We start from the raw sequence: 50861 nt of genomic DNA on the forward strand, positions 1-50861 counted from the left end.
CTCAGCAGGTTCGGCCATCGAGTTCCAGCACGCCGACGACGAGATCGATCGCACCGCCGCGAATTTGGGCATCAACGTGTCCGGCAACGAAGCCGCCTCGGTGAACGATCTTTCGATCTGAGCAGGCTGTCGCGCATGTCAGCGCACCGCGCACGGACTGTCGCGATAGTCCGTGTGCGGTGTGCGGGGCGCGGGGCGCGGGTACAGGCTCGAGGAAGGCGTGCCGCTATGGTTCGGTGCGACGCCACAGTCGGAAGGGAGTGCACGCGGCCGGACGGACACCGAACTCCGGTCACCGACACAGGCCAGCCGGGCGACTGGTCGATACCGCTCCAATGGAACCGTCAGGACGCCCGCGCGGCGTCGTTGGACGGCGGCTTGACCACGCCGACAAGCGATCCCGCATTCATGGAATAGCTGTTGGATTTCAGTTGATCGCTGGAATTGCCCTCGATGGTGGTGATCCGGCCGGTTCGGGGATCCACGGACTCCACGATTCCCACATGGTCAGGGGTTCCGTCGCCCTCCCAGTCAAAGATGATCATGTCCCCCTTTTGCGCACTCGAGATGTTCGCCGCCAAACCCATGTGCTTGGCGTCGTTCCAGATGGATGGCACATAGTTCTTGTTGGTCCACTCGACGTTGTAACCGGCCTGATCCCACGTCCAGGTGGAGAAGGCCGCGCACCACGCGTCGTTGATGTTGTACGGGGCCTTGTAGAGCTTGCCGTCCGGGCCACGGAACATCGGGACGTTGTTGCCGCCGCTCTCGGAGACACCGAGCGCCAATTGCTCCCGCGCCTTTGCGATGATGTCGTCCCGCGTCCCCGTACCTCGGGACCAGGTGGCGTTGCTCGCGGTCGGCGCCCACGGTGACCGATTTCCGGCATCCGGCGCGCTGCCATAGGGGTTGCGCGGGAGGTCCGGCATCATCTTGTAGATATTGCCCGCGTCCCTCTGTACACCATTGTCCGCGTCCTCGATGGTGTCGTGCACACGGTCCACGCCCTCCAAGATCAGTTGCAGCAACCGGTTCTCCTCGGCGGCGGTCAGATGCAGGTTCCCGTCGGGCAGGCGGGTCAGCTGGTGTTCCCCTGGTTCGCGACTCAACTCGGTCTTGAGCCCGGCCACGATCCCTTTGACATCCTGGAACGCCTTGTTCGAGGTGTCGAAGCTCGAGATGGCGCTTTCGTTCACGCCGTCGTTCTGCGCTTGCAGCTGTGATGTTTTGTCCAGGAACGCGCCGCGCATGCCGTCGTAATTGTCGACCATCACCGACGACCCGGGATCGAGCGTCTGAGCGCCGTCCGCGGTGAGCTTTCGGCCGTCGGCGCTCAGCAGCTTCTTATCCGCCAGCCAAGCGATCATGTCCGGCTGCCAGCCGTCCCACCCTGACGCGAACAGCACGACCGCGTTCTGCATGTAAACGTTGGCCGCGTCGACGACCGCATTGAGACCATCGCTTGCATAGGCGGGATGCGGAAGGTCGTCGAGATCTATGTCTGCAAGGGTCGTCATGCACACCCTCCATCCGGCGTGGTCCCCACGGCCGGTCCCCGCGGGACAACGAACAACATCCGTACCTCTCTCGGCGAGAGTCTCCTGGCGCATGCGGCGCACATGCGTTACCGCGAGTATCCGGCATTCCCGACATTGGCGACAGCGCCGGCTACTGGCGAGTCGGACCCGGAATTCGGGTGAGTCGCCCACCGAACCAGTCGAATCCGTGGTGCCGAAACACCTCGTCCGAGGACCGCTTCGGCCTCAGAGGGTGAGGCGCACCATGTCCGCGGTGCGTGCCAGGCCAGGAAACGCTTGGGGGGTGGATCGCGGGTGCAGCGCGTGCACCGCGAGCCGGAACATGACCGCGCGCAACAACATCTGCGGCCACTCCGGCAGGTCCGCCCAGCGTTCGAGCAACCCGTCGTCCGCGCCGCCCCAGGCCAGTGCATCCACCACGATCACGCCCGCCGCCCAGGGCGCGGGCCGCCAGTACGGCGTGATGTCGCTGAGGCCGGGGACCTGCGCGCCCGCGAACAACACGGTGCCGAACAGGTCGCCGTGCACCAGCTGCGGCGGCGTCTGCACCGGTTTGCGGAGGGTGGCCAGCTGACCGATCAGTTCGATGCTGCGCCGCCCGTCCGGGGACGTCGACAGCGAAGCGCCGCCCGCGCGGAGGCTGCGCAGCGGCACCGGCTCCCAGGCGGCGCGATCGGCCGCGACGAACACGTCCACGTCCACCCACGGCACGACCGGGGGCTGCGCGAGGAAGCGCGGGCGCTCCAGATGCGCCGTGGCCTGGTGCAGGCGCAGGGACACCGAGACCACCTCGTCGTGCCGCGGCTCGGGCGCGCCCTCGAGATAAGTGTCCGCGCGCCACCCGGACACCACGTAGCGGCCGTCGGTCGCCCGCACCGGACGCGCCAGCCGCAGCCCGTCCACCTTCAGCGTCTCGCGGATCTTCGCCGACCACGCCGCGCGCGCGTGATCGGCGACCGGACTGAGCACCACGTCACCGAAGCGCCAGCCGCCTTCCCAGTCGCCGATCGAAACCGGGGTCACTTCGCGCAGACCGAACGTGGCACGCACATGCTCGGGGGGTTCCACAGAAGTCACGGCCGTACGGTACGTCGTGTCTGATTTGGCGCGCCTTCGGCGCGCCGTGTTCGCCTCAGTACACCGGCAGCGACTTGTCCACCTGGTTGGCCCAGGCGATCACGCCGCCCTGCAGGTGGGTGGCGTCGGAGAAGCCCGCGCGTTTGAGCGCGGCCAAGGCCTCGGCGGAGCGCACGCCCGTCTTGCAGTGCAGCACGATCGGACGGTTCTGCGGCAGCTCGGCCAAGGCCTCGCCGGACAGGATGCGGTCCTTCGGGATGAGCTTGGCACCCTCGATGTGCACGATGTCCCACTCGACCGGCTCGCGCACGTCGATCAGCTCGATCGGCTTGCCCGATGCCAGCAGTTCCTCGAGTTCACGGGCGGTGATGGTGGACCCGGCCGCGGCCGCCTGGCCCTCCTCGGACACCACGCCACAGAACGCCTCGTAGTCGATCAGCTCGGTGATCGGCTGACGCTCCGGGTCGCGGCGCAGCTTGATGGTCCGGTAGTTCATGTCCAGTGCGTCGTACACCATCAGCCGCCCCAGCAGCGGCTCGCCGATACCGGTGATCAGCTTGATCGCCTCGGTCACCATCACCGAACCGATGGACGCGCACAGCACGCCGAGCACGCCGCCCTCGGCGCAGGACGGAACCATGCCGGGCGGCGGGGCCTCCGGGTACAGATCGCGGTAGTTGATGCCGCGCCCGTCCGGCGCGTCCTCCCAGAACACCGAGACCTGGCCCTCGAAGCGATAGATCGAGCCCCAGACATACGGCTTGCCCGCCAGCACCGCGGCATCGTTCACCAGATAGCGGGTGGCGAAGTTGTCGGTGCCGTCGACGATCAGGTCGTACTCGCGGAACAACTCGATCGCGTTCTCCGGTTCCAGCCGGATCTTGTGCAGCCGGACGTCGATGCCGGAATTGATCTCCAGGATCGAATCACGCGCGCTGTCGGCCTTGGGGCGGCCGATATCGGATTCGCCGTGGATGATCTGACGTTGCAGGTTCGAAGCGTCGACCTCGTCGAACTCGACGATGCCGAGCGTGCCGACACCAGCGGCGGCCAGGTACAGCAGGGCGGGCGAGCCGAGACCGCCCGCGCCGATCACCAGCACCTTGGCGTTCTTCAGACGTTTCTGCCCGTCCACGCCCAGATCGGGGATGATCAGGTGTCGGCTGTAGCGGGCTACCTCATCCCTGGTCAGCTCCGCGGCCGGCTCGACAAGTGGCGGCAGGGACTTGGGTGATGACACGTCCAGGACTCCTCGAATCGCTTGGCCGATCGCTGCGGCGGTGTGACGCCCGTATCGGGCTGGCTCAACTGTGCAACACCGGCGACCGGGCCGTTCTTCCCGCCCATCGTTCCGTATCCCGGAGGCCGCCTATCCCCGAGGGTAGGGCCAGGGGTTGAAGCGGCAGTGCTTGCCGTCCATCGGGACCACGCCGTGCGGATCGAGGGAGGCGATGTCGTCGTTCTTGGTGCCGAAGGTCTGCTGCATCATCACCGGAGCCAGCCCACCGTCGGTCTCGCACGGCTGGTGCTGGTGGTAGCCGATGGCGTGGCCGACCTCGTGGTTGATCAGGTACTGCCGGTAGGACCCGATGTCGCCTTCGAAGGCGAGCGCGCCGCGCACCCAGCGGACGTCCGAGAGCACCACACGGCGGTCGTCGGCGTTGTAGCAGGAGGTATCGATCGGGATGTCGAAACCGCATTCCTTGCGGCTGGATCCCCGGGAGGTGAGCGAGACGCGGAACTCGGCGTCACCCTGATCGACCCGGCGGAACGCGAACTTGGGGTCGTGCACCCAGCTCTTCGGATTGGCCAGGGTGGAATCGACCATCTTGGCGACGGCCTCGTCACCGCCCAAGCCGGTGGTGTCCACGCCGTTCTCGATCTCCACGGTGTAGCGGAAGACGGTCGTGCTTCCGGTGCCGACCTGGGCGGTGGTGCCCGGCACCACATGCCAGTCGCCCGCGCCGGTCTCGGCGAACGCGCCGCCCTCGGGCAGTGCCCCGGCGGGTAGATCGGTGGAGAAGTGCCCGTCGCCCGGCGGGGCGCCGATGATGCCCACGGTGGCGGTGGCAGTACTGAGGCGCCCGAGCCCCGGATCCGAGCCCGCGATGCTGTCGGGGTCGACCGCGCGGATCGCGTCTACGACGACCAGGACGGTGATCACGACCAGAACGGGCAACGCGTACGCCCGCCAGCCGTAGGTCGAGACGAATCTGCCGAGCGCGCTCTGCTTCTTGGCGTCGCGCTCGGGTCGGCCGCGGTCCCTGCCGTCGTCGGGGGAAGTGGGATCCCAGCGGGCGCGTAGCGGCTGATGGGATCGTTCGGCCTTGTGCGAGTAGAGACCCAGCGGGTCGTAGACCTCGACGGCGTCTCGATCGGGCTGCTCCGGATCGGGCTGTGACACAACGGGTTCGGGTGGTTTGCGGCGCTTGCGCTCTTTCTTCCCGCGACCGGGTGACCCGCCGCCCGCCCCCGACCGCTCGGCCGCGCCGGTTCGAGCCGCACCATCGGATCGCGCCTCTGGCCAGGTTCTCGCCATGTGGTCCGACCCTACGGAACCGGAGGCGCCGGAGCCAGCCGGGCGGCGCGCACCGTGCCATCCGGCGGGGGATCTCTCCGGTCGGTCGGTCACGTTCACCAGCGTCTCACAGCAGCGAATCCCCACTCACGGGCACACCTCGCGGCCCGGTCGGTGCGAGAATCCTTTCCGGGTGGCACCAGTTGTCCGGCCCCGATCCGCGGGCGGGCGACAACCGGGTATCGTTCATGAGATAACCCGGTGCACACCCCTTTGCCGGGGAATCGACTGGGAGAGCCGAAATGACTGACCTCGTGGACCGGATGACGTCCCGTAGATCGTCGTCCGAGGCCATGGCACCCGCCAAACGCGGTACCCGGCTTCCGCGCGACGAGCGACGTCAACAGCTACTCGCGGCGGCAAGCGAAGTCTTCGTGCAGCGCGGATACCACGCCGCGGGCATGGACGAGATCTCGCAGTGCGCCGGAGTGAGCAAACCGGTGCTGTACCAGCACTTCAGCAGCAAGCTGGAGCTCTATCTCGCGGTGCTGCAGAACTACGTGGACATGCTGGTGTCCAGCGTCCGCCAAGCACTGCGCTCCACCACCAGCAACAAGCAGCGTGTGCGTGCCGCGGTGCAGGCGTACTTCGACTTCGTGGACAACGAGATGCAGGGCTTCCGACTGGTCTTCGAGTCCGACCTGACCAGCGAGCCGCAGGTGCAGCGCCGGGTCGAGCAGGCCACCGAGGCCTGCGTGGACGCGGTCTTCGACCTGGTCGCGCACGACTCGGGCCTGGACCCCTACCGTGCTCGCATCCTGGCCGTCGGCTTGGTCGGCGCGAGCCAGTTCACCGCGCGGTACTGGCTGGAGGCCGATCGGCCGATTCCGAAGGAGGAGGCGGTCGACACCACCGTCTCACTCGCGTGGGGCGGCCTGAAGCACGTGCCGCTGCACCCGATCGACTGAGCGGTCACGACGACGAACGAGCCCCTGTCCCCGAGCTGTCGGGGGCAGGGGCTCGATTGCGTATGGGCCGGACCGGGAATCAGACCGCGGCGAAACCGACGCGGCCGCCGGTGGTGGAACCGATCTCGACGTAGGCGACCTTCGACGCCTGGATCAGGAACTTGCGGCCCTTCTCGTCGGAGAGCGACAAGACGCCACCGTCGCCGCCGCCGAACGCACCGGACACCAGCGCCTCGACCTCGTCCTGGGTCTGCGCGCTGTTGATCACCAGCTCGCGCGGGCTATCCGAAATACCGATCTTGACCTCCACGGCCAACCTCCGAACCTGAGAGTCCTGTGCTGTCGAGTCCAGGCTAGTGGGGGCCGCCGACGGCATTCACTTCGGCTCGATGAGCTGGATCTCCAATTCGATCTTGACGGTGTCGCCGAGCATGCCGGGCAGGGCGCCGCCGACGCCGAAGTCGGTGCGCTTGATGGCGCCGGTGGCGGAGAAGCCCGCGTGCCGGTCGCCGGTCGGGCCGAAGTCCTGCACGCCGCCCCACTCGACCTCCAGGGTGACCGGCTTGGTGATCGTGCCGAGCGTGGCCTCGCCCTCGACCTCGAAGGTCTCCGCGACGATTACCGGCCGGGTGGCGCGGAAGGTCAGCGTGGGGCGGTTGGCGACGTCGAGGAAGTCGGCGGTGCGGATGTGGGCGTCGCGGTCGGCGTTGCCGGTGTCGAAGGAGTCCAGGTGGATCGTCGCGCCGATGGTGGCCGCGCCCGATTCGTCGACCACGAATTCGGTCTCGAACCGGGTGAATCCGCCACGCACCTTGGAGATGCCGAGATGACGAATGGTGAAGGCGACCGAGGAGTGCGCGGTGTCGAGTGCCCACGAACCGGTTTTCAACGTGGTGGATTCCGAGGTGGATGTCATACCTCCGACAATGAACGGACCGCGGTCCGCTAGCCAGACCGCCGTTATCCTGGACCTGACAGGGCGCGGATAACCGTCCTCGGACCGGGCACGATGGGATACATGGCTCGAAACGGATTCGCGGAATTCCTCATCGCGCGTCGCGCCGAATTGCGGCCGTCGGACGTCGGCATGCCCGAGGGCGGACGCCGCCGGACCCCTGGCCTGCGTCGTGAAGAGGTCGCCGTCCGCGCGGGGGTGAGCGCCGACTACCTGGCCCGGCTGGAGCAGGGACGCGACACCAACCCGTCGGTCGCGGTGATCGACGCCTTGGCCGACGCACTGCTGCTGAGCGGCGGCGAACGCCAGCACTTCGGCATGCTCGCGCTCACCTCGGGCAACGAATCCCGGTGCCCCGGCAACGAATCCGCCGCAGAGGAGGTGGCCCCGACGATCGAGACCATCCTGCGGGCCTTGCAGCCGACGCCGGCCTTCGTGGTCGGCCGGAGGCTGAACGTGCTGAGCTGGAACCAGGCGTGGGCCGATTTCGTCGCCCCGCTGGGGCTGCTGGACGGAGCCGACCGGCCCAACCTCGCGTGGTACACCTTCGCGCATCCCGCGGCGCGGCGCGTCCTGCGCAACTGGGAGCAGGCCGCCGATGCCTTCGCCGCCGCGCTCGGCCGCGCCAAACTGCACTGGCCGGGCGACGACGCACTGCTGGAGACGATCGATGCGCTGCGCGAACTCCCGGAATTCGCGCAGCGCTGGAAACCGCATCGGGTCGGCGCCGCGGGCTCCGGGATGCTGCACCTAGACCATCCCGTGCACGGCATGGTCGAGGTACCGTTCGAGACCCTGGAAGCAGACCGCGACCAGAGCGTCGTCGTCTGGCTGGCCGACCGGGCGAGCACGCACGCGCCCGGCTTGCGGCTGGTGCCCGGCCGCGCGGCGAACGCGTAGCCTGCGCTCAGATGCCGAGAACCGCCATGCGCTCGGCGTGACTGTCCTGCATTCGCTCGATCAGCGCCACGATGCCGTTGAGGTCGCCGGTGGCGGTGAGCACCAGGTCGGTGAGTTCGTCGCGCTGCGCCATGACGTATTGGGCCTGCGTGATCGCCTCGCCGAGCAGCCGCCTGCCCCAGAGGGTGAGCCGGTCGCGTTCGGAGCGGCTCTCGGTGACCGCGCGGCGCACCTCCTCGACCACGAACTCCGAGTGCCGGGTCTCGGCGAGCACGTCGCGGACGACCGCGGCGACATCCGGGGTCAGCGCGCCCGCGATCTCGGTGTAGAAGTCCGCGGCGATGCCGTCACCGACGTAGAACTTCACCATCGACTCGAGCCACGTCGATGGGTCGGTGGAGGCGTGGTAGTCGTCCAGCGCGCGCACGAACGGCGCCATGGCGTCGAAGACATCGGCGCCCCGCGCCGCCAGCGCGGACTCCAGCGTCTTGAAATGCCCCATCTCGGCCGCGGCCATCTTCGCCACCGCCACCTTGCCCCGCAGGGTCGGCGACAGCTTGGCCTCCTCGGCCAGCCGGTAGAACGCGGAGATCTCGCCGTAGGCGAGCACCGCGAACAGGTCGGTCACGCCGGGATGACTCGCGGGGATGAAGAGGTTTGCTGGGTCGGTCGACGAAACACCTGACGCGGCAGGTGACTGTGCTCCCATGTGCCCCAGCGTAATACTCGCGGCGATTCAGGCGGTCTCGGCCAGGAACTTCTCGAGATAAGTCCATGTCGTGTCACGCGCGGTCGGTGCGGCCAGGATGCCCAAGTGGCTGCCGGGGGCGCTCTCGTAGCGGACCATCGCCGCTCCGGTGAGTACGCGGGCGCCCGCCTCGACGGCGGGAGCCGGGGTGATCACGTCGGAGGGCCCGCCCACGAGCAGGACCGGCGCGGTCACATCGGCCAGCTCTATCCGGCGTCTGCCCAGCACCACGACACCCCGCCCGATGTCGTTGGCGAGGATGAACCGACCCCACAGCTGGCCGTAGAAACGGCCGGGGTACCCGGGCATCTCGGCCATGAACCGATCGATCGTCTCCATCTTGGCCAGTGCCTCGGTGCGCGCGATATTGCTCGCGACGAACCACGGCCGGGTCAGCTCGCGATCCCAAGCGGTGACCCGGTAGCCGATTCGAGTCAGTGTCGCAGGAACGCCACCGGCCGCGCGGACGACGGTGGAGGTGGCCCGGCCGCCGGTGAGTTTCGCGGCGGCGCGCAGTTGCGGCACGCCGGTCATCCGGTCGTAGTCCAGCGGTGAGCCGACGGCCGTGATGGACCGGATGGGCAGCTCGGGGTGCGCCGCGGCGGTCAGCAGGGCCAGCGTGCCGCCGAGTGACCAGCCCACCAGATCGACCGCGCGTCCGTCGCGATCGGCGCTGGTGCGCAGCACCGCCTCGGGGAGGATGTCATCGATCCAGTCCTCGAAACCCATGCGCCGGTCGGCGAAGGTGATCTCACCGTAGTCGACGACATACGGGCTGCGGCCGATCTCCAGCAGGAAGCGCGCGAGGCTCTGGTCGGGCCGCAGGTCGAAACAGCTGGCGGGCGCGGCGAGCGGTGGGACCAGCAGGACGGCCGAATCCCCTTCCGGCGCCGTCGCGTCCGCTCGCTCGAAGCGCCGCAGTTGCCGATGCGGCTGGTCCCACAGGATCGTCGCGGGAGTCGGGTCCGGCGCCTCGATGCCGGAGCCGAAGGTCAGTGCCCACGCGTTGCGTGCGGCGAGGGTGACGGTGTCGGCAAGGCTCACATCGAAGAGAGTCTCATATGCCGGTACCGCCGGTAACAGGCAAGCCCCGGAGCGCGCTACCGCGGGCCCATGCCGACCGGGTTGAGCGGCGGGACCACGGCCTCTTGCACGCTGCGCACCAGCGGCTCGAGCGACGTGGTGAGCTCGGTGATCGCGTCGGCCGACAGCACCGCGAGCGCGCCGGTCCACGCCGCGTCGTCGGTCTCGGCCTCGACTTCGGCGAGCAGCTGCGCGCCGCTGCCGGTGAGGGTCGGCGTGACCGGTTCGCCTTCCACCAAGCCCCGGGCGCGCAACTCGTCGAAGGCATCGGCCCACTCCGCCTCCGACACCCCGCGCGCGGGGCGCATCACCGATTCGGGCGCCTTACCGGCGGCCACCTGGGCGACCAGCGCTTGACGTCCACTGAGACCGTGGGTGACCAAGGCCGCGATATGGCCGTCGCCGCGGTGCTCGCGCAGCGAGGTGGTCAGCTGCCACAGCGCCGCCACCGGGTCGGCCGACAGCGGCAGGTCCGCGTTCGCGGCGAACAGCGCACGGCCGGTCGGATCGGCCTCCCGCTGCGCGGGCGTGAGCAACTCCACCGCGCGAGCGCACACCGCGTCACCCGCGCCGATGCCGCGCAGCAGACCGGTGGCCAGGTCGAGCCGGGCGGTCAGGCAGCGTTGCGGCGTCGCCCGCCCCCACGCCTCCGGCAGCGCGCGTCGCACCATGTCGGGGTGGAATCCGGCGAAGACCGCTTGCACCGTCGCGGGTGTCACCGCGCCCAGCGGCGCGGCGCGGAAAGCGAAGTAGGTCTGCCAGTAGCCGCGCAGGCCGATACCGACGCCCGCCTCCTTGACGCCGGTTCCGAAATAGACCACATCGTGTAGCGGTTCGAGCGTCGCCCAGATTTGCCGGGCCGGATGAATTCCCATGTGGCGCAGCGTACGTGGGCACGCGATGGGGCGAAAGCACGCGACGGGTCCGGCGGATTTCCGGGAGCGCGCCGCAGTGGCAATTCGAGCGACGCACAATATCACGCTACAATCGCGTCGGACAACGGAAAGTTTCGCTCGACAGAGTTGCCGGACGTCGCGCTCACGCACATCGCGGAGACGCCGCTGCGACCGCTGACCGGTTTCGGGTGCGAGGTTTTCGTTGGACAGGAAAATGTGCGCGCACCAATCCGCGTCACCAGTGCGCCGCGCCGATGTTTTGCGAGGTAGCCGCCGCTTATCCCGGCAGGCGCCCGGCATCCGGAGCGTGGCCGGGTGAAGTATCGCCTGCGGAGTCGTGGTCGTCGCGGACCGCCCGGTCCGCCCCACCTCGTGCGCGCGGGACGTGATTACGAGGAAGGCACGAACCCTGAGCAAGATCACAGTCGATCAGGAACCAGGTCTGGCGGAGACCCTGTTGACGGCCGAGTTGGACGCAACGCACACCGCCCCGACTTTCACCGAATTGGGCGTGCGCGCGGAAATCGTCCGCGCACTCGGCGAGATCGGAATCGAACGTACTTTCGCCATTCAAGAACTGACTCTCCCGCTGGCGCTCGCCGGGGAAGATCTCATCGGTCAGGCCCGTACCGGTATGGGTAAAACCTTCGGATTCGGCGTGCCGCTGCTGCACCGCATCGCGACCGCCGAATCGGGCACGACGCCACTGGACGGCACACCGCGCGCACTGGTCATCGTGCCGACGCGTGAGCTGTGCATCCAGGTCACCAAGGATCTGGAGAACGCGAGCAAGTACCTGACCAATCACCAGGGCCCGCTGCGCGTCGCGTCCATCTACGGTGGCCGCCCCTACGAGGCGCAGATCGCGGCGCTGCGCGCGGGTGTCGACGTGGTGGTCGGCACGCCCGGCCGGCTGCTGGACCTGGCGGATCAGCAGCACCTGATCCTCGGCAAGATCGGCGTGCTGGTGCTCGACGAGGCCGACGAGATGCTCGACCTGGGCTTCCTCCCGGATATCGAGCGCATCCTCGGCATGGTCCCGGACAAGCGCCAGACCATGCTGTTCTCCGCGACCATGCCCGGGCCGATCATCACCCTGGCGCGCACCTTCCTCACCCGCCCCACGCACATCCGGGCCGAGGAGCCGCACGACTCGGCGGTGCACGACCGCACCGCGCAGTTCGTCTATCGCGCGCACGCCTTGGACAAGAGCGAGTTGATCGCGCGCATCCTGCAGGCCGAGAGCCGCGGCGCGACGATGATCTTCACGCGCACCAAGCGTACGGCGCAGAAGGTGGCCGACGACCTCGCCGAGCGCGGGTTCGCGGTGGGCGCGGTGCACGGCGACCTGGGGCAGATCGCCCGCGAGAAGGCGCTGACCAAGTTCCGCAAGGGCGCCATCGACGTGCTGGTCGCCACCGACGTCGCGGCGCGCGGCATCGATATCGACGACGTCACGCACGTCGTCAACTATCAGTGCCCGGAAGACGAGAAGACCTACGTGCACCGGATCGGGCGCACCGGCCGGGCGGGACGCACCGGCGTCGCGATCACGCTGATCGACTGGGACGAGCTCAACCGCTGGTCGGCGATCGACAAAGCGCTCGGCCTCGGCATCCCCGACCCGGTCGAGACGTACTCGCGCTCGCCGCACCTGTACTCCGATCTCGGTATTCCCGAAGGCGTGACGGGCGTGGTGCGCAAGGCGCAAGTGGAACGCGACGCGGACGCGGTCGTGGTCGAACGCCCGGCCCGCGCCCCGCGCAAGCGCAACCGCAGGCGCACCCGCGCCGGGCAGCCGATCGACGGGACGCCGAACGTCACCGACACGGACGAGACCGACTCGCCCGCGGACGCCGAGAGCACGTCTTCGGAGCAGGCCGAGTCCGACGCCGACAAGCCCGCCCGCCGCAGGCGCAGGCGGCGCAAGCCGGGCGGCGACGGGACCGACAACACCGCCGGCGACGAGTCGAGCACCGAGGCCTCGGACGAGCACGGCAGCTCGGACGACAACGACGCGGAAGAGACCGGCACCGCCGACCGGCCCGCTCGCCGTCGGCGCAGGCGCCGTCGTGCCGGCGAGGGCGACGCGGCGGCGGAGGACACCGGGAGCGCGGCGGAGCCCGCGGCAGCGGCCTCGGCCTGACCGCTCGGATCGGCTAGTCTCGCTTTCGTGCTCGCACCCGAGCGGCGGACGCGCGCCGATATCATCTCCGCAGTCGCGATCGCGGTTCTCGTGGTGATCGCCGGGGCCTTGGTGTGGGTGCGCGGCGACGCGCACGGCACCGAGTCGGTGACCGCGTCCTCCACGGTGCCGACCCCGGCGGCCGCCGATCAGCTGCCCGCCGCGCTGCGCGAACTGTGGCACGCGCCGGACGGCGCGAGCGCGCGTGCGCTCGTGTCCGGCGGCGTCGCGGTGACCGGCGACGGCGATACGGTCACCGGCCGGGATCCGCGCACCGGTGACCAGCTGTGGAAGTACCGGCGCGACTTGCCGCTGTGCGGGCTCGAGGGCCAGTACGGCATGGTGATCGCGGTGTACCGCGACGAGCGCGGGTGCAGCCAGGCCACGATGCTGGCGGGCGACAGCGGCGCCCGCCGCACGGCGCGCAGCAGCTACATGGATCGCGACGTGCGGCTGTCGGTCGACGGCACCTACCTGCTCGCGCAGGGTCCGCAGCGGCTGGAGATGTGGCGCTCGGACCTGGTGCGCACCGTGGAGTACGGCTTCGTGGACGCGCCGGTGAACGTCAAGACCCAGCCTCGCAAGGGCTGCACGCTGCTGTCCTCCGGCTCCAGTCCGTCCCGGCTCGCCGTGCTGGAACGCTGCCCCGCCGACCCGGCCGAACGGCTCACCGTGCTGAACCCGGCCCCCAAGGACAACACGGTGCCGGAGGAGTACGGCTCGCACGTGTTGACCGGTCCCGGAGCGGATTCCGCGGAAGCCAGGGTGATCGCGGTATCCGACAGCCGGATCGTGCTCTACTTCCCCGGCGCCGCCACCGGTGCGGAGTCACTGCCGCCGCGCCTGGCCGTCTACGACGGGAACGGCAATCCTATTGTGGTGCATCAACTTTCGGCGCCGCTCAGCCAGACCGCGACGACCACCCGCATCGGGTCGGCCTATCTGGTCTTCACCGGTAACAGTGTGATCGCCTTGAACGGAAGCACTTTCGACCCGCTGTGGACCGCGGGCGCGGCGCTGGGCGCACCGGCGCTGATGGCGGGAAAGCTGCTGCTGCCCACCGCCGGCGCGCTCACCGTCCTCGACCCGGCCACGGGAGCCGAAGCGGGGCGCATCCCGGTCGAGCGCCCCGGCTACGGCGGCGGCCCCGTCTCCCTCACCGTGATCGGGACGACCGTACTCGAACTGCGCGAGGGCGAACTGCACGCCTTCGCGTGAGGCCCGGCGAACTTGTCGGTGCCGTGGAGCACACTGGGGGCATGAGCGAAACTCCGCCCGCCGCAAGCGAAAACAGCGCTGCTATCACCTCCTACGACGATCCGGACGCGCCGTGGAACCAGCAGTACTCCGACGAAGACATCGCGCACTGGAACGACGGCGTCATCCAGGAGTTCCGCGACAACTCGGGCAAGGTCGGCGGCGCGTACGAAGGCGGTGAACTGATCCTGCTCACCACCACCGGAGCCAAGAGCGGCAAGACGCATATGGTCCCGCTCGGCCTGTTGCGCCGTGGCGAAACCCTTTACGTGAGTTCGTTCATCGAGGACCGGTACCCCGCCTGGTACCACAACGTGAAAGCCCATTCCGCCGTCACCGTCGAGTTGGGGCCCACCACCTATCGAGGCACGGCGCGGGCGCTGGAGGGAGCCGAGTACGACGAGTTCGCGGCGTGGGCGATGGCGAACAATCCTTTGCTGGCGGACTACCAGGCCAAGGTCTCGCGACCGCTTCCCCTGGTGGTGCTCGAACTGGGGGACCCGATCGAGTCCTAGCCGGCGGTGGGCGCGGGTTCGGATCCGGAGGGCGTCCGATCCAGCGCACCGCCATGATCATCGGTGGACCATCATGGAGACATGTCCGCACTCGACGATGCCCGCGTTGTGCTGCTCCGGCACGGCGAGACCAGCTGGTCCACACAGCGGCGGCACACCGGCCGCACCGATCTCCCGCTCACCGAGCGCGGCGAAGAGCAGGCCAAGGCGGCGGGTCGCCTGCTCGCCACAATGCAACTGCGAAACCCGTTGATACGCACCAGTCCTCGGCTCCGCGCGAGACGCACCGCCGAGCTGGCCGGGCTCACCGGCGCCGTGGTGGACGACGAACTCGCCGAATGGGACTACGGCGCCTACGAGGGCCTGACCACCCCGCAGATCCGCGAGTCCGTGCCCGGATGGACCATCTGGACCGGTCCGGTCCCGGACGGCGAGACCGCCCAGCAGGTATGCGAGCGCGCCGATCGGGTGCTGGCCGCGGTGGCGTCGGTGCTGCCGGAGCGGGATATCGTGCTGGTGGGGCACGGCCACTTCTCCCGCGCACTGATCGCCCGCTGGGCGGAATTCGACGTCCGGGAGGGCCGCCGGTTCGCCATGTCGACCGGCGCGCTGACCGTGCTCGGCTACGAACACGACGTGCGCGCGATCCGCGCGCACAACCTGGTACCCAACGGAGCGTCACTGTGACCCGAACCGGCCCCGCCGACCCCACCGCCGTCGACCTCGGCGCCGCCGTCCTGCGCCGCGCGGTCCCTTCCGACGTGCCCGCCCTGGTCGATCTCGTCTACGACCTGGCCGAATACGAGAAGGCGCGGCACGAATGCACGGTCACCGCCGAGCAGCTGCGCGCCGCGCTGTTCGGGCCGGAGCCGAAGGTGTTCGCGCATGTGGTCGCGGACGCGTCGGGCCTGCTGGGCTGCGCGATCTGGTTTCTCAACTTCTCCACCTGGGACGGCGTGCACGGCATCTACCTGGAAGACCTCTACGTCAAGCCGGAGACCAGGGGCAGGGGCTATGGCAAGGCGCTGCTCACGGCCCTGGCGAAGGAGGCCGTCGAGCACGGCTACAGCCGCGTGGCCTGGTCGGTGCTGACCTGGAACAAGCCATCGATCGACTTCTACGAGTCGATCGGCGCGGTGGCTCAGGTCGAATGGGCGGGCTATCGGCTGGCGGGTGACGCGCTCGGCAAGCTGGCCGCCGAGGCGCGGTAGCGCATGCCCTGGCTCCCGCCGCTCGACTTCGAGGCCTGGCCCACCACCGCCGAATCGGCCATCGCGATGCAGGACGAATTACGGCCGCTGGTCTCGCCGGTGACGCCGCCGGGCGCACGATTCCGCACGGTGGCCGGACTCGACTCGGCCTACGACGACAGCGGGGCGGTGGCCGCGGCCGCCGTGGTCTTGGCGGCGGACACCCTGCACCCGGTCACCTCCGCCGTCGCGCACGGCGTCGCGGACTTCCCGTATCTGCCGGGCCTGCTCGCTTTCCGGGAGATCCCGGCGACCCTCGCCGCGCTCGGAAAACTGGACAGCGCACCTGATCTGCTGGTCTGCGACGGGCAGGGACTCGCGCATCCGCGCCGCTTCGGCCTCGCCTGCCACCTCGGCCTGCTCACCGGGATCCCGACGATCGGCGTGGCGAAAACCGTGTGGGGCGAGTATGCCGAACCCGGTCCGGAACGCGGCGCGGCCACCGACATCACCATCGACGCGGTGGTGGTCGGGCGCGCGTTGCGCACCAGAAGCGGCGTCAAGCCGGTGTTCGTCTCCGTGGGCCATCGCATCGACCTCGACACCGCCTGTGCCCAGGTGCTGGCGCTGACCCCGCAGTACCGGCTACCGGAAACCACCCGCCACGCCGACCAGCTCTGCCGGGCGGCGCTGCGCGCGGCTGCCGGGGACTATTCCGGCTCGACCCCGTAGTCCTGGGCCATCCAGCGGGTGGACGCGGGCGCGAACAGCAGCACCAGCGCGGCGACCGCGACGACCCCGAGCGCAGCGCCGTAGACCGGCTGATGCGAGTCGGTGAGCAGCGACCAGGTGACCGGGAGCAGCAGCAACTGCGCGATCACCGCGATCGCGCGCCCCCAGCGTTTCCCCAGCAGCAGTCCCGCGCCCGCGGCCAGCACCGCGCCGCCGAGGATGCCGAACCAGGCCGCGGTGCCGTAGCCGCTGGTCGTGGATTGATCGTGACCGAGCAGCCCACGCACCACCAGCACGATCGCGACGCCCACCGCGACCACGCCTTCCAGCGTCACCAGGGCACCAGCCGCCCGCACCGTCGTCGGCACCGCTCCCGCTTTTTCGTCGCTCACGCCAGCGCCTCGCCCGCACTCGGCTCCGTCGTGCGCGACGGCGCACGGTGTCCTCGCTTCCCTCGCTGACGCTCGTTCACGCGGCAAGCCTACGACCCGCTCGGTGCCGCGCTCGTCCTGGCGTATGCCCGCGCGACGGCAGACGGGGCGCCGCTCGCCGCTTTTCCGGCGCGGGCCGGCGGGCAACTAGGCTGCCATCGTGCGGACGCTGCTGATCGTGAACCCGAATGCCACCTCCACCACGCCGGCGACCAGGGACCTCTTGGCGCACGCGCTGGAGAGCCGCACCCAGCTGACCGTTGCGCACACGCAGCACCGCGGCCACGCCGCGGAACTGGCCCAATGGGCGGCGACCAACGAGATGGACCTCGTCGTCGTGCACGGCGGCGATGGGACGGTCAACGAGACCATCAACGGCTTCCTGCCGTTGCCGGTCCTCGACGACGGTCAAGCCTGGTTGCCGCGCCTCGGTGTGATCCCCGGCGGCTCGGCCAACGTCTTCGCCCGAGCACTCGGCATCTCCCCCGACCCGGTGACCGCCACCAATCAGCTCATCGACCTGCTCACGGTGGAAACCGATCGCCGGATCGGTCTCGGACTGGCCGACGACCGCTGGTTCTGCTTCAGCGCGGGCGTCGGATTGGACGCCGACGTGTGCGAGGCGATCGACGCCAGCCGCGCCCGCGGCCGCGCCGCCACCCCCGCGCGATATGTTCGAACGACTGTTCGGCAATTCTTCCGGGCAAAGCGTAACGAACCGGGCGTTCAGGTGGAAATTCCCGGCCGTGATCCGGTAGACGGGGTGCACTACGCCTTCGTAACCAACACCACACCGTGGACCTACCTGAACGCCACGCCGGTGCACACCAACCCCGGCACCCGGTTCGAAACGGGGCTCGGAGTGTTTGCGGTGCGCTCCATGGCCGTCGTCCCCACCCTGCTGCTCGCGCGCCAGCTCCTCGCAGTCGACGGAAACCCCAAGTCCCGCAATTTATTTCGCGAAGACGACGTTCCCACCGTACGAATCGAGTCCAAAGAACCCATCGGCCTGCAAATCGATGGCGACTTCATCGGCAAGCGCAACGTGGTGGATTTCACTGCCGTGCCCGACGTCCTCGCGGTCGTCGCTCCGCGGCCGCACTGAGGGCGAAACACCCCCGAAAACATCGCGGGTAGTGCTGCGAAAACCCGGTGGAGCGAGTACAAAGGACCGGGCAGGCTTCCCCCTGTGGGGGCCTTCAGAGCGTGAGCTTCCCCACGGTGCACCGCGTGCCTATTGACATCTACGGTGTTCGTGAAAGCATTCACAAGCAACCGTGCGGAAACATTCGAGTCGCACAAGTGAACGAACCACAAACCCATAGGCGCCTCATGCGGCGCCCAGCAAAGGAGCAGAGGAATGGACTGGCGCCACAAGGCCATCTGTCGCGATGAGGACCCCGAGCTGTTTTTCCCGGTGGGTAACAGTGGTCCGGCGCTCGCGCAGATTGCCGATGCCAAGCTGGTCTGCGCTCGCTGCCCCGTAACCGCCGACTGCCTGTCCTGGGCCCTGAAGTCCGGACAAGACGCCGGCGTGTGGGGTGGTATGAGCGAAGACGAGCGCCGGGCGCTCAAGCGTCGCAACGCGCGCACCCGCACCCGCACTGTCGTCTGAGCCAGACGATCAGCATTACCGGGCCATTCAGCCCGGCCCGGTAACGCATTTCAGCCCGGCACCCATAGGTGCCGGGCTGTGTTGTTTATGCCCGCCGGATCACGAACTGGAAATACCCGGTCTCGCTTCGCGGAGGAAACGGGAACCGACCAATGCGGTTGCGTGGAACGGCAATTGCGGCAATTGCGGCCGGACGGCGATTCGACTCGCGAATGCGCGAGACCTGTGCGAAAGTGGTCGGTTCTCCAGCGCATGGGACGAGTAGCGAATCCGGCCCACACCTCGCATTCCGCTCGATACGGACATTCGGACGGGTACTGCACCGAGAGCCGCCCGCCGCACCCGAGTAGCGCCCACCCGCGACCTCTGAGCAACAGGTCCCAGAGTTCGCACGCGACCGGTGCGAAGCGGCAGATCCCGTCCCGCGGATCGGTCAGCGGCCCGAACGACGGCCCAGCGGGACCCGCAAGACGGCATCGGTGCCGATATCGGCGCCGGGATGCAGGCCGATGGAGCCGCCGAGTTCGGCGGTGACCAAGGTCCGGACGATCTGGAGGCCGAGCCGATCGGAGGACTCCAGGCTGAACCCTGGCGGCAGGCCGCGGCCGTCGTCGCTGATGATCACGTCCAGCCAGCGCGCCGAACGCTCGGAACGGATTGTCACCGTGCCGTTTTCGCCCGAATCGAAGGCGTGCTCGATGGCGTTCTGCACCAGTTCGGTGAGCACCATCACCAGCGGGGTGGCGCGTTCGGCGGAGAACACACCGAGCGATCCCGCGCGGCGCACCTTGATGCGCGTGGTGTGCACCGTGGCCACGTCGGCCATGATCGGCAGCAGCCGGTCGACGACCTCGTCGAGATCGACCTCTTCGTCCACCGACATCGACAGCATCTCGTGCACCGACGCGATGGAGGTGACCCGGCGCACCGACTCGGTGAGCGCGACCTGCGCCTCCTCGTTCTCGGTGCGGCGCGCCTGCAGGCGCAGCAGCGCGGCGACGGTCTGCAAATTGTTCTTCACCCGGTGGTGGATCTCCCGGATGGTGGCGTCCTTGCTCAGCAGGGCGCGATCGCGCCGCTTGACCTCGGTGACGTCGCGGACGAGCACGGCGGCGCCGGCCAGCTCGCCGTGCGGGCGCAGCACGAGGGTGCGCAGCAGCACGGTGGCTCCGCGCGCCTCGACCTCCATCCGGCGGCCGGTCCGCCCGGCCAGCGCGGCCTGAATGTCGCCGACCACTTCCTGGGCGTCGAAGGGATCGGTGATCAGGGACCGGGTGGTGATGGCGAGATCCTGGCCGACCAGGTCGGCTTGCAAGCCCATCCGGTGATAGGCCGAGAGCGCGTTCGGACTGGCGTAGACGACGATGCCGTCGGTGTCGAGCCGGATGAAGCCGTCCCCGGCACGCGGGCTGGAATGGGTGGCCGCGCGATCCTCGGTGGTCGGGAAGGTGCCGTCGGCGATCATCTGGCACAGATCGTCCGCGCACGCCACGTACGCGCTCTCCAGCTGACTGCGCACCCGGGAGCGTTGCAGATCGGTGTCCCGGCTCAGCACGGCGATCACATCGTCACCGCAGCGCACGGGGATGGCCTCGCGGATGGCGTGCACCGGACGCGGGTGGTAGACGCCGGATGTCTCGACGTCGCTGTCGGCTCGCACGATATCGCCGCTGGCCAGCGCCTCGAAAACCTGCGGATGTTCGGCCTGCACAGCGGACGTGCCGACCAGATCCTCTTGGTGCACGGTGTGTGCGGTGGTGGGACGGCACTGCGCGACACACACGATGTCCGCGCCCTCCGTCACCGGGCCCGCACCGACCCACAGCAGCAGATCGGCGAAGGACAGATCGGCCAGCAGCTGCCAATCGCCCACCACCCGCTGCAGATGGTCCACGGCGACCCCGGGCAGGTCGGTGTGCTCGGCCAGCAGCTCGCTCAGTGTCGCCATGCAGATCTACCGCCGCAATCGATCAGGAGATGACCGCGATCAGGTGGCCCGCCTTGATCGCGTCGCCCTCCTTGACGCCGATCGAAGTCACCGTACCGCTGGACTCCGCAACCACCGGGATCTCCATCTTCATGGACTCGAGGATCACCAGGGTGTCGCCCTCCCGGACTTCGTCGCCTTCCTTGGCGACGACCTGGTAGACGACCGACACCAGCTCGGCGAGCACTTCCTCAGCCATGGCACCCCATTCACTCGTTGGCCTGTATCCGCTGACGGTACAGCCAACCACACGTGAAAGAATGGCCTTCAATCAGAAGGGAGACTACTCATGGGTAAGCGCGGACGTAAGAAGCGTAGCCGCAAGGGGAACGCAGCCAACCACGGCAAGCGGCCCAACGCCTGAGCGCGACGCTCGGCTCGAAAAGCACGAAGCGGCACGCACTTCCAGCGGGAAGGCGTGCCGCTCACGTTTCACCGACCGACTACTCCGAGGTGTCGACCGAACTCTCCCCGACGACGAACGTCCGGCGGATCTCGATGGTCAGGCGCTCACGCAAGGACTCGGGCGCGCGATCACCGCCGCATTTGCGGCTGAGCAGGCTCTTGACCTTCTCCTCGATGCCATAGGCCTCGATACACGGACTGCAGTGCTCCATGTGGTGCTGCAACCGCGCCCTGGTCGCCTCGTCGCACTCCCCGTCCAGCATCAACCATACGTCGGCCAGCACCGCCGTGCAGTCGAGATCCATGTCGGGGTCCCGTTCGGTACTCACTGCTTGACCTCCTGGCGTTCCCCCGAACGGTTGAAACCGCGCTCGCGCGCGACATCGGCGAGCAAACCCTTCAGTTGCTTGCGGCCGCGGTGCAGCCGGGACATCACCGTACCGATGGGCGTGCCCATGATGTCGGCGATCTCCTTGTACGGGAAGCCCTCGACATCGGCGTAGTACACCGCCATGCGGAACTCCTCCGGAAGTTCCTGCAGCGCGGCCTTGATGTCGTCGTCCGGTAACGCGTCCAGCGCCTCGACCTCGGCCGAGCGCAGACCCTGCGAGGTGTGCTCGGCGGTCGCGGCCAACTGCCAGTCGGTGATCTCGTCGGTCGGATACTGGGCTGGCTGGCGCTGCTTCTTGCGATAGGAGTTGATGTAGGTGTTGGTCAGGATCCGGTACAGCCAGGCACGCAGGTTGGTGCCCTCCCGGAACGACTTGAAGCCCTGGAAGGCCTTGACGTAGGTCTCCTGGACCAGGTCCTCGGCATCCGCCGGATTCCTGGTCATGCGCAGTGCGGCGCCGTAGAGCTGGTCGAGCAACGGGAGCGCGTCCCGTTCGAACCGCTGTGCCAGCTCGGCATCGTCGACGGCGCCGACATCGTCGGCCGCCACGTCATCGTCGCTCGTCACACCTGTCCCTTCGATCGCCGTACCTGCCAAATCTACCGGCATCGGCATATCGAAGGAGAATCCGCCGTCCGCCGGGGACACCTCGGTCCATACCGGGCGGTCGTCGAGCAGCACGGGCACAGGCATCTCCTTCACGTATCCATAGGGCCTGCTCACGCGCTGGAAATCAGTCCGAGCGCGGTGTATCGGCTACAACATGCGCGACCCGTCCGGTGTTCCCGAGTGCCTCCCGCTCGCGGTGAATGCGCAGGAAATCCCGTTGCAGGCCGGGCTGCGGCCGCCGTTAAGGTTTGGCCATGGCAGCAGGCTCGACTCCGGCGATCCGCGCGTTGACCCAGGCGAAGGTGTCCCATCGGGTGCACGCCTACAAGCACGATCCGCGCGCCGACTCCTACGGCACCGAGGCGGTCGACGCGCTCGGCGCCGAACTCGGTGTCGCGGCCGAGCAGATCTTCAAGACCTTGGTCATCGAACTCGCCACCGGCTCACTCGCGGTGGCCGTGCTTCCGGTGCCGAACACCCTGTCGCTCAAAGCCGCGGCCGCGGCGCTCGGCGCGCCGAAGGCGAGCATGGCGGACAAGACGCGGGCGGAGAAGACCACCGGGTACGTGCTCGGCGGCATCTCCCCGCTCGGTCAGCGCAAGCCGCTGCCCACCGTGATCGACGACTCGGCGCTGCGCTGGGACCGGATGCTGTGCAGCGCCGGACGGCGCGGACTGGAGATCGAGCTGGCGCCCGCCGACCTGATCCGGTTGACCGCCGCGGTGACCGCGCCCGTGACATCCGCGTAATTCGTCCACCATCGGCGCGATCTGTGCGTTACTGAACTGGCCAGATCGACCCGACTCGTGAGGATGTGATGCGAATGTCTACGCACCAGCGTGTGCGCGCCGTGATCGTCGCGTTGTCCGGAGCGCTCGTCTTGGCTCTCGGTCCGGTAACGCTCCTAGCGCCCGAGGCCGCCGCCTCGCCGGGCACCTCGCCGGTCACGCAGGTCAGCGATTCCGTGTTCGACTTCGACGGTCAGGGATCGAAGAGTGATGACAAGGCCGGAAAGGCCGAGAAACTCAGCGGGAACGTCACCACCAAGCTGATCGACCTGGCCGCTGGAATCATCAAATGCGGGCTAAATATCGCCTCACCGAGCGTGAAGTGCTCGCTGTAATTCTGGCCGCGACTTCGTCGCGGCGTGTTCGCGGCCCCCTTATGGCTCGTGTCCGAGCGACCACCGCTGGCGACTTCGTCGCGGACGCGGCGGCCGCTCGGACACGAGCCGGGCCGCGAACGGCACATGCTAGGTCTCGCTTCGCTCGGAACCGGTAGTTGGGCCGGTGTGGTCGCGCAAGGCGGTCACACCGGCACCCTCGGTTCGCGGAGTATCGGTGGACTGGCTCGTGGAAGTCACCGACTCAGCTACGCGGTGGTGTGGCGGCCGAGCGTACGCGGAGGGAACACGCTCGATGTCGTGGTCCGGAGCGGCGGCCCCCGGCCGACGCGGCTACAACGGTGCGACAGCGAACGATCACAACAGGCTGATCTGCTCGGCGTCCTTCTGATCCTCCACCCGGGCAAGCAGTTCCGGTCCGTTGTTGCGCACGCTGTTGACCAGCGCGGGCACCGGGCGGGCCACGATATCGGCGACCGCTTCCTCCGACGGCGTCTCGAGCAGGCTCGCGGGCGCCGGGTGGTCCGGATCCAGCCACGCGTCCCAGTGCTGCTGCGGCATGGGCAGCGGCATCCGGTCGTGGATACGGGTCAGGTCGCCGACCGCGTCGGTGGTCAGGATGGTGCACGACAGCAGGGGCCGGCTCTCCGGCTGGGACCGGTCGCGCCAAACCGACCACAGACCGGCCATGTAGAGGCGCGAACCGTCCGCGTGGGCCATGTAGTACGGATGCTTGGCGACTTTCCCCTTCGCGCCCTTCTCGCCATTCGGCTCCACGACCCACTCGTACCAGCCGTCCATCGGTACCAGGCAACGCCGGTACTTCACGGCGTCGCGGAACGAGGGCGTGGTGGCGGCCTTGTCCGCGCGGGCGTTGAACAGCGGCTTGCCCTTCACCGGGACACCGGGCTCGGCGGCCTTGGTCCACACCGGGATCAATCCCCAGCGCATCCGCCGGATCCGCCGCTTCGGGTCGTCGTCCTCGCCGCCCTGCTCGTGCCGCTCGACCACGGTGAGAACCTGGGTGGTCGGAGCGACGTTGTAGTTGGTGAAAGAGCTCTGGTCCGCGGAGTCGGTCTCGTCGATCGCATCCAACTCGACCGCGAGCCTGCCGGGGTTGGTCGTGGTCGCATATCGTCCGCACATATCCCGATAGTCCCACTCGCCACCGACAGAGTCGGGGACAATTGACGCATAGCTGGTGACCTGTTGAGAGTTGTGGCATAGCATTCTCTCATCGGAAGGACGGGCTGCCCGTCCGCTCGGACACGCGCATCGACCGTCCACCGGAGACGGCAAGAGGAGAACCACTGTGACATCCACCGACACCAAACCGGCCGATCACGACACGGCACTGACGTCGGTCAATCCGGCGACAGGCGAGGTGATCGGCACGCACGTCATCGCCGACGACGCCGCGGTGGCCGCTGCGGTCGCCAAGGCTCGGGCAGCGGCGGCCACCTGGGGCGCGCTGAGTTTCGACGAACGGCGCACGCACCTGCTGCGCTGGTCGAGCAAGCTGGTGCAGGACTCGGAGAAATTCTGCGAGTTGATCCACGCCGAGAACGGCAAGCCGCTCGACGACGCCTTCCTGGAACTGATGCTCGCGCTCGAGCACATCGCCTGGGCGGCCAAGAACGCGAAGAAGGTGCTCGGACCCAAGAAGGTCTCCCCCGGCGCGCTGATGTCGAACTTCAGCGCCCGGCTCGAACAGCGCCCGCTCGGTGTGGTCGGCGTGATCGGCCCGTGGAACTACCCGGTCTACACGCCGAACGGTTCCATCGCCTACGCGCTCGCCGCGGGTAACACCGTCGTGTTCAAGCCGAGCGAATACTCCACCGGCATCGGTAACTTCCTCGCCGACGCTTTCGCCGCGGCCAACCCCGAACTGCCCGAGGGCGTCTTCATCACGATCAACGGTTACGGCGAGACGGGCGCGGCACTGGTCCGCTCGGAGGTCGACAAGATCGCGTTCACCGGCTCCACCGCCACCGGCAAGCGGATCATGGCCGCCGCCGCGGAGCGGCTCACCCCGGTGCTGCTGGAGTGCGGCGGCAAGGACGCGGTGATCGTCGCCGCCGACGCCGACATCAAGGCCGCGGCGGACGCGGTCGCCTGGGGCGCCACCGCCAACAGCGGCCAGACCTGCGCGGGCGTCGAGCGGGTCTACGTCGACCGCTCGGTGCGCGAGGAGTTCGTCGCGGAGGTCAAGCGCATCCTCACCGACATCAAGCCCGGCTCGGACGACAAGGCCGCCTACGGCCCGATGACCATGCCGAGCCAGATCGACATCGTGCGCCGCCACATCGAGGACGCGTTGAAGAACGGCGGTACCGCGGTGCTCGGCGGGCCCGAGTCGGTCAAGGCGCCGTTCATCGAACCGGTCGTGCTGGTCGACGTGGACGAGAACTCCGAGGCGGTGGCCGAGGAGACCTTCGGCCCGACCATCACCATCCGCACCGTCGACGGCGTGGACGAGGCGGTCGAACTGGCCAACAACTCCAAGTACGGCCTGTCCTCGGCGGTCTACTCGAAGAAGAACGGCCTGAACATCGCGCGCAGGCTGCGCGTCGGCGCCACCTCGGTGAACTCCGTGCTCGCCTTCGCCGCCATCCCCGGCCTGCCCTTCGGCGGCGTCGGCGATTCCGGCATCGGCCGCATCCATGGCGAGCCGGGTCTGCGCGAGTTCACCCGCCCGCACTCGATCGCGGTGCAGCGCTTCACCGTTCCCGGCATGGCGCTGCTGAGCTACAGCCGCACCGACTCCACGATGAAGCTGCTGCGCAAGCTCGTCCCGTTCCTGCACGGGCGGCACAAGTAGGAATCCGAACGGCCGGGGCCGGGTATTCGACGTCGTCGAGTACCCGGCCCCGCGCTGCGCGTGGAGATGGCCGCGGCCCCGGAATTGATACCGGTTCTGTTTTGTAGAGCGCGACGCGGAGTTAGCGTGGTGCGCATGAATGCTTGGGTGTTGCGGGCGATCGCGCTCGGTGCGCTGGTCGACTGATCACCGGTCGACGGGACAACCGCCGACCACAACGAACCGCGTGCACAATGCCCAAAGCTCGCGTCCCTACGCGCCCAGCGCACCCCAACTCCGGGTTTCGAGCGAAGCGAGACCGAGCATGCGCCGTTCGCGGCGCCGAAGGCGCTGCCATTCGACACCGTGTGATGATGGACGAGTGAACTTCTGGCCAGCGCCCCATGTCGAGGTCCCCGTACACGCGACCGTGACCCTGCCCGGTTCGAAATCGATCACCAACCGGGCGCTCATTCTGGCCGCCCTGGCCGACGGCCCGTCCACGATCACCGGCGCGCTGCGCAGCCGTGACACCGACCTGATGATCACCGCGCTGCGCGTGCTCGGCGCTGGCATCGAGGGTCCGGGCGACACGGTGACCGTGACCCCGGCGCCGCTGGGGGGCGGCACGGTCGACTGCGGGCTCGCGGGCACGGTGATGCGCTTCCTGCCGCCGGTCGCGGCGCTGGCGTCGGGCGATGTCGCGTTCGACGGTGACGAACAGGCCAGGATCCGTCCGCTGCGCACCATCCTGGACGCGCTGCGCGCGCTCGGCGCCGACGTCGACGGCGACACGCTGCCGTTCACGGTGCACGGCAAGGGCGCGCTGCGCGGCGGCACCGTGACGATCGACGCGTCCGGGTCGTCGCAGTTCGTCTCCGGCCTGCTGCTGTCGGCCGCGCGCTTCGACGAAGGCCTGGTGGTGCACCACGACGGCAAGCCGCTGCCGTCGATGCCGCACATCGAGATGACGGTGGAGATGCTGCGCCGCGCCGACGTGCGGGTGCAGGCGCCCGCGGACAGCTTCAAAGCGCAGACCTGGACCGTGGAGCCGGGACCGATCCGCGCGGTGGACTGGGAGGTCGAGCCGGACCTGTCCAACGCCACCCCGTTCCTGGCCGCGGCCGCGGTCACGGGTGGCACGGTCAGCATCCCGCACTGGCCGCGGCTGACCACCCAGCCGGGTGACGTGATCCGCGAGATCCTGGTGCGGATGGGCGCCGAAGCGCGGATCTTCGACGGCGTGCTCACCGTGCACGGCCCGGACCGGCTGGCGGGCATCGACATCGACCTGCACGATGTGGGCGAGCTGACGCCCACCGTCGCCGCGCTGGCGGCGCTGGCCGATTCCCCGTCCGTGCTGCGCGGGATCTCCCATCTGCGCGGGCACGAAACCGACCGCCTGGCAGCGCTTTCCACCGAGATCAACCGCCTCGGCGGCAAGGTGACCGAGACCGAGGACGGGCTGGAGATCGTGCCCGCCGACCTGCACGGCGGCAAGTGGCACTCCTACGCCGATCACCGGATGGCCACGGCGGGAGCCATTCTCGGCCTCCGGGTGCCCGGCATCGAGATCGAGGACATCGGCACCACGGCCAAGACGCTGCCGAACTTCGTCGCCCTCTGGGAGCGCATGCTCGAACCCACGCCATCCGACGAAGGAGCGGCGCACTGAGCGGGGGACGGCGCTCCGCGGCCAGCTACGACGAATCCGATGTCCGGGTTCGTCCGGGGCGGAGTTCCCGTCCCCGCACCAAGACCCGGCCGCAGCACAACGACGCCGAGCCGGCCATGGTGGTCTCGGTCGACCGGGGGCGCTGGGGGTGTGTCCTCGGAGGTGATCCGGAGCGCCGCATCGTCGCGATGCGGGCCCGGGAACTGGGTCGCACCCCGATCGTGGTCGGCGACCAGGTGGACGTGGTCGGCGATCTGTCCGGGCGACCGGACAGCCTCGCCCGCATCGTCCGGGTCGCCGACCGGCGAACGGTGTTGCGCCGCACCGCCGACGACACCGATCCTTTCGAGCGACTCGTGGTCGGCAACGCGGAGCGGCTGTTCATCGTGGTCGCGCTCGCCGACCCGCCCCCGCGCACCGGCTTCGTGGAACGGGCGATGGTCGCCGCGTACGCCGGTGGGCTGCAACCGGTTCTGTGCCTGACCAAGCACGATCTGGCCGCCGATTCCGAATTCGCCGCCGCCTTCGACGATCTCGATCTCACCATCGTCTACGGCGGCATCGATGATCCGCTCGAGCCGGTCCTGGAACTGCTCACCGACCACCTCACCGCACTGATCGGCCATTCCGGCGTCGGCAAATCCACGCTGGTCAATCGCCTTGTGCCGGATGCGGAGCGGGCCGTGGGCGTGGTGTCGGGAGTGGGCAAGGGCAAGCACACCTCCACCCAGTCGGTCGCGCTCCCGTTGCCGGATGGCGGCTGGGTCATCGACACACCCGGGGTGCGATCGTTCGGCCTGGCCCACATCACCCCGGACGACGTGATCGCCGCTTTCACCGATCTCGCCGGAGCCATCGAGGACTGCCCGCGCGGCTGCACCCATCTCGGCCCGCCCGCCGACCCCGAATGCGCGCTGGACCAGCTTCCCGGTAAGGAACGCCGGGTGGCCGCCATCCGCCTCCTGCTCGTCGCCCTGACCTCCAACGATCCCTGGTAAGCGGGGTCAGTGCCCGTCCGGCTGTCCGGACCACCGCGGTGTCCCCGTCCACCGCGACGATGCTCGATTGCAGGGCGAACTGCTCGTCGGGTCCGTCCCGGCCGCCTTCCCAGAAGTCGGCGAGCGCATCGAGACCGGTCAGCGGCCGCGCCCACGGCGAGACGAGGTATCCGGCGTCCGCGGCGAACAGGTCGGCGAGTTGTTCCGTGCCCGTCGACCGCCAGGCTCGCTCGTATCCGGCGATCCATGCTTCGACAGCTGCGCGGTCCACGCCAGGAAGATACGCCGTGCGAATTCCACGACACGACGAAGGCGCCCGAGGAGACCTCGGGCGCCTTCGTTTTTCAGCGGTTCAGTGGCGGCGGCGAGACTTCGGGCCGCGACGGCCCTTCGCGTCGGCACGAGCCGCCTCGCGGCGCTCGCGGCGGGTGGGCTGCGGGGAACCGTCCGCGCCGTATTCCTCGGCGTCGCTGTGCACCGCGGCCCGGCCGCCCTCGTCGGGGCCGGAGTAGCTGAAACCGCGCTGGGCGGTCTCATCGATACCCCTGGCGCGCAGGGCCGCGGGCGCGGCGTGCCCGTTGGCGACCCGAGCCTCCTCGGTGGGCAAGGCCTGGGGGGCGGGCGGGGCTCCGACCGGCGAACGCAGGCCCGGGCCGACGGCGACGCCTTCCGGCTGCGGCTGCTGCACCTCGACCTGCAGGTTGAACAGGAAGCCGACCGACTCCTCCTTGAGACCGTCGAGCATCGCGGTGAACATGTCGAAGCCCTCGCGCTGGTACTCCACCAGCGGGTCGCGCTGCGCCATCGCGCGCAGCCCGATGCCCTCCTTGAGGTAATCCATCTCGTAGAGGTGCTCGCGCCACTTGCGGTCCAGCACCGACAGCAGCACCTGCCGTTCCAGATTGCGCATGCTGCCCTCGCCGGCCAGGCCGTCGATCTCGGCTTCGCGGCGCTCGTACGCGTCGTGCGCGTCGTCCAGCAGCGCTTCGAGCAGTTCCTCGCGGGTCAGCTCGCCCGCCTCGCCGACCTCGGTCTCGCCGGTCAGGTCCCGGTAGTCCAGGCTCACCGGGTACAGCGTCTTCAGCGCCGTCCACAGCTTGTCCAGATCCCAGTCCTCGACGTAGCCGTCGGCGGTGGCGCCGTCCACGTAGGCGGTGATCACGTCGGTGATCATGCTCTGGACCTGGCCCTCCATGTCCTCGCCGCGCAGGATCCGGTTGCGTTCGCCGTAGATGATGGTGCGCTGCTGGTTCATCACCTCGTCGTACTTGAGGACGTTCTTGCGGATCTCGAAGTTCTGCTGCTCGACCTGCGTCTGCGCGCTCTTGATGGCCTTGGACACCATCTTCGCCTCGATCGGCACGTCGTCGGGCAGGTTCAGCCGCGTCATGATCGCTTCCAGCGCGGCGCCGTTGAACCGGCGCATCAGTTCGTCACCCAGCGACAGGTAGAAGCGGGACTCGCCCGGGTCGCCCTGACGACCGGAGCGGCCGCGCAGCTGGTTGTCGATGCGGCGCGACTCGTGCCGCTCGGTGCCGAGCACGTACAGGCCGCCCGCGTCGCGCACCGCGTCGGCGTCCTCGGCGGTTTGTGCCTTCACCTGGTCGAGGGTGGGCAGCCAGGCGCGCTCGTACTCCTCCGGCGTCTCGACCGGGTCGAAGCCCTGCTTGCGCAGCAGGATGTCGGCGATGATGTCCGGGTTGCCGCCGAGCACGATGTCGGTACCACGGCCTGCCATGTTCGTCGCGACGGTCACCGCGCCCGGCCTGCCTGCCTCGGCGATGATCTCGGCTTCCTTCTCGTGGAACTTCGCGTTCAGCACGTTGTGCGGGATGCCGCGCTTGGTGAACTGCTTGGACAGGTACTCCGAGCGCTCGACACTGGTGGTGCCGATCAGCACCGGCTGGCCGTTCTCGTGCCGCTCGGTGACGTCGTCGACCACGGCGGAGAACTTGGCCTCCTCCGTCTTGTAGATCAGGTCGGACTGGTCGGCGCGGATCATCGGCTTGTTGGTCGGGATGGGGACCACGCCGAGGTTGTAGATCTGGTGCAGCTCGGCGGCCTCGGTCTCGGCCGTACCGGTCATGCCGGAGAGCTTGTCGTAGAGGCGGAAGTAGTTCTGCAGCGTGATCGTGGCCAGGGTCTGGTTCTCCGGCTGGATCTCCACCCCTTCCTTGGCCTCGATCGCCTGGTGCATGCCCTCGTTGTAGCGGCGCCCGACCAGGATGCGGCCGGTGAACTCGTCGACGATGATCACCTCGCCGTCGCGGACGATGTAGTCCTTGTCGCGGGTGTAGAGCTCCTTGGCCTTGATGGCGTTGTTCAGGTAGCTCACCAGCGGCGAGTTGGCGGCCTCGTAGAGGTTGTCGATGCCGAGCTGGTCCTCGACGAACTCGACGCCCGCCTCGTGCACGCCGATCGTGCGCTTCTTGATGTCGACCTCGTAGTGCAGATCCTTCTTCAGCAGCGGCGCGATGCGCGCGAACTCGGCGTACCACTTCGAGGAGGCGTCGGCCGGGCCGGAGATGATCAGCGGGGTTCGCGCCTCGTCGATGAGGATGGAGTCGACCTCGTCGACGATGGCGAAGTTGTGCCCGCGCTGCACCAGATCGTCCAGCGAGTGCGTCATGTTGTCGCGCAGGTAGTCGAAGCCGAACTCGTTGTTCGTGCCGTAGGTGATGTCGGCGCCGTAGGCCACCCGCCGCTGCGCCGGGCTCATGCCGGACAGGATCACGCCCACCTCGAGGCCCAGGAAGCGGTGCACGCGGCCCATCCACTCGGAGTCGCGCTTGGCCAGGTAGTCGTTGGTGGTGACGACGTGCACACCGTCACCGCTGATCGCGTTGAGATAGGCGGGCAGCACCGAGGTGAGGGTCTTGCCCTCACCGGTCTTCATCTCGGCGATATTCCCCGTGTGCAGCGCGGCGCCGCCCATGATCTGCACCTTGTAGTGCTTCTGGTTGAGCACCCGCCAGGACGCCTCGCGCGCGACCGCGAACGCCTCGGCCATCAGCTGGCCGAGCGGATCGGTCTCGCCTTCCTCGGCCATCTCGGCGTAGCGCTCGCGGAACTCGTCCGTTTTGGCCCGTAGCTCCGCGTCGCTGAGGTCTTCGTAATCCGGTTCGAGGGCGAGGACCTGGTCGGCGAAATGCGCGAGCCGCTTGACCATGCGACCCTCACCAATCCGTAGCAACCTCGTCAGTGTCAGCGCAGGCACGGGTCTCGTCAGTCCTCTGGTCGGTGTGTCAAATCGTGTCGTCGGCCCCCGGGCCGGTGCGGGCCCACGCGGTTGCGCGGAATCCGCTGCATGCTTCATGGTAATGCTCTGTCTAATATGCAGCGCCTGCGGCGCTGCGTGTTCGCGGCCCCTTCATGGCTCGCGTCCGAGCGACCGCCGCTGGCGACTTCGTCGCGGACGCGGCGGCCGCTCGGACGCGAGCCGGGCCGCGAACAGACCATGCTAGGTCTCGCTTCGCTCGAAACCGGTGGTTGGGCCGATGTGGGCGGGTGATGTGGTTCTCATGCGATCTCGGTGTGCGCGTCACGGTGGAGCAGGTGAACGGCAGCGTTCGCGACTTCGTCGTCACATGTGCGACAACCGGTAGGCGGTTTCTACCGTGCGACCCGGTGCGGACTGTGATCGGATCGAGGCACCGAGGGCGAGTGGGCGGCGTGCCACCGAATCCACGGGTGCGGGAATAGGGTGTACGAGATTCATCGGAAATGCCGCAACGGCCGGGGTAACGGTCGCTGCGGCAGCACAATGAAGCGGGGGACGGCATCGGGAAAAGGAGTACCGGGCAGCGTGATCACGAGACTGACGCCGCAGGACACGGCCTTCTACCGGCTCGAGTCGAGTAGCAATCCGATCCATATCGGCTCTCTCGCGATCCTGCGGAACACCGAACCCGGCGACGGCGCGGGCCGGGCGGTTCTGGACTACGACCGGCTGGTCGACCTGGTCGAGAGCAGGCTTCCGCTGGTGCCGAGGTATCGGCGCAAGGTGCGCGAGATCCCGCTGTCGCTCGGGCGGCCGGTCTGGGTCGAGGACAGCCGGTTCGACATCACCTACCACATCCGGCGCTCGGCGCTCCCCGGTCCCGGCACCGACGAGCAACTGCACGACCTGGTCGCCCGGCTCACCTCCCACCCGTTGGATCCGGCCCGGCCGCTCTGGGAGATGTACCTGATCGAACGGCTGTCCGACGGCCGCTGCGCGATCTTCACCAAGACGCATTCCGCCCTGGTGGACGGGGACACCGCGCTGGAGATCGGTCACGTGATCCTCGACGCGGGGCCCGCGCCCCGTGAACTGGCCGGTGACGATTGGATCGCGCCGCGCGAACCCGGCGATGTGGAGCTGCTGGTGGGCGCGCTGGCCGATCTCGCCGCGCAGCCGCGTAAGGCGCTGGAAGTGGCCCGCGACGCGAGCGCGGGTGCGTTCGCGGTGCTCGGGACGGCGGGCAAGGCGGTCGAGTCGGTGGTCGCCGCGGTGCGCACCGCGGCGACCGGCGCGCCCGCCAGCCCGCTGAACGCCCGTACCTCGCGCAACCGGCGCTTCGACGTGGTGCGCACCGACCTGGCGGATTACCGCACCATCCGCGAGCGTTTCGGTTGCTCGATCAACGACGCGATCCTCGCCGTGGTCACCGGAGCGCTGCGCAATTGGCTGCTCTCGCGCGGGGAAGCGCTCACCGAGTCGACCGCGCTGCGGGCGGTGGTGCCGATGTCGGTGTACGTCGAGGGAGCCGACGGCGACCAGGCGCAGACGGCGAGCGAGGTGTCGTCGTTCCTGATCGACCTGCCGGTCGGCGAACCGAATCCGGTGATGCGGCTGTCGCACATCGCGCACGCGACCGAACTGAACGGACGTCAGCGGCGTGGCGTCCGCGCGCGCACCCTCGTGCACTTGGCCGGTTTCGCTCCGGCCAGCCTGCATGCGATGAGCGTGCGCGCGGCGAGTACGTTCGCAGAACACACGTTCAATCTGGTGATCACCAACGCGCCGGGTCCGCAGGCGCCGATGTACATCGGCGGTGCGCGGATGCTGGAGATGTACCCGGTGTCGCCACTGCTTCGCAATCAGGCATCGAGCATCGGGATCACGTCCTACGACGGACGGGTGTTCTACGGTCTCAACGCCGACCGCGACGCGATGGCCGACATCGGCGTGCTCGCCACGGCGGTGCGCGATTCCATGGAGGAGATGCTCGGTGCCTGCGTCTGATCAGAACAAGCTGCGGGTCTACATCCCGGCTACGGTGCCGATGCTGCGCGAGCTGGTCGACAACCGGGAACTGTCCGCCGTCGGCGGGACCGCGTTCGCGGTGACGCCCGCGCTGCGCGAGGCCTACGCCTCCGGCGACGACGAGGAACTCGGCGAAGTCGCCATCAACGAGGCCGCCCGCGCCTCGCTGCGGCTGCTCGCCGCCGAACGCGAGGCGATCGGATCGTCGGAGGAGTCCGACGACGAGGCCGCGCCGGTCGCGGGCGGCAGTCCCGTCTACCGGCGCGCGGTGATCGCCGCCGACGTGACCGGCGCGAAACTGCGGCCCGACCTCGACGACGCGGTGGTCCGGCTGGCCGGTCCGATCGGCTACCAGCAGATCGCCTCGGTGCACGTCGATCTGGCCGACGCCGAACCGCAGGTGGCCAAGGCCGTCGACGTGGTGGACGCGGCCGATCTCGGCGACACCGACGCGGAGTTCGTCCTCGGGGACGCCGAGGACCATCAATTGGCCTGGTACGCCGCTCAGGAGCTGCCGTTCCTGCTCGAACTGCTCTGACTCGCGGCCGCGTACGCGGGCTCACACACCGCGACAACCTACGATGCCGTAACCTTGCTGGCGAGGCATCCGATCGGCGAGACGGCGGCCTGCGCATCCGGACGACAGGGAGATCAACGGCAGCGATGGGTTCGAAAATTGGGAGCTTCTCCGTGCGAAGCGTCCGCGCCTGGCTGGAGGCGCCCGCCGCGAGCGTCGCCGAGCGTGGCGGCAAACTGAACGTGCTGCGCGGCGCCGTGGCGCGGGTGACCACGCCGTTGCTGCCCGACGACTACCTGCACCTGGCCAACCCGCTGTGGTCGGCGCGCGAACTGCGCGGGCGCATCGTAGAGGTGCGCAAGGAAACCGCCGACTCCGCGACGCTGGTGATCCAGCCCGGATGGGGCTTCGACTTCAAATATCTGCCCGGCCAATACATCGGCATCGGCCTCTTGGTCGACGGACGCTGGCACTGGCGTTCGTATTCGCTGACCTGTCCGCCGGATTGGTCGGTGCCGGGTCACGCCGGTAAGCGGTTGATCTCCATCGCCGTGAAGGCGATGCCGGAGGGCTTCCTGTCCAGCCATCTGGTCAGTGGCGTGCCGGTCGGCACCGTCGTCCGGCTCGCGGCCCCGCAGGGCGGATTCGTGTTGCCGTACCCGCCGCCGGAGAAGGTGCTGTTCCTCACCGCGGGCAGCGGCATCACCCCGGTGATGTCCATGCTGCGTGCGATGGACCGGCGCGAGCTGTTCACCGACGTGGCACACATGCACTCGGCCCGGACCGCCGACGACGTGATGTTCGGTGCGGAGCTGCGTGCGCTGCACGAGCGCAACCCGAGCTTCGACACCCGTCTGCATCTCACCGCCGAGAAGGGCAAGTTCGCACTCGCCGACCTCGACTCCGAGTTCCCCGATTGGCGCGAACGCCACACCTGGGCGTGCGGCCCGGTCGGGATGCTCGACGAGATCGAGGATCACTGGCGCGAGGCGGGCCTGTCGGACCGGCTGCACGTCGAGCGCTTCGAGATCGAGCGCTCGTCGGTCGGCGCGGGCGGCACGGTCACCTTCGGCAAGACCGGCCGCACCGTCGAGGCCGACGGCGCGACCAGCCTGCTCGAGGCCGGTGAGTCCGCCGGCGTGCAGATGCCGTTCGGCTGCCGGATGGGCATCTGCCAGACCTGCGTGGTCACGTTGAGTTCCGGCCACACGCGCGACCTGCGCAACGGTGAGGAGCGCCGGGAAGGCGACAAGGTGCAGACCTGTATCTCGGTAGCGGCGGGCGACTGCACCCTGGACGTGTAGTCGTCCGGGTACCCTCGAGGTGTATCGAGTAGGGAAAGGACGCCGGTGGCCATCACCGACATCAAAACATTCGCCCACCTGACAGCCGCCGATATCGAGACACTGGGACAGGAACTGGATTCCATCCGGCGTTCGGTGGAGTTGTCCCGTGGCGAGCGTGACGCGAAGTACATCAGGCGCGCGATCGCGGCGCAGCGCGGTCTCGAAGTCGCGGCTCGCGCCGTGCTGTTCGGCAGCCGCAACCGGTGGGCCTGGCTGACCGGCACCGCGCTGCTGTCGGTCGCCAAGATCATCGAGAACATGGAACTCGGGCACAACGTCAGCCACGGGCAATGGGACTGGATGAACGACCCGGAGATCCACTCCACCTCGTGGGAGTGGGACATGACCGGCCCCTCCGCGCAGTGGCGCCGCGCGCACAACTACTCCCACCACACCTATACCAATGTGCTGGGCAAGGACGAGGACCTCGGCTTCGGCATCCTGCGGATGACCCGCGACGAGCCGTGGCGGCCGATCCACCTGGTGCAGCCGCTGGCGAACCTGCTGCTGGCCGCGACCTTCGAGTGGGGCATCGCGCTGCACGACTGGGACATCGAGAAGGAGTTGTCGGGCGCACCGCGCCGCCTGATGTCGGAGCCGAACCTGGAGTTCGGACGCAAGATCTCCCGTCAGGTGGCCAAGGACTTCCTGTTCTATCCCGCGCTCACCGGACGGGCGTTCAAGCAGACGCTGAAAGCGAACGCGACGGCGAACCTGGTGCGCAACCTCTGGGCGTACGCGGTGATCTTCTGCGGTCACTTCCCCGACGGCGCGGAGAAGTTCACCATCGAGCAGCTGGAGAACGAGACCAGCGGCGAGTGGTACCTGCGCCAGATGCTCGGCAGCGCGAACTTCAAGGCCGGGCCCGCCATGGCGTTCATGAGCGGCAACCTGTGCTACCAGATCGAGCACCACCTGTTCCCCGATCTGCCGAGCAACCGATACCCGGAGATCGCGGTGCGGGTGCGCGAGTTGTGCGACAAGTACGACCTGCCCTACACCACCGGGTCGCTGGGCAAGCAGTATCTGCTCGCCTTCCGCACCATCCACAAGCTGGCGCTGCCGGACCGGTTCCTCAAGGCGACCGCCGACAACGCTCCCGAGACCTCGTCGGAACGCAAGTTCGCCGGTATCACGCTGCCGTCGCTCGGCACGGAGTCCACGCACTGGCTGCGCATCGATCCGGAGACCGGCAAGCGCCGCGGCCTGCGTTCGGCATTGCACGAGGCGAAGGTCGTGCTGAAGGAGAAGGCGCGACAGGAGAAGGAGATGCTGCGCGAGGCCAAGGCGGCGCTGAAGGAGAAGGCCGAGCACGAGGGTCAGGTACTGCGGGACGCCAAGGTCGCGTTTCAGGAGCGGGCCCGGCACGAACAAGCGGCGCTGCGTGAAAAAGCCATGCGGGACAGGCGGTTTCGCTTCCTCCGAAGGGCGCGCTAACCTACCAGCCGGCAACCACGACCGCAATAGGGTGATTGACACACCCACGCGGCGCACCTCGCAACCTACGCTTTCGTAACTTACGGTAAAGTAACCCGTATGGCGATCTCGGATGTCAAGGAATACGCGCACCTCACCGAGGCCGACGTGGAAGCACTCGGCGCGGAATTCGACGCGATCCGGCGGGAAATCGAAGCCTCGCGCGGCGAGCGCGACGCGAAGTACATCCGCAATGTCATCAGGTTGCAGCGAGCCCTCGAGATCGGCGGCCGGGCGGTGCTGTTCGCCAGCCCGGTGCGCCCGGCCTGGCTGGCCGGCGTCGCCCTGCTCGGCACCGCCAAGATCATCGAGAACATGGAGATCGGGCACAACGTCATGCACGGGCAGTGGGACTGGATGAACGATCCGGAGATCCACTCCAGCTCGTGGGAATGGGACAACACCGGTGCCGCCAAGCACTGGAAGCACACCCACAACTACCTGCACCACAAGTACACCAACGTGCTCGGCATGGACGACGACATCGGCTACGGCCTGCTGCGGGTGACGCGCGACCAGCGCTGGAAGCCGTTCAACCTGGGCAACCCGATCTACAACCTGGTGTTGCAGCTGTTCTTCGAGTACGGCGTCGCCATCCAGCACATGGAGCTGGGCAAGCTGGTGGCGGGCCGATACAAGCCGGGCTCCCCCGAGCGGGCCGAGTTCGAGCGCAAGCGCAGCGAGGCGCTCACCAAGATGGGCAAACAGGTCCTCAAGGATTACGTCATCTTCCCCGCCCTCACCGGCCCGGCGTTCTTCTCCACACTGACGGCCAACCTGGCGGCCAACGCGATCCGCAACGTCTGGTCCAACGCGGTCATCTTCTGCGGGCACTTCCCCGACGGGGCGGAGAAGTTCACCAAGGCCGACATCGATGGCGAGACACACGGCCAGTGGTACCTGCGCCAGATGCTCGGCAGCGCCAACATCTCCGGCGGCCCGGTCATGCACTTCATGACCGGCAACCTGAGCCACCAGATCGAGCACCACCTGTTCCCCGACCTGCCGAGCAACCGGTACGCCGACATCGCCGTGCGGGTGCGCGAGCTGGCCGACAAGTACGACCTGCCCTACACCACCGGCTCGCTGCCGGTGCAGTACTTCAAGGCGTGGCGCACCATCCTCAAGCTGTCGCTGCCGAACAAGTACCTGCGGGCCACCACCGACGACGCGCCGGAGACCGCCTCGGAACGCAGGTTCGGGGGCAGCGCCACGGCCACCATCGATCCGGTGACCGGCCGGCGCCGTGGTCTGCGCACCGCGCTCGCCCAGGGTCGGCGGCGGCTCGCCCGGCGCGGCTCGCCCGCGGCGCGCTGATTCCACTCTTGCGGTGACGTCGGCTCGGTCTCGGAATCCGAGCCGACTGGGCGTTACGGGCCGCTCGGCCGGGCCGTGTGCGGCGAGTTCGCCGGATTTGATTGACTCAGACGGTGCATCCTGAGGTTCTGAGCGTCTACGAGGCCATCCGGCGGCGCCGCGACGTGCGCGCGGAGTTCACCGGCGAGGTCGTGGACGAGGCGACGCTGTGGCGGCTGCTGGACGCCGCGCACCGGGCGCCCAGCGTGGGGAATTCGCAGCCCTGGGATTTCGTCGTGGTCCGCGATCCGGCGACGCTGCGCAAGTTCGCCGACCATGTGGCGCGCAAGCGCACCGAGTTCCGGGACGCGCTGCCGCCCGAGCGTGCCGCTACCTTCGAGCCGATCAAGATCGAGGGCATTCTGGAGAGCGGTACCGGAGTGGTGGTCTGCTACGACCACGATCGCGGCGGACCGCAGGTGCTCGGGCGGGCCACGGTGCCCGAAGCCGGTATCTACTCCGCGGTTCTCGCCATCCAGAATCTCTGGCTGGCGGCCACCGCCGAAGGCGTCGGCGTCGGGTGGGTGTCGTTCTACGATCCCGGCTTCCTGTCCGACCTGATCGGCCTTCCGGAGGGCGTCCGCACGGTCGCCTGGCTGTGCGTCGGGCCGGTGCACGAATTCCAGCGCGTCCCCGATCTCGAGCGCTTCGGCTGGCGCGCGGGCAGACCGCTCACCGAGGCGGTGCACCGCGAAACCTATCGCGGCTGATCTCCCCGTCCCGATCGCGCATCGTTACGCAAATGTGGGGATCGTTCATGGTTCAATCGGATGCCCACTGGGTACGACAAGGGCGAAACTGCCTCTGACGCAGTGTTCTTCACGGGAGTTCGTCGGTTCCAGGAGGTTTTTGCACATGGCCAATGTCGATGCTGTTCGGCTGTCGAGCGAGCTGGGCATCGATCTGGCACAGGCGACGTTGCGCCTGCGTCGGGAAGGCATCCCCGGCGAGACCAAGCACCAGACCTGTCTGCGGATCCTCGCGGACGAGGGACGCAAGCGGCGGGGCGCCACGGGCAAGTGAGGGCTCCGGGGCGGCGGTAGCCGAGGCGACCGCCGCCCGGCGCGGGACCATGGCCTGCGGGTGCGCCCACGCCGCTCGCGTCAAACGCGTTCGAGCACCGCCGACGCGCCGATGCCGCCCGCGGCGCAAATCCCCAGCAGTGCTGTGTTCTTCCCCGTGCGGGCCAGCTCGTTGGCCATGGTGGTCACCATGCGCGCCCCGGTGGCCCCGAACGGGTGGCCGAGCGAGATCGAGCCACCGTGCACGTTCAGCTTGTCGATGTCCACCTCACCGACGGCGGTGTCGCGATCCAGCCGGGTCTTGGCCCACTCGTCGCTGGCCAGCGCGGTCAGCACCGCCAAGGTCTGGGCGGCGAAGGCCTCGTGGATATCGACGAGATCGGCGTCGCCCAGCGACATCCCGGCCTTCTCCAGCGCCCGAGGCATCGAGATGGCCGGACCGATCAGCACCTGATCGGCCGGATCGACGCTCACGTAGCTCCACGACCGGAACGCAGCCAGCGGCCGATACCCGAGGGCGTGCGCCTTCTCCTCGCTCATCAACAGCACCGCGGCGGCCCCGTCGGTGAGCGGGCTGGCGTTGCCCGCGGTCACGCTGCCGTCCGCGGCGAAAACCGGCTTCAGAGTGGCCAGTTTCGCGATGCTGGTGTCGCCGCGCACCAAGCCGTCGCGCAGGATCTCCACGTCTTCGGGAGTGCGCACCCGCAGCACTTCGTCGTCGAACCGGCCGGACTCGATGGCGGCCGCCGCGCGATGGTGCGAGCGGGCGGCGAACTCGTCCTGGTCCGCGCGGCTCACGCCGTGGATGCGAGCCATCTTCTCGGCCGATTCGCCCATCACCTCACCGGTGGTGCGCTCGGCGATCCTGGGCCGGCTCGGGAGCAGATCGGTGAACGGCGCGAGGCGCGCGACCGCGGACAGGTAGTCCTTCGGCTTCGGCTTGCCCAGCGCCAGCGGCGCCGCCGCGTGCACGACCTTCTGCGGCAACTTGACCTCGGCGTTCGAGGTGGAATCGCTGCCGCCCGCGATCATGATGTCGTACTCGCCCCGCTCGATCGCGGCCGCGGCCGAGGTGACCGCCTGCAAGCCGGAGGCGCAGGCCCTGGTCACCGTGTAGCCCTCGCAGCCCGGGTCCAGCCGCAGGTCCAGCGCGATCTCCCGGGCGATGTTCGGCGCCGCGCCGGGCAGGATGACACCGCCCCACACGATCGCCTCCACTTGCGCGCCGGGCAGCCCGGTTCGCTCCAGCAGTCCCCGTACCGCGGCGTCGGCCAGCGCGATGGAATCCATCCGCGTGTATCCGGTGAACGCGCGCAGGAACGGCGTGCGCGCACCGGACACGATCACGGCACGGCGAGCAGCTTTGGTGGCCATGCGATTTCCTTTCGAAAGCCTCGGTCCACCAAACTTACTCTAAAGTAAGTTCACCGTCGACCCCCTTCGCCGACGGTGAACCCGACGTAGCGGCACTCCCCTCCGCCGCCGCTGAACCGGTCCGCCGCGCGCCGTTGAGCGGCAGACCGGAGACGCCCGTCCCGGCGAACGCCCCTGCCCGTCCCGGAACCGCCGCAGGCCCTCCCCGGGACCTTCCGACGCAAAGAACCGTAACAAACTTTCGACCGATTTTCCAAATAGTTTCTATTGATTTGCCTAAGACCTCCTAGCGGCTTACCATGAACGCACTATGCATAGCCCTTCGGAGCTGTCGCGGCAGAAGAGATTCGGGCGAATCATCAGAGAACGCCGGGACGAGCTCGGCCTCACCCAGCTACAGATCGGCGACCTCGGGGGACCTTCGGCGCCGACCATCCGGAAGATCGAGGACGGCGAGGCGACCATCAGCATGCAGACGCTGAACAAGCTCGACGCCCCGCTGCGATGGTTGCCCGGCAGCGCCGCCCGCACCTACGCGGGCGGCGTTCCCGCCGCCGACGAACCCGCGAACGCTCCGCGCGGCGCAGGCGAATCGGTGGTGGCGGGCCCGGACGCGATCCGCTTCGAAATCTCCGATCTCACCGGTCTTCTCGCGGCTTCGGGCAGGCTCACCGACGCCGTCGAGAACGGTCGCACCACCGACCCGCAGGTGGTCGCGGCGATCGCGGAACTCAACCGGGTGGTCTCCAAGCTGTCCGCGCGGTACGCGACCGCCATGCTCGAACGCAACGGCGGACCGGGCAGGCAGGTGCATCCGCTGGTGGAGATGGCCTTCGCGCACCTGCTCGCGATCCCCGCGGAGGCCAGCGACTCCGGCGAGCTACAGGAACGCCGGTACCGCCGCTGGCTGGCCGGTCGATCGGAGGATATCGATGCGGCGACCGAAGCCCGATTCCGCGCACGCTGGCTGGCGGCCAACATGGCGACGACAACGGTTCGAAACGGTGAGTGACGAGGCAGCCATGACCGACAACGGGCCCGACCGCGCGGCACTCGCGCTGAGTCACAAGATCAATCGGCTGTTCGCCGTCGTGCATCCGCGCGACGCACCGGAACGCGGCGTCGAATCCGTCGCCGAGCAGGCAGGCGATTTTCTCGGTCGCCGGGTGCCGCCCGGCCTCCTGACGCGCCTGCGCGAAGGCGAGTTCGACGACGAGGACGCGGGCGCGGTCGATCCCGAGATCCTCGCCGCGGTGGCGCGCAGCTTCGGTGTGGCCGCCGACTATCTGCTCACCCGTGGCCCCGCCGCCGCCGCGATCGACCGGGAACTCGAGTTGCTTGCCACCATGCGCGACGCCAACGTCGCCAGCATCGCGCTGCGCGGTTCCAACATAGATCGGGGCATGCTCGCCAAGATCATCCAGAGCACGGCAGGGTCGATGCCGCCGAGTCGGTAGCATGCTTCCCTACATGGGCCACCGAGCTTTTGTAGGAGACCGATCGCATGGCCATCCAGGCCCGGTTCCGGAGCTTGACCCGGGACCTCCCGATACCCCACCCCTGGGATTTGCAGACCTACCTCGATGATGTCGCGGCGTACCGGGGCCGCAGCATCAGCCTGTTGCCGATCGATACCGCGCTGCTCGCGGGGACCGGATGCGGCACGGGCAGCGGCCTGTGGATCGCCAAGCAGGACAGCGATGTCATCGCCTACGGGGCCGACACCACCGAGTGGCACGCCGAGCACATCATCGTGCACGAGCTCGGGCACATGCTGCTCGGGCACGGCCCGGAGCAATCCGAATCCGGTGAGGCGCCCACGAGCGCACCGTCCGTGGCCGCGGTCGCCGATCTGTTGCCCTCGATCTCGCCCGAGTCGATCGCCCACGTGCTCGGCCGCACCGACTACGGCACCCGGCGCGAACGAGACGCGGAGACCTTCGCCGACATGGTGATGCTGCACGCCATGCGTCCGCCGAGCCGCGATTCGCTGCTGCACCGCACGTTCTTCCGCGACCGGCGGCGGTGACCTCGCCGATCCCGGCGCCGATCGCGATTCCGCTGATCGTGTTCGTCGCGGTGGTCGTGCTCGGGCGTCGTCTCGTGCTGCACCACGCCATCGTCGATCGCCTCCTCAACCGGGCCATGCTGTGGGGCACTGCCACGTTGGTCCTGCTCGAACGCGGCATCGCACCGGCGATCGGCAGCCTGCTGCACCAGCTTTCGATGGGCACGCTGTTGATGGAGGTCGTCGGACTGTACGGGGCGGCCCGGCTGTGGTCCGGCGCGGAACCCGCGTCCGCGTTCACCCGGCAGCGGGTCTACGACCTCGCCGGACTGGCCGGAGCGGCGATCATCCTGGTGGTGGGGACCGCGGCACGCCAGGAGGGACGGCTGGTGGGGCAATCGCCGGACTGGCAGGCGCTGGTGGTGTGGGCGATCCTGTGGTTTCCGCTGCTGGCCGCCGGCCGGCTGTGCTGGCGCGCGGCGGTGCGCGAACTGCGCTCGGACGAATCGGCCGCCGCGGAGCGGATCGTCTACGTCACCCTGCTGGCCACACTGGTCGTCGGGTCCGCAGGCCTGGTCGTCTCCGCGGTACAGCTCGCCGGGCCCGGCGCGACGGCCGACCCAGCTCTGGTGCGCTGGGCCGCACCGACTTTCGCCGTCTCGGCGCTCGGCGCGGCGCTCCTGGCCGTTCCGCTGGTCGCCTGGCTGCGGGCACACACGGGCTGGGACCGCGCCGGACGATACTGCCGACGCCTGCGTCCGCTGTGGCGCGATCTGACCGCGGCGGTACCGGAGGTCGTGCTCGAGCCGGACCTGCCCGCGGCCGAATCCGACGCGCGGCTGATCCGCATGACGGTCGAGATCCGCGACGCCCTGATGCACCTGCGGCACTATCTGCCCGAGGACGCCGCCGGCACCGACTACGTGGCACAGATCCAGCGCGCCATCGCCGCGAAATCGAGCGGCGCGGCGGTGCGTACGCGGCGGCCGGACCATCCCGCCGGGCCGCCGGTGGGCGACATCGACTCGGATCTGCGGCTGCTACTCGCGATGGCCCGCGACTGGCCGCGGGGTGCGAGAGGCGTCTCGACATGATTCTCCGGGCATCCAGCTCGTGAGCTGAATGCCCGGAGAAATGGGACGGATGGTTCGGTGCCGTCAGGCCAGGCGGATCAGGCCGTAGTCGAAGGCATGGCGACGGTAGACCACCGAGGGCCGGTCGCTCTCCTTGTCGTAGAACAAGAAGAAATCGTGACCGACGAGTTCCATCTGGTAGAGGGCGTCGTCGACGGACATCGGGGTCGCCGAGTGCACCTTCGTGCGCACGATGTGGCCGGGACCGGCCTCGTAATCCTGCTCGTGCCCTTGCTCGAGGTGGGTGTGCGCGGCATCGGACTCGGTGAGCCGCTCGAAGAGGGAGTCATCCACCAGATCGGCGGTGGCCTGGGCAACCGACAGCGGCGTCTTGTCGCCGTAGTGCACCCGGCGCCGATCCTTGGTGCGGCGCAGCCGGCTCTCCAGCTTCGCGGTCACCGACTCGAAGGCGGCGTAGAAGCTGTCCGCGCAGGCCTCGGCCCGCACGACGGGACCCTTTCCGCGCGCGGTGATTTCGACGCGCTGACAGTTCTTGCGCTGACGCCGGTTGCGCTCGTGGAACAGCTCCACGTCGAAGAGGAAGATCGATGGATCGAAGCGTTCTAATCGGGAGAGTTTTTCCGCGACGTAAATACGAAAATGGTCGGGCACCTCGACGTTGCGGCCCTTCACCACGATGTCGCCGCGTGGCGCACGTGGTTGTTCCGCTGCGGGTTGCTCGGGTGCTGCTTCCTGGGTGCCGGAGTCCAGCACCGAAGGAGCGGGATCTTTCACTGAAGGTCGTGAAGAAGTCGTCACGCGTACCTCCCGGATCTGGCCGCACCGACCGATTCCAGTGCGGCGGGATTGAGCCGTGCCGATCGACAATTACTCGGCACAAGTTGTCCGAGGCGCCACCTCCAAACTTGCGGTTCGGGTGTGTGTTCGCGACGCTAGTCCGCCGACGCGCTGATCGCCAGTGTTCACGCAAATTTCCCGGAGTCAAGCAACACACGTAACCAGAACGCCATGTGTCGGCAATCCGATGTGCCGCAGTGCACGCACCGATTCGCGGGCCGTGGCACCGGTGGTCAGCACGTCGTCGACCAGCACTATCTCGGCGTTCGCCGGTATTCCCCGAGCGGCGACACGGCCGGGGGCGGTGCGCACCCGCCCCTCCAGGTTGCGAGCCCGCTCGGCGGGTGTCAAGCCGACCGAATCACGTACCTCTGGACCCACTCGCAACAGGGGTACCATGCGGGTGTCCGGTAGCCATTGCGCAGCTACCGCGGCCGACCGCAGCACCGGATCGCCGCCGCGGCGTCGCGCCGCCACACTCCTGCTCGGCGCGGGAACCAGCACCAAAGGACGGCGCGGCGAACGCAACTCGGCGAGCGCGCCCGCGAGCGCCACCCCGAGTGGCTTCGCCAGATCGCGCCTGCCTCGTTCCTTGACGGCGAGCACCGCCCGGCGCGCGGGCCCGGCGTACGGCCCGAGCGCCCAGCACGGAACGCCCGGATCGGTGCGTGGCCACACCCGCACCGGCGGGCCGGTCAGGGTGACGGCGCAGGCGGCGCACCAATCGGCTCCGGAACGTCCGCAGCCCGCACAGGCGGCGGGCAGCACCAGATCGAGCAGGGTTCGCATCGACCGAGTGTGCGCCCGGCCCCCGACAAGTTCGCTCGCTCAGGCCGGCGGCGATGCCCCGGGGTGAACGTATGCGTCTGCGGCAGGGACGTTTACGCGGTCCACCACGGCCGCGTACCCGGGACCGGACGCAGCTCAGCCGGGCAGGACGGGTATGGCGTTCGCGCCCAGACCCGGGACCTCGCGCCAGTACGGCTGCCCTTGGTCCGGAGCGGAGGTCAGCTCCAGCACCGCGCGTGAGTCGGCGACGTACTGGTGGTCCGGGCTCGCGCTCAGCGAGCGCACCGGCGCCGTCAGATTCTGTGAGGTCAGCGGGGTCGGCTCCGAGCCGTCGACCGACACCGTGCTGACCGGGTCCACATTGCCCTCACGGGCGATGATGATGGTGTCCGCGTCGAGCCAGTCCACCGAGACCGCGGCTGTGCTGAGTCCGACGCCCACGGGAAGCGCCGAGGTCAGCGCCACCTTTCCGTCCGGTTTGGGCACGACGACCGCGACGTACACCCTGCCGTCGGCGATCATTGCCGCCCGCACTCCGGACCGGGAGATCCGTAGTTCGGTGATCGGCAGCCGAGGCGAGGTGGCCGAGGATGCCGCCGTCAGCCCGGAGATGTCGACGTTCTGCACCGATACATTGCCGCTGCCCCGGTCGTTGACCGCGCGGATCACCCGATCGCCGTCGACCACCGCCCATGCCGCGCTGCCGTCCGCGGTCCAGGAGGGCCGGGTGATGGTGAAGCCCTCGGCCACCGGAAAGGCGTTGCCGCCGTAGGTGCCGACCATCAGCGTGCGCGACGGCACGCCCGGGGGTCTTCCGGCTTCCGCGACGGCGGCGACGAGCTGACCGTCCGGGGACAACGTCGCCGACTGGAGGTTGTTCACCCCGCCGAAGTAGCCGGGAGCGGGGATGATGCCACCGTTCTCGGCGATCTGCACCAACCCCCCGCCGCGCAGCGCGTGCAGCCCGGTCTGATTGCGCGCGGAGGTGGCCGGATTGAACTGCTGCACGTCGGCCACGCTCCACCCGTTCGCGGCGAACCGCTCGTCCAGCGGCTTGCCGTCGGCGAGCAGCATGTACGGCCCGAGGATGTCGGCGCTGGACAACGTGAGCACCACCTGCGCGGCCAGTAGTTCGCGCTCGCGCGGATTCAACACCGACGCGCCCGCCAGGTCGATCTTGACGCCGCCGAGCCCGATGCCGACGCCGTCGGGATCACCGTTGGCCTTGGTGATCGCCCCGCGCAGCGCGATCGGCGGCGCCAGCTCGCTGCGCAGCACCGACGCCAGCGCGGGCTGCGGCCCCTCTAGCAACGAGCTGAGCAATCGCTGGGCCAGCTGAGCTTTCGGCACCGCGAGCCAGCGCAGATCCGGGACGGCCATATTGCCGGTCGGATCGATGAAGTACAGCACGTAGCGGCGGTAGGACTTGAAGAACGCGGTGGAGTCCATGACGACGCCGTCGGGCAATTCGTCGATGCGCCACTCACCGTTGATCTTGGTCAGCTCGATCTTGTTCTCGACGAAGGGGATGTCGTCGTTGGGACGGTACCCGCCGTCGGCGGACAGCTCCCCGACCTTGCGCGCGCGGATCAGATAGTTGGCTTTGTCTCCGGAGCGCGACTCTCGCAACGTGTCGGGCTTCTCGACGATGACGGTGCCCGCCGCGTCGTCCCATTGGGTGGAAGCCGCGGGGGTCATATACTGCCGGGCGGCCAGATGCCGGTTGGCGGGATCGGCGGTGGCCTGGAGGAAGTCGCGCAGCAGCAGATCGGGATCGCGGTTGGCGACCGGTGGCGGCGGGCCCTCGGAGGTGGGCTCCCGGTTGATGGTGCCCAGCGCCTCCGGCGCGGAGGACTCGGGCAGGCTGGCGCAGGCGGTGAGCGGTGCCACGACCGCGAGGATCGTCGCCACCAGCACTGTCAGCCGCCGCCCCCGCGCAGATCTGACACGCATTCTCATGACTGTACGTCCCCCGGTTCGCGCGCCCCGCCGCCCCCGGGTTGCGCCGACTCCGATGCCGATGAGCCGTTCGTTCCGGACGCGTGCGCCTCGTCGGGCGAGGCGGTGTCGGTGGGCTGCGTGCCGCCGGCCGTGGCGTGCGGTTCGTTCGCACGAGCCTCCGAGCCGCCTTCCGTGCCCCTGCTGTCTCCTTCGTCGCCGCTCGGCCCGTCGCCGTCCGGCTCTTTTGTGTGCTCCGAACGCCTGCTTTCGGGCGCCGGCACGGAATCGCCCTGCTGCGCACCGGCCGGATCGGAACTGCCCGGATCCGCGCCCTGCGGCACGGCGCTCGTCCCCTGCGCGGCGCCCGAAGCGGTCGAGTCGTAGGTGGCCTCGTCCGGTTCGGCGGCGACCGGTGGCGCCTTCTCCGATTCGACGGACGGTTCCGGTTCGACCAGGCGCATCGACTTGCGCGCCGGTTCCAGCGGAAGCGGGCTCGGGCCGAGTTTCTTGCCGCGCACCAGCGGCAGCGTCAGGCGGAAGCTGGCGCCGATGCCCGCCTCACCCCAGGCCTCGAGCTTGCCCTCGTGCAGGTTCGCGTCCTCCACGCTGATCGACAGGCCGAGACCGGTGCCGCCGGAGCGGCGCATGCGGGACGGATCCGAGCGCCAGAACCGGTTGAAGACCAGCTTCTCCTCGCCCGGCCGCAGACCGACGCCTTGATCGCGCACGACGACGGCGACGGCGTTGGCCTCGACGTCGCCGCGCATCCGGATCAGCACCGGCTTGCCCTCGCTGTGATCGATCGCGTTGGCGAGCAGGTTGCGCAGCACGCGCTCCACCCGGCGCGGATCGACCTCGGCGACGAGCGGCTCCTCCGGCATGTCGCTGATCACCTCGACCCCGGCGTCCTTGGCCAGGTGCCGCACGGTGGAGATCGCGGCCCGCGCGCACATCCGCACGTCCAGCGACTCGACCTGTAGTTCGGCGACGCCCGCGTCGTGCCTGCTGATCTCCAGCAGGTCGTTGAGCAGGCCCTCGAACCGGTCCAGCTCGTTGACCAGCAACTCGGCGCTGCGGGCCAGGGCGGGATCGAGGTCGTCGCTGCTGCCGTGGATCAGGTCGGCGGCCATGCGCACGGTGGTCAGCGGGGTGCGCAACTCGTGGCTGACGTCGGAGGTGAACCGGCGCTGTAGATTGCCGAACTCCTCCAGCTGGGTGATCTGGTTGGAGAGGCTTTCGGCCATCTCGTTGAACGCCTGGGCCAGCCGCGCCATATCGTCCTCGCCGCGTACCAGCATGCGTTCCTTGAGCCTGCCGTCGGCGAACCGGCCCGCGATCCGGGCGGCGGAACGAATCGGCAGGACCACCTGCCTGGTGACCAGCGCGGTGATCGCGGCCAGCAACACCAGCAGCACGATGCCGCCGACCAGCATGGTGCCGCGCATCAGCGACAGGCTGCGTTCCTCGTTGGCCAGCGGGAAGATCAGGTAGATCTCCAGGGTCGGGATCTCCGCGCTCGGGCTGCCGATGATCAGCGCGCGCCCGCGGTAGCCATCCGCGTCGTCGACCGTGGCGAACTGGTAGCTGACCTGGTTGCGCTGCACGAACCGGCGCAGTTCGTCGGGCACCTCTTGGATCGGGCCGCGCGGAATCTGCTGCGGCGGCATCCCGCCGATGACGCTCAGCGCCGAATCGAAGCTGCCCGCCGCGCCGGTGGACTGGCCGGTGCCGGCGCGGTTGGACAGCGCGTTGCGGGCCTCTTCCAACCGCTGCGGTTGGGCGCCGATGTCGTGCACACCCGCCAGCTGGCTCTCCACCGTGTTGCGCGCACGGTCCATCTCCTCGACCGCGGCGTTGATCTTGGCGTCCAACAACCGGTCGGTGATCTGACTGGTCAGCACCACGCCCAGGATCGTGATGACGATCAGCGACAGCGTCAGCGTGGACACGATGACGCGCAACTGCAGCGAACGACGCCACAGGTGGCCTAAGGCAATGCCGACCGCTTGGAACCAGGCCACCACCGGTGCCAGCGATCGTTCCAGACGCGTGATCACGCCATGGATCACGGCGGTCCGGCCTTGTAACCGACACCGCGGACGGTCAGCACGATCTCCGGGTTCTCGGGATCCTTCTCCACCTTCGCCCGCAACCGCTGCACGTGGACGTTCACCAGGCGGGTGTCGGCGGCGTGCCGGTAGCCCCAGACCTGCTCGAGCAGGACCTCACGGGTGAACACCTGGCGCGGCTTACGAGCCAGGGCGACGAGCAGGTCGAACTCCAGCGGCGTCAGCGAGATCTGCGCGCCGCCGCGGCTGACCTTGTGCGCGGGCACATCGATCACGATATCGGCGATCGACAGCAGCTCGGCGGGCTCCTCCTCGGTCCGGCGCAGGCGGGCCCGCACCCGGGCGACGAGCTCCTTCGGCTTGAAGGGCTTGACGATGTAATCATCGGCGCCCGATTCCAGACCCAGCACGACGTCGACCGTGTCGGTCTTCGCCGTGAGCATCACGATCGGAACCCCGGAATCGGCCCGCAGCACACGGCACACGTCGATGCCGTTCATGCCGGGCAGCATCAGGTCCAGCAACACCAGATCGGGGCGGATCTCGCGAACCGCCGCCAGGGCCTGTGTGCCGTCGCCGACCACGTGCGGGTCGAACCCTTCCCCGCGCAAGACGATCGTGAGCATCTCGGCGAGTGCCATATCGTCGTCGACGACCAGAATCTTCGGCTTCATAACTACTATGTTGTCATCTCCCAGGCCAGGATCGGGCCGCCACGCCAACACTGGTGCGAACCCACGGCACAGCCAACCTTATCGACCAACGATTTCGGCGATCCGCGCGGCCAGCTCAGCCGGACCGTCGTCGGATCGGTACGTCCACCAGGGTCCGCGCCAGTCGCGTTCGGCCAGCTCACGGTACACCGCGCCGGTCCGGTACTGCAGACCGCCGTCACGCTCGTAGGCGTCGAGGGCGCGCTCGGCGTCGAGTTCGCCACGCCTGCGGGCACGCTCGGCCGCGAGTTCGGTGGGCACATCCAGCAATACCTGCAGGGCAGGTACGGGCAGGGCGAATCTGCCGAATTCCAAATCGCCCACCCAGTCCACGATTTCACCGTCGGCCGACTGCCCGAGCCGGGCCGCCGAGTAGGCGGCGTTGGAGGCGACGTAGCGGTCCAGGAGTACAACGTCGTTGTCGGCCAACAGCTTCGACAGCTCGTCCAGCGCGTCCGCGCGGTCCAGCGCGAAC

50 protein-coding genes and 1 pseudogene are annotated in these 50861 nt (G+C 68.7%); 27 read left to right on the forward strand and 24 right to left on the reverse strand.

The window, feature by feature from the left end; translation table 11 throughout:
- Positions 1 to 344: 344 nt before the first annotated feature.
- From ON29_RS22280 to ON29_RS22295, 4 genes are all read right to left on the reverse strand, one after another.
- On the reverse strand, positions 345 to 1517 hold the full coding sequence (locus tag ON29_RS22280; protein WP_157172861.1) for a CHAP domain-containing protein: 1173 nt from the start codon (positions 1515 to 1517) through the stop codon (positions 345 to 347).
- A gap of 246 nt (positions 1518 to 1763) precedes the next feature.
- A complete protein-coding gene (locus ON29_RS22285) occupies positions 1764 to 2615 on the reverse strand; it encodes a TIGR02569 family protein (protein WP_040869161.1) in 852 nt (283 codons plus the stop codon).
- Positions 2616 to 2670: 55 nt separating this feature from the next.
- Positions 2671 to 3855, reverse strand: a complete 1185-nt coding sequence (moeZ, locus tag ON29_RS22290) for an adenylyltransferase/sulfurtransferase MoeZ (RefSeq protein WP_040869163.1) — start codon at positions 3853 to 3855, stop codon at positions 2671 to 2673.
- Between the two features lie 129 nt (positions 3856 to 3984).
- Entirely contained in the window at positions 3985 to 5154 is a 1170-nt protein-coding gene (locus ON29_RS22295; RefSeq protein ID WP_083864002.1) for a DUF3152 domain-containing protein, read from the reverse strand.
- Positions 5155 to 5435: 281 nt separating this feature from the next.
- On the opposite strand from ON29_RS22295, the gene fasR reads away from it, so the two are divergent.
- Positions 5436 to 6101: an HTH-type transcriptional activator FasR gene (fasR, locus tag ON29_RS22300; RefSeq protein WP_040869167.1), complete on the forward strand. Its 666-nt coding sequence runs from the start codon at positions 5436 to 5438 to the stop codon at positions 6099 to 6101.
- 79 nt (positions 6102 to 6180) lie between these two features.
- Here the strand turns inward: fasR and ON29_RS22305 are convergent, their stop codons facing one another.
- Both ON29_RS22305 and ON29_RS22310 read right to left on the reverse strand, forming a co-directional pair.
- Positions 6181 to 6411 (reverse strand): DUF3107 domain-containing protein, encoded by a 231-nt coding sequence (locus ON29_RS22305; protein WP_040869214.1) that lies wholly within the window; start codon positions 6409 to 6411, stop codon positions 6181 to 6183.
- A 66-nt stretch (positions 6412 to 6477) separates the two neighbouring features.
- Positions 6478 to 7017, reverse strand: a complete 540-nt coding sequence (locus tag ON29_RS22310; RefSeq protein ID WP_040869169.1) for a YceI family protein — start codon at positions 7015 to 7017, stop codon at positions 6478 to 6480.
- Between the two features lie 102 nt (positions 7018 to 7119).
- On the opposite strand from ON29_RS22310, the gene ON29_RS22315 reads away from it, so the two are divergent.
- Positions 7120 to 7956 carry a helix-turn-helix transcriptional regulator gene (locus ON29_RS22315; RefSeq protein ID WP_040869216.1) on the forward strand — a complete coding sequence of 279 codons (837 nt, stop codon included), beginning with the start codon at positions 7120 to 7122 and terminating at the stop codon, positions 7954 to 7956.
- 7 nt (positions 7957 to 7963) lie between these two features.
- On the opposite strand, the gene ON29_RS22320 is transcribed toward ON29_RS22315, so the two are convergent.
- Genes ON29_RS22320 through ON29_RS22330 form a run of 3 tightly spaced genes read right to left on the reverse strand, consistent with a single transcriptional unit; the run spans position 7964 to position 10662 of the window.
- Positions 7964 to 8665 (reverse strand): ferritin-like fold-containing protein, encoded by a 702-nt coding sequence (locus tag ON29_RS22320; RefSeq protein WP_040869171.1) that lies wholly within the window; start codon positions 8663 to 8665, stop codon positions 7964 to 7966.
- A gap of 27 nt (positions 8666 to 8692) precedes the next feature.
- Positions 8693 to 9748, reverse strand: a complete 1056-nt coding sequence (locus tag ON29_RS22325) for a polyhydroxyalkanoate synthase family protein (RefSeq protein ID WP_040869173.1) — start codon at positions 9746 to 9748, stop codon at positions 8693 to 8695.
- A 56-nt stretch (positions 9749 to 9804) separates the two neighbouring features.
- Positions 9805 to 10662 (reverse strand): SCO6745 family protein, encoded by an 858-nt coding sequence (locus ON29_RS22330; protein ID WP_040869175.1) that lies wholly within the window; start codon positions 10660 to 10662, stop codon positions 9805 to 9807.
- A 409-nt stretch (positions 10663 to 11071) separates the two neighbouring features.
- On the opposite strand from ON29_RS22330, the gene ON29_RS22335 reads away from it, so the two are divergent.
- The 6 genes from ON29_RS22335 to ON29_RS22360 all read left to right on the forward strand — a co-directional run bounded on the left by ON29_RS22335 (position 11072) and on the right by ON29_RS22360 (position 16562).
- Positions 11072 to 12829 carry a DEAD/DEAH box helicase gene (locus ON29_RS22335; protein WP_051175478.1) on the forward strand — a complete coding sequence of 586 codons (1758 nt, stop codon included), beginning with the start codon at positions 11072 to 11074 and terminating at the stop codon, positions 12827 to 12829.
- 27 nt (positions 12830 to 12856) lie between these two features.
- The gene (locus ON29_RS22340; RefSeq protein WP_040869177.1) at positions 12857 to 14086 is read left to right on the forward strand and encodes an Rv3212 family protein; all 1230 of its coding nucleotides are present in this window, start codon (positions 12857 to 12859) and stop codon (positions 14084 to 14086) included.
- Positions 14087 to 14127: 41 nt separating this feature from the next.
- Positions 14128 to 14640, forward strand: coding sequence for a nitroreductase/quinone reductase family protein (locus ON29_RS22345; protein WP_040869178.1), 513 nt, complete (start codon positions 14128 to 14130; stop codon positions 14638 to 14640).
- An 81-nt stretch (positions 14641 to 14721) separates the two neighbouring features.
- Positions 14722 to 15327 carry an acid phosphatase gene (locus ON29_RS22350; protein WP_040869179.1) on the forward strand — a complete coding sequence of 202 codons (606 nt, stop codon included), beginning with the start codon at positions 14722 to 14724 and terminating at the stop codon, positions 15325 to 15327.
- Positions 15324 to 15851, forward strand: coding sequence for a GNAT family N-acetyltransferase (locus tag ON29_RS22355; RefSeq protein ID WP_051175471.1), 528 nt, complete (start codon positions 15324 to 15326; stop codon positions 15849 to 15851). The genes ON29_RS22350 and ON29_RS22355 overlap by 4 nt, the downstream gene beginning before the upstream one ends.
- A 3-nt stretch (positions 15852 to 15854) precedes the next feature.
- Positions 15855 to 16562 (forward strand): endonuclease V, encoded by a 708-nt coding sequence (locus ON29_RS22360; RefSeq protein ID WP_040869181.1) that lies wholly within the window; start codon positions 15855 to 15857, stop codon positions 16560 to 16562.
- Here the strand turns inward: ON29_RS22360 and ON29_RS22365 are convergent.
- Positions 16541 to 16954: a hypothetical protein gene (locus ON29_RS22365; RefSeq protein WP_040869183.1), complete on the reverse strand. Its 414-nt coding sequence runs from the start codon at positions 16952 to 16954 to the stop codon at positions 16541 to 16543. The genes ON29_RS22360 and ON29_RS22365 overlap by 22 nt on opposite strands.
- Before the next feature lie 199 nt (positions 16955 to 17153).
- Here ON29_RS22365 and ON29_RS22370 point away from each other — a divergent pair, with 199 nt between their 5' ends.
- Positions 17154 to 18098 carry a diacylglycerol/lipid kinase family protein gene (locus ON29_RS22370; RefSeq protein WP_040869185.1) on the forward strand — a complete coding sequence of 315 codons (945 nt, stop codon included), beginning with the start codon at positions 17154 to 17156 and terminating at the stop codon, positions 18096 to 18098.
- Between the two features lie 255 nt (positions 18099 to 18353).
- On the forward strand, positions 18354 to 18608 hold the full coding sequence (locus ON29_RS22375) for a WhiB family transcriptional regulator (RefSeq protein WP_011211115.1): 255 nt from the start codon (positions 18354 to 18356) through the stop codon (positions 18606 to 18608).
- A 433-nt stretch (positions 18609 to 19041) separates the two neighbouring features.
- On the opposite strand, the gene ON29_RS22380 is transcribed toward ON29_RS22375, so the two are convergent.
- Positions 19042 to 20556 carry a sensor histidine kinase gene (locus ON29_RS22380; RefSeq protein ID WP_040869186.1) on the reverse strand — a complete coding sequence of 505 codons (1515 nt, stop codon included), beginning with the start codon at positions 20554 to 20556 and terminating at the stop codon, positions 19042 to 19044.
- Positions 20557 to 20578: 22 nt separating this feature from the next.
- Entirely contained in the window at positions 20579 to 20794 is a 216-nt protein-coding gene (locus ON29_RS22385; RefSeq protein WP_040869187.1) for a biotin/lipoyl-binding carrier protein, read from the reverse strand.
- Positions 20795 to 20884: 90 nt separating this feature from the next.
- Between ON29_RS22385 and ON29_RS37830 the strand changes: the two genes are divergently transcribed.
- Complete coding sequence (locus ON29_RS37830) at positions 20885 to 20959, forward strand: 50S ribosomal protein bL37 (RefSeq protein ID WP_022597109.1); 75 nt, start codon at positions 20885 to 20887, stop codon at positions 20957 to 20959.
- 79 nt (positions 20960 to 21038) lie between these two features.
- Here the strand turns inward: ON29_RS37830 and rsrA are convergent, their stop codons facing one another.
- Both rsrA and ON29_RS22395 read right to left on the reverse strand, forming a co-directional pair.
- Positions 21039 to 21305: a mycothiol system anti-sigma-R factor gene (rsrA, locus tag ON29_RS22390; RefSeq protein ID WP_040869221.1), complete on the reverse strand. Its 267-nt coding sequence runs from the start codon at positions 21303 to 21305 to the stop codon at positions 21039 to 21041.
- A 20-nt stretch (positions 21306 to 21325) separates the two neighbouring features.
- Positions 21326 to 22084 (reverse strand): sigma-70 family RNA polymerase sigma factor, encoded by a 759-nt coding sequence (locus ON29_RS22395; protein ID WP_245549066.1) that lies wholly within the window; start codon positions 22082 to 22084, stop codon positions 21326 to 21328.
- Positions 22085 to 22254: 170 nt separating this feature from the next.
- Here ON29_RS22395 and ybaK point away from each other — a divergent pair, with 170 nt between their 5' ends.
- Together ybaK and ON29_RS22405 are read left to right on the forward strand one after the other, a co-directional pair.
- Entirely contained in the window at positions 22255 to 22749 is a 495-nt protein-coding gene (gene ybaK / locus ON29_RS22400; protein ID WP_040869188.1) for a Cys-tRNA(Pro) deacylase, read from the forward strand.
- Between the two features lie 92 nt (positions 22750 to 22841).
- Entirely contained in the window at positions 22842 to 23123 is a 282-nt protein-coding gene (locus ON29_RS22405; RefSeq protein WP_157172862.1) for a hypothetical protein, read from the forward strand.
- 357 nt (positions 23124 to 23480) lie between these two features.
- On the opposite strand, the gene ON29_RS22410 is transcribed toward ON29_RS22405, so the two are convergent.
- Positions 23481 to 24269, reverse strand: a complete 789-nt coding sequence (locus ON29_RS22410; protein WP_083864003.1) for an SOS response-associated peptidase — start codon at positions 24267 to 24269, stop codon at positions 23481 to 23483.
- A gap of 166 nt (positions 24270 to 24435) precedes the next feature.
- On the opposite strand from ON29_RS22410, the gene ON29_RS22415 reads away from it, so the two are divergent.
- The 3 genes from ON29_RS22415 (at position 24436) to rsgA (ending at position 28596) form a co-directional block, all read left to right on the forward strand.
- The gene (locus tag ON29_RS22415) at positions 24436 to 25944 is read left to right on the forward strand and encodes an aldehyde dehydrogenase family protein (protein ID WP_040869190.1); all 1509 of its coding nucleotides are present in this window, start codon (positions 24436 to 24438) and stop codon (positions 25942 to 25944) included.
- A 304-nt stretch (positions 25945 to 26248) separates the two neighbouring features.
- On the forward strand, positions 26249 to 27598 hold the full coding sequence (gene aroA, locus ON29_RS22420) for a 3-phosphoshikimate 1-carboxyvinyltransferase (protein WP_051175473.1): 1350 nt from the start codon (positions 26249 to 26251) through the stop codon (positions 27596 to 27598).
- Positions 27547 to 28596: a ribosome small subunit-dependent GTPase A gene (rsgA, locus tag ON29_RS22425; RefSeq protein ID WP_373283903.1), complete on the forward strand. Its 1050-nt coding sequence runs from the start codon at positions 27547 to 27549 to the stop codon at positions 28594 to 28596. Before aroA ends, rsgA begins: the two co-directional genes overlap by 52 nt.
- 19 nt (positions 28597 to 28615) lie before the next feature.
- Here rsgA and ON29_RS34970 read toward each other — a convergent pair.
- A pseudogene (locus ON29_RS34970) lies at positions 28616 to 28867 on the reverse strand (nuclear transport factor 2 family protein); the annotation flags it as partial.
- Between the two features lie 81 nt (positions 28868 to 28948).
- Positions 28949 to 31813, reverse strand: a complete 2865-nt coding sequence (gene secA, locus ON29_RS22430) for a preprotein translocase subunit SecA (RefSeq protein WP_040869194.1) — start codon at positions 31811 to 31813, stop codon at positions 28949 to 28951.
- A 588-nt stretch (positions 31814 to 32401) separates the two neighbouring features.
- Here secA and ON29_RS22435 point away from each other — a divergent pair.
- The 7 genes from ON29_RS22435 (at position 32402) to ON29_RS36060 (ending at position 39562) form a co-directional block, all read left to right on the forward strand.
- Complete coding sequence (locus ON29_RS22435; protein ID WP_085994932.1) at positions 32402 to 33823, forward strand: WS/DGAT/MGAT family O-acyltransferase; 1422 nt, start codon at positions 32402 to 32404, stop codon at positions 33821 to 33823.
- Between the two features lie 10 nt (positions 33824 to 33833).
- On the forward strand, positions 33834 to 34382 hold the full coding sequence (locus ON29_RS22440) for a DUF6912 family protein (protein WP_040869226.1): 549 nt from the start codon (positions 33834 to 33836) through the stop codon (positions 34380 to 34382).
- A gap of 125 nt (positions 34383 to 34507) precedes the next feature.
- Complete coding sequence (locus tag ON29_RS22445; protein ID WP_051175474.1) at positions 34508 to 35665, forward strand: ferredoxin reductase; 1158 nt, start codon at positions 34508 to 34510, stop codon at positions 35663 to 35665.
- 45 nt (positions 35666 to 35710) lie between these two features.
- Positions 35711 to 37144: a fatty acid desaturase family protein gene (locus ON29_RS22450; RefSeq protein WP_040869200.1), complete on the forward strand. Its 1434-nt coding sequence runs from the start codon at positions 35711 to 35713 to the stop codon at positions 37142 to 37144.
- 99 nt (positions 37145 to 37243) lie between these two features.
- A complete protein-coding gene (locus tag ON29_RS22455; RefSeq protein WP_040869202.1) occupies positions 37244 to 38500 on the forward strand; it encodes a fatty acid desaturase family protein in 1257 nt (418 codons plus the stop codon).
- A 128-nt stretch (positions 38501 to 38628) separates the two neighbouring features.
- Positions 38629 to 39249 carry a 5,6-dimethylbenzimidazole synthase gene (gene bluB / locus ON29_RS22460; protein WP_040869228.1) on the forward strand — a complete coding sequence of 207 codons (621 nt, stop codon included), beginning with the start codon at positions 38629 to 38631 and terminating at the stop codon, positions 39247 to 39249.
- Positions 39250 to 39394: 145 nt separating this feature from the next.
- On the forward strand, positions 39395 to 39562 hold the full coding sequence (locus ON29_RS36060) for a hypothetical protein (RefSeq protein WP_157172863.1): 168 nt from the start codon (positions 39395 to 39397) through the stop codon (positions 39560 to 39562).
- An 80-nt stretch (positions 39563 to 39642) separates the two neighbouring features.
- On the opposite strand, the gene ON29_RS22465 is transcribed toward ON29_RS36060, so the two are convergent.
- Positions 39643 to 40935 (reverse strand): acetyl-CoA C-acyltransferase, encoded by a 1293-nt coding sequence (locus ON29_RS22465; protein WP_040869204.1) that lies wholly within the window; start codon positions 40933 to 40935, stop codon positions 39643 to 39645.
- Positions 40936 to 41245: 310 nt separating this feature from the next.
- On the opposite strand from ON29_RS22465, the gene ON29_RS22470 reads away from it, so the two are divergent.
- The 4 genes from ON29_RS22470 to ON29_RS22485 are packed head-to-tail and all read left to right on the forward strand — an operon-like array spanning position 41246 to position 44037.
- Positions 41246 to 41947 (forward strand): helix-turn-helix domain-containing protein, encoded by a 702-nt coding sequence (locus tag ON29_RS22470; RefSeq protein ID WP_051175475.1) that lies wholly within the window; start codon positions 41246 to 41248, stop codon positions 41945 to 41947.
- A 10-nt stretch (positions 41948 to 41957) separates the two neighbouring features.
- The gene (locus ON29_RS22475; protein WP_051175476.1) at positions 41958 to 42392 is read left to right on the forward strand and encodes a hypothetical protein; all 435 of its coding nucleotides are present in this window, start codon (positions 41958 to 41960) and stop codon (positions 42390 to 42392) included.
- A 47-nt stretch (positions 42393 to 42439) separates the two neighbouring features.
- Positions 42440 to 42964 carry a hypothetical protein gene (locus ON29_RS22480; protein WP_040869205.1) on the forward strand — a complete coding sequence of 175 codons (525 nt, stop codon included), beginning with the start codon at positions 42440 to 42442 and terminating at the stop codon, positions 42962 to 42964.
- Entirely contained in the window at positions 42961 to 44037 is a 1077-nt protein-coding gene (locus ON29_RS22485) for an MAB_1171c family putative transporter (RefSeq protein ID WP_040869207.1), read from the forward strand. Before ON29_RS22480 ends, ON29_RS22485 begins: the two co-directional genes overlap by 4 nt.
- A 63-nt stretch (positions 44038 to 44100) precedes the next feature.
- On the opposite strand, the gene hpf is transcribed toward ON29_RS22485, so the two are convergent.
- From hpf to ON29_RS22515, 6 genes are all read right to left on the reverse strand, one after another.
- On the reverse strand, positions 44101 to 44715 hold the full coding sequence (gene hpf, locus ON29_RS22490) for a ribosome hibernation-promoting factor, HPF/YfiA family (protein WP_245549068.1): 615 nt from the start codon (positions 44713 to 44715) through the stop codon (positions 44101 to 44103).
- 303 nt (positions 44716 to 45018) lie between these two features.
- Positions 45019 to 45663 carry a ComF family protein gene (locus tag ON29_RS22495; RefSeq protein WP_040869210.1) on the reverse strand — a complete coding sequence of 215 codons (645 nt, stop codon included), beginning with the start codon at positions 45661 to 45663 and terminating at the stop codon, positions 45019 to 45021.
- A 135-nt stretch (positions 45664 to 45798) separates the two neighbouring features.
- On the reverse strand, positions 45799 to 47622 hold the full coding sequence (gene lpqB / locus ON29_RS22500) for an MtrAB system accessory lipoprotein LpqB (protein WP_040869211.1): 1824 nt from the start codon (positions 47620 to 47622) through the stop codon (positions 45799 to 45801).
- On the reverse strand, positions 47619 to 49625 hold the full coding sequence (gene mtrB / locus ON29_RS22505) for an MtrAB system histidine kinase MtrB (protein WP_245549069.1): 2007 nt from the start codon (positions 49623 to 49625) through the stop codon (positions 47619 to 47621). The genes lpqB and mtrB overlap by 4 nt, the downstream gene beginning before the upstream one ends.
- 44 nt (positions 49626 to 49669) lie before the next feature.
- Positions 49670 to 50347 (reverse strand): MtrAB system response regulator MtrA, encoded by a 678-nt coding sequence (gene mtrA / locus ON29_RS22510; protein WP_039800350.1) that lies wholly within the window; start codon positions 50345 to 50347, stop codon positions 49670 to 49672.
- A 78-nt stretch (positions 50348 to 50425) separates the two neighbouring features.
- A partial coding sequence (locus ON29_RS22515; RefSeq protein WP_040869213.1) for a dTMP kinase occupies positions 50426 to 50861 on the reverse strand: 436 nt, incomplete at its 5' end.

Origin of the sequence: Nocardia exalbida NBRC 100660, from assembly GCF_000308575.1 — a bacterium.
Taxonomy (GTDB): Bacteria; Actinomycetota; Actinomycetes; order Mycobacteriales; family Mycobacteriaceae; genus Nocardia; species Nocardia exalbida.

Bases quoted from the DNA above. Each gene is read 5' to 3' on its own strand.
- ON29_RS22445 (WP_051175474.1), top strand. From the start codon at position 34,508: ATGGGTTCGAAAATTGGGAGCTTCTCCGTGCGAAGCGTCCGCGCCTGG.
- ON29_RS22480 (WP_040869205.1), top strand. From the start codon at position 42,440: ATGGCCATCCAGGCCCGGTTCCGGAGCTTGACCCGGGACCTCCCGATA.
- ON29_RS22395 (WP_245549066.1), bottom strand. From the start codon at position 22,084: ATGCCTGTGCCCGTGCTGCTCGACGACCGCCCGGTATGGACCGAGGTG.
- ON29_RS22385 (WP_040869187.1), bottom strand. From the start codon at position 20,794: ATGGCTGAGGAAGTGCTCGCCGAGCTGGTGTCGGTCGTCTACCAGGTC.
- lpqB (WP_040869211.1), bottom strand. From the start codon at position 47,622: ATGAGAATGCGTGTCAGATCTGCGCGGGGGCGGCGGCTGACAGTGCTG.
- ybaK (WP_040869188.1), top strand. From the start codon at position 22,255: ATGGCAGCAGGCTCGACTCCGGCGATCCGCGCGTTGACCCAGGCGAAG.
- ON29_RS22495 (WP_040869210.1), bottom strand. From the start codon at position 45,663: ATGCGAACCCTGCTCGATCTGGTGCTGCCCGCCGCCTGTGCGGGCTGC.
- fasR (WP_040869167.1), top strand. From the start codon at position 5,436: ATGACTGACCTCGTGGACCGGATGACGTCCCGTAGATCGTCGTCCGAG.
- ON29_RS22455 (WP_040869202.1), top strand. From the start codon at position 37,244: ATGGCGATCTCGGATGTCAAGGAATACGCGCACCTCACCGAGGCCGAC.
- ON29_RS22280 (WP_157172861.1), bottom strand. From the start codon at position 1,517: ATGACGACCCTTGCAGACATAGATCTCGACGACCTTCCGCATCCCGCC.
- ON29_RS22320 (WP_040869171.1), bottom strand. From the start codon at position 8,665: ATGGGAGCACAGTCACCTGCCGCGTCAGGTGTTTCGTCGACCGACCCA.
- mtrA (WP_039800350.1), bottom strand. From the start codon at position 50,347: ATGAAGCCGAAGATTCTGGTCGTCGACGACGATATGGCACTCGCCGAG.
- ON29_RS22350 (WP_040869179.1), top strand. From the start codon at position 14,722: ATGTCCGCACTCGACGATGCCCGCGTTGTGCTGCTCCGGCACGGCGAG.
- ON29_RS22470 (WP_051175475.1), top strand. From the start codon at position 41,246: ATGCATAGCCCTTCGGAGCTGTCGCGGCAGAAGAGATTCGGGCGAATC.
- ON29_RS22375 (WP_011211115.1), top strand. From the start codon at position 18,354: ATGGACTGGCGCCACAAGGCCATCTGTCGCGATGAGGACCCCGAGCTG.
- ON29_RS22315 (WP_040869216.1), top strand. From the start codon at position 7,120: ATGGCTCGAAACGGATTCGCGGAATTCCTCATCGCGCGTCGCGCCGAA.
- ON29_RS22360 (WP_040869181.1), top strand. From the start codon at position 15,855: ATGCCCTGGCTCCCGCCGCTCGACTTCGAGGCCTGGCCCACCACCGCC.
- ON29_RS22465 (WP_040869204.1), bottom strand. From the start codon at position 40,935: ATGGCCACCAAAGCTGCTCGCCGTGCCGTGATCGTGTCCGGTGCGCGC.
- ON29_RS22380 (WP_040869186.1), bottom strand. From the start codon at position 20,556: ATGGCGACACTGAGCGAGCTGCTGGCCGAGCACACCGACCTGCCCGGG.
- ON29_RS36060 (WP_157172863.1), top strand. From the start codon at position 39,395: ATGGCCAATGTCGATGCTGTTCGGCTGTCGAGCGAGCTGGGCATCGAT.
- ON29_RS22310 (WP_040869169.1), bottom strand. From the start codon at position 7,017: ATGACATCCACCTCGGAATCCACCACGTTGAAAACCGGTTCGTGGGCA.
- rsrA (WP_040869221.1), bottom strand. From the start codon at position 21,305: ATGGATCTCGACTGCACGGCGGTGCTGGCCGACGTATGGTTGATGCTG.
- ON29_RS22475 (WP_051175476.1), top strand. From the start codon at position 41,958: ATGACCGACAACGGGCCCGACCGCGCGGCACTCGCGCTGAGTCACAAG.
- ON29_RS22330 (WP_040869175.1), bottom strand. From the start codon at position 10,662: ATGGGAATTCATCCGGCCCGGCAAATCTGGGCGACGCTCGAACCGCTA.
- aroA (WP_051175473.1), top strand. From the start codon at position 26,249: ATGCGCCGTTCGCGGCGCCGAAGGCGCTGCCATTCGACACCGTGTGAT.
- ON29_RS22345 (WP_040869178.1), top strand. From the start codon at position 14,128: ATGAGCGAAACTCCGCCCGCCGCAAGCGAAAACAGCGCTGCTATCACC.
- ON29_RS22295 (WP_083864002.1), bottom strand. From the start codon at position 5,154: ATGGCGAGAACCTGGCCAGAGGCGCGATCCGATGGTGCGGCTCGAACC.
- ON29_RS22410 (WP_083864003.1), bottom strand. From the start codon at position 24,269: ATGTGCGGACGATATGCGACCACGACCAACCCCGGCAGGCTCGCGGTC.